Annotated in this window: 47 protein-coding genes and 1 tRNA gene (1 of these 48 cut by a window edge); 28 read left to right on the top strand and 20 right to left on the bottom strand. The window is 71.7% G+C overall.

The annotated features are described in order from the left end of the window. The coding region (locus ASL10_RS15640) for a CYTH domain-containing protein (protein WP_157485515.1) at positions 1-881 on the bottom strand (881 nt) is incomplete at its 3' end. A gap of 74 nt (positions 882-955) precedes the next feature. Between ASL10_RS15640 and ASL10_RS12000 the strand changes: the two genes are divergently transcribed. Continuing rightward, on the top strand, positions 956-2,311 hold the full coding sequence (locus ASL10_RS12000; RefSeq protein ID WP_056048194.1) for a hypothetical protein: 1,356 nt from the start codon (positions 956-958) through the stop codon (positions 2,309-2,311). A gap of 124 nt (positions 2,312-2,435) precedes the next feature. Here ASL10_RS12000 and ASL10_RS12005 read toward each other — a convergent pair whose 3' ends face one another. Beyond that, a complete protein-coding gene (locus tag ASL10_RS12005; protein ID WP_056048197.1) occupies positions 2,436-4,193 on the bottom strand; it encodes a pyruvate dehydrogenase in 1,758 nt (585 codons plus the stop codon). A gap of 83 nt (positions 4,194-4,276) precedes the next feature. Here ASL10_RS12005 and ASL10_RS12010 point away from each other — a divergent pair, with 83 nt between their 5' ends. Both ASL10_RS12010 and ASL10_RS12015 read left to right on the top strand, forming a co-directional pair. Then, positions 4,277-4,549 carry a mycoredoxin gene (locus tag ASL10_RS12010; protein ID WP_056048200.1) on the top strand — a complete coding sequence of 91 codons (273 nt, stop codon included), beginning with the start codon at positions 4,277-4,279 and terminating at the stop codon, positions 4,547-4,549. 7 nt (positions 4,550-4,556) lie between these two features. After that, on the top strand, positions 4,557-5,594 hold the full coding sequence (locus ASL10_RS12015) for an NAD-dependent epimerase/dehydratase family protein (RefSeq protein WP_235452802.1): 1,038 nt from the start codon (positions 4,557-4,559) through the stop codon (positions 5,592-5,594). A gap of 282 nt (positions 5,595-5,876) precedes the next feature. Here the strand turns inward: ASL10_RS12015 and ASL10_RS12020 are convergent, their stop codons facing one another. Then, entirely contained in the window at positions 5,877-6,272 is a 396-nt protein-coding gene (locus ASL10_RS12020) for a VOC family protein (protein ID WP_056048202.1), read from the bottom strand. A 154-nt stretch (positions 6,273-6,426) separates the two neighbouring features. Between ASL10_RS12020 and ASL10_RS16065 the strand changes: the two genes are divergently transcribed. Continuing rightward, positions 6,427-7,380 carry a hypothetical protein gene (locus tag ASL10_RS16065; RefSeq protein WP_056048205.1) on the top strand — a complete coding sequence of 318 codons (954 nt, stop codon included), beginning with the start codon at positions 6,427-6,429 and terminating at the stop codon, positions 7,378-7,380. Between the two features lie 152 nt (positions 7,381-7,532). On the opposite strand, the gene ASL10_RS12030 is transcribed toward ASL10_RS16065, so the two are convergent. The 3 genes from ASL10_RS12030 to ASL10_RS12040 form a co-directional block, all read right to left on the bottom strand. Further along, positions 7,533-9,665 carry a DEAD/DEAH box helicase gene (locus ASL10_RS12030; RefSeq protein WP_056048208.1) on the bottom strand — a complete coding sequence of 711 codons (2,133 nt, stop codon included), beginning with the start codon at positions 9,663-9,665 and terminating at the stop codon, positions 7,533-7,535. 380 nt (positions 9,666-10,045) lie between these two features. Then, positions 10,046-11,518, bottom strand: a complete 1,473-nt coding sequence (locus ASL10_RS12035) for an FAD-dependent oxidoreductase (protein WP_056048212.1) — start codon at positions 11,516-11,518, stop codon at positions 10,046-10,048. A gap of 109 nt (positions 11,519-11,627) precedes the next feature. Then, the gene (locus ASL10_RS12040) at positions 11,628-12,824 is read right to left on the bottom strand and encodes a phosphotransferase family protein (protein WP_056048215.1); all 1,197 of its coding nucleotides are present in this window, start codon (positions 12,822-12,824) and stop codon (positions 11,628-11,630) included. Positions 12,825-12,943: 119 nt separating this feature from the next. Between ASL10_RS12040 and ASL10_RS12045 the strand changes: the two genes are divergently transcribed. Both ASL10_RS12045 and ASL10_RS12050 read left to right on the top strand, forming a co-directional pair. Continuing rightward, positions 12,944-14,020: an aromatic acid exporter family protein gene (locus tag ASL10_RS12045; protein WP_056048217.1), complete on the top strand. Its 1,077-nt coding sequence runs from the start codon at positions 12,944-12,946 to the stop codon at positions 14,018-14,020. A gap of 9 nt (positions 14,021-14,029) precedes the next feature. Next, the gene (locus tag ASL10_RS12050; protein ID WP_082460541.1) at positions 14,030-14,986 is read left to right on the top strand and encodes an alpha/beta fold hydrolase; all 957 of its coding nucleotides are present in this window, start codon (positions 14,030-14,032) and stop codon (positions 14,984-14,986) included. Here ASL10_RS12050 and ASL10_RS12055 read toward each other — a convergent pair. Both ASL10_RS12055 and ASL10_RS12060 read right to left on the bottom strand, forming a co-directional pair. Continuing rightward, the gene (locus tag ASL10_RS12055; RefSeq protein ID WP_056048230.1) at positions 14,983-15,723 is read right to left on the bottom strand and encodes a triacylglycerol lipase; all 741 of its coding nucleotides are present in this window, start codon (positions 15,721-15,723) and stop codon (positions 14,983-14,985) included. The two genes, ASL10_RS12050 and ASL10_RS12055, sit on opposite strands and share 4 nt — an antisense overlap. Positions 15,724-15,742: 19 nt before the next feature. Next, positions 15,743-16,117 (bottom strand): hypothetical protein, encoded by a 375-nt coding sequence (locus tag ASL10_RS12060; RefSeq protein WP_056048233.1) that lies wholly within the window; start codon positions 16,115-16,117, stop codon positions 15,743-15,745. A gap of 329 nt (positions 16,118-16,446) precedes the next feature. On the opposite strand from ASL10_RS12060, the gene ASL10_RS12065 reads away from it, so the two are divergent. The 3 genes from ASL10_RS12065 (at position 16,447) to ASL10_RS15660 (ending at position 21,076) form a co-directional block, all read left to right on the top strand. Next, a complete protein-coding gene (locus tag ASL10_RS12065) occupies positions 16,447-16,986 on the top strand; it encodes a Dps family protein (RefSeq protein ID WP_082460542.1) in 540 nt (179 codons plus the stop codon). 85 nt (positions 16,987-17,071) lie between these two features. Next, the gene (locus ASL10_RS12070; protein WP_056048236.1) at positions 17,072-18,256 is read left to right on the top strand and encodes an NAD(P)/FAD-dependent oxidoreductase; all 1,185 of its coding nucleotides are present in this window, start codon (positions 17,072-17,074) and stop codon (positions 18,254-18,256) included. Between the two features lie 108 nt (positions 18,257-18,364). After that, positions 18,365-21,076 (top strand): SIR2 family protein, encoded by a 2,712-nt coding sequence (locus ASL10_RS15660; RefSeq protein WP_082460543.1) that lies wholly within the window; start codon positions 18,365-18,367, stop codon positions 21,074-21,076. A gap of 38 nt (positions 21,077-21,114) precedes the next feature. Here the strand turns inward: ASL10_RS15660 and ASL10_RS12075 are convergent, their stop codons facing one another. After that, positions 21,115-21,993 (bottom strand): SMP-30/gluconolactonase/LRE family protein, encoded by an 879-nt coding sequence (locus ASL10_RS12075; protein WP_082460544.1) that lies wholly within the window; start codon positions 21,991-21,993, stop codon positions 21,115-21,117. Positions 21,994-22,232: 239 nt separating this feature from the next. Here ASL10_RS12075 and ASL10_RS12080 point away from each other — a divergent pair, with 239 nt between their 5' ends. Genes ASL10_RS12080 through ASL10_RS12090 form a run of 3 tightly spaced genes read left to right on the top strand, consistent with a single transcriptional unit; the run spans position 22,233 to position 26,768 of the window. Beyond that, entirely contained in the window at positions 22,233-24,053 is a 1,821-nt protein-coding gene (locus ASL10_RS12080) for a glycoside hydrolase family 15 protein (RefSeq protein WP_056049082.1), read from the top strand. 20 nt (positions 24,054-24,073) lie between these two features. Beyond that, on the top strand, positions 24,074-26,449 hold the full coding sequence (locus tag ASL10_RS12085; protein WP_056049085.1) for a phosphoketolase: 2,376 nt from the start codon (positions 24,074-24,076) through the stop codon (positions 26,447-26,449). Positions 26,450-26,489: 40 nt separating this feature from the next. Next, positions 26,490-26,768, top strand: a complete 279-nt coding sequence (locus ASL10_RS12090; protein WP_056048240.1) for a Rho termination factor N-terminal domain-containing protein — start codon at positions 26,490-26,492, stop codon at positions 26,766-26,768. Positions 26,769-26,777: 9 nt separating this feature from the next. Here ASL10_RS12090 and ASL10_RS12095 read toward each other — a convergent pair whose 3' ends face one another. Further along, positions 26,778-27,767: a Ku protein gene (locus ASL10_RS12095; protein WP_056049088.1), complete on the bottom strand. Its 990-nt coding sequence runs from the start codon at positions 27,765-27,767 to the stop codon at positions 26,778-26,780. A 93-nt stretch (positions 27,768-27,860) separates the two neighbouring features. Here ASL10_RS12095 and ASL10_RS12100 point away from each other — a divergent pair, with 93 nt between their 5' ends. The 3 genes from ASL10_RS12100 to ASL10_RS12110 all read left to right on the top strand — a co-directional run bounded on the left by ASL10_RS12100 (position 27,861) and on the right by ASL10_RS12110 (position 32,949). After that, entirely contained in the window at positions 27,861-28,748 is an 888-nt protein-coding gene (locus tag ASL10_RS12100) for an SDR family oxidoreductase (RefSeq protein ID WP_056049091.1), read from the top strand. 85 nt (positions 28,749-28,833) lie between these two features. Then, a complete protein-coding gene (locus ASL10_RS12105) occupies positions 28,834-31,458 on the top strand; it encodes an ATP-dependent DNA ligase (protein ID WP_056048243.1) in 2,625 nt (874 codons plus the stop codon). Positions 31,459-31,515: 57 nt separating this feature from the next. Next, positions 31,516-32,949: an MFS transporter gene (locus ASL10_RS12110; protein ID WP_056048246.1), complete on the top strand. Its 1,434-nt coding sequence runs from the start codon at positions 31,516-31,518 to the stop codon at positions 32,947-32,949. Positions 32,950-33,000: 51 nt separating this feature from the next. On the opposite strand, the gene ASL10_RS12115 is transcribed toward ASL10_RS12110, so the two are convergent. Next, the gene (locus tag ASL10_RS12115; RefSeq protein WP_056048249.1) at positions 33,001-33,609 is read right to left on the bottom strand and encodes a MerR family transcriptional regulator; all 609 of its coding nucleotides are present in this window, start codon (positions 33,607-33,609) and stop codon (positions 33,001-33,003) included. A 73-nt stretch (positions 33,610-33,682) separates the two neighbouring features. Here ASL10_RS12115 and ASL10_RS12120 point away from each other — a divergent pair, with 73 nt between their 5' ends. The 3 genes from ASL10_RS12120 to ASL10_RS12130 all read left to right on the top strand — a co-directional run bounded on the left by ASL10_RS12120 (position 33,683) and on the right by ASL10_RS12130 (position 40,188). After that, on the top strand, positions 33,683-34,180 hold the full coding sequence (locus ASL10_RS12120; protein WP_056048252.1) for a DUF4188 domain-containing protein: 498 nt from the start codon (positions 33,683-33,685) through the stop codon (positions 34,178-34,180). A gap of 241 nt (positions 34,181-34,421) precedes the next feature. After that, a complete protein-coding gene (locus tag ASL10_RS12125) occupies positions 34,422-39,506 on the top strand; it encodes a glycoside hydrolase family 3 N-terminal domain-containing protein (RefSeq protein WP_056048255.1) in 5,085 nt (1,694 codons plus the stop codon). Positions 39,507-39,648: 142 nt separating this feature from the next. After that, positions 39,649-40,188, top strand: coding sequence for a GNAT family N-acetyltransferase (locus tag ASL10_RS12130; protein ID WP_056048258.1), 540 nt, complete (start codon positions 39,649-39,651; stop codon positions 40,186-40,188). An 83-nt stretch (positions 40,189-40,271) separates the two neighbouring features. Here ASL10_RS12130 and ASL10_RS12135 read toward each other — a convergent pair whose 3' ends face one another. The 3 genes from ASL10_RS12135 to ASL10_RS12145 form a co-directional block, all read right to left on the bottom strand. Continuing rightward, complete coding sequence (locus ASL10_RS12135; RefSeq protein ID WP_235452805.1) at positions 40,272-41,474, bottom strand: alcohol dehydrogenase catalytic domain-containing protein; 1,203 nt, start codon at positions 41,472-41,474, stop codon at positions 40,272-40,274. 211 nt (positions 41,475-41,685) lie between these two features. Further along, on the bottom strand, positions 41,686-42,279 hold the full coding sequence (locus ASL10_RS12140; protein WP_082452443.1) for a gluconokinase: 594 nt from the start codon (positions 42,277-42,279) through the stop codon (positions 41,686-41,688). After that, positions 42,279-43,670, bottom strand: a complete 1,392-nt coding sequence (locus tag ASL10_RS12145; protein WP_056048264.1) for a GntP family permease — start codon at positions 43,668-43,670, stop codon at positions 42,279-42,281. Before ASL10_RS12145 ends, ASL10_RS12140 begins: the two co-directional genes overlap by 1 nt. Positions 43,671-43,882: 212 nt before the next feature. On the opposite strand from ASL10_RS12145, the gene ASL10_RS12150 reads away from it, so the two are divergent. Both ASL10_RS12150 and ASL10_RS16385 read left to right on the top strand, forming a co-directional pair. Continuing rightward, positions 43,883-44,617 (top strand): FadR/GntR family transcriptional regulator, encoded by a 735-nt coding sequence (locus ASL10_RS12150; RefSeq protein ID WP_162234613.1) that lies wholly within the window; start codon positions 43,883-43,885, stop codon positions 44,615-44,617. 176 nt (positions 44,618-44,793) lie between these two features. Beyond that, on the top strand, positions 44,794-45,105 hold the full coding sequence (locus ASL10_RS16385) for a hypothetical protein (protein WP_056048270.1): 312 nt from the start codon (positions 44,794-44,796) through the stop codon (positions 45,103-45,105). 21 nt (positions 45,106-45,126) lie between these two features. Here ASL10_RS16385 and ASL10_RS16390 read toward each other — a convergent pair whose 3' ends face one another. The 3 genes from ASL10_RS16390 to ASL10_RS12170 all read right to left on the bottom strand — a co-directional run bounded on the left by ASL10_RS16390 (position 45,127) and on the right by ASL10_RS12170 (position 46,657). Next, positions 45,127-45,576, bottom strand: a complete 450-nt coding sequence (locus ASL10_RS16390) for a MarR family winged helix-turn-helix transcriptional regulator (RefSeq protein ID WP_056048272.1) — start codon at positions 45,574-45,576, stop codon at positions 45,127-45,129. After that, positions 45,573-45,812: a hypothetical protein gene (locus ASL10_RS12165; RefSeq protein ID WP_056048275.1), complete on the bottom strand. Its 240-nt coding sequence runs from the start codon at positions 45,810-45,812 to the stop codon at positions 45,573-45,575. Before ASL10_RS12165 ends, ASL10_RS16390 begins: the two co-directional genes overlap by 4 nt. Positions 45,813-45,940: 128 nt before the next feature. Continuing rightward, positions 45,941-46,657, bottom strand: coding sequence for a general stress protein (locus tag ASL10_RS12170; RefSeq protein ID WP_235452808.1), 717 nt, complete (start codon positions 46,655-46,657; stop codon positions 45,941-45,943). A 141-nt stretch (positions 46,658-46,798) separates the two neighbouring features. On the opposite strand from ASL10_RS12170, the gene ASL10_RS16245 reads away from it, so the two are divergent. Beyond that, entirely contained in the window at positions 46,799-47,536 is a 738-nt protein-coding gene (locus ASL10_RS16245) for an HAD family hydrolase (protein ID WP_056048278.1), read from the top strand. Positions 47,537-47,656: 120 nt separating this feature from the next. Here ASL10_RS16245 and ASL10_RS12180 read toward each other — a convergent pair whose 3' ends face one another. Continuing rightward, positions 47,657-49,057, bottom strand: a complete 1,401-nt coding sequence (locus tag ASL10_RS12180; protein ID WP_056048281.1) for an NtaA/DmoA family FMN-dependent monooxygenase — start codon at positions 49,055-49,057, stop codon at positions 47,657-47,659. 68 nt (positions 49,058-49,125) lie between these two features. Then, complete coding sequence (locus tag ASL10_RS12185) at positions 49,126-49,725, bottom strand: TetR/AcrR family transcriptional regulator (RefSeq protein WP_056048284.1); 600 nt, start codon at positions 49,723-49,725, stop codon at positions 49,126-49,128. A 119-nt stretch (positions 49,726-49,844) separates the two neighbouring features. Between ASL10_RS12185 and ASL10_RS12190 the strand changes: the two genes are divergently transcribed. Genes ASL10_RS12190 through ASL10_RS12220 form a run of 7 tightly spaced genes read left to right on the top strand, consistent with a single transcriptional unit; the run spans position 49,845 to position 57,127 of the window. After that, positions 49,845-50,975, top strand: a complete 1,131-nt coding sequence (locus ASL10_RS12190) for an ABC transporter substrate-binding protein (protein ID WP_056048287.1) — start codon at positions 49,845-49,847, stop codon at positions 50,973-50,975. Beyond that, the gene (locus ASL10_RS12195) at positions 50,972-51,835 is read left to right on the top strand and encodes an ABC transporter ATP-binding protein (RefSeq protein ID WP_082460547.1); all 864 of its coding nucleotides are present in this window, start codon (positions 50,972-50,974) and stop codon (positions 51,833-51,835) included. Before ASL10_RS12190 ends, ASL10_RS12195 begins: the two co-directional genes overlap by 4 nt. Continuing rightward, positions 51,828-52,742, top strand: coding sequence for an ABC transporter permease (locus ASL10_RS12200; RefSeq protein ID WP_056048290.1), 915 nt, complete (start codon positions 51,828-51,830; stop codon positions 52,740-52,742). Before ASL10_RS12195 ends, ASL10_RS12200 begins: the two co-directional genes overlap by 8 nt. Further along, positions 52,742-53,638 (top strand): ABC transporter permease, encoded by an 897-nt coding sequence (locus tag ASL10_RS12205; RefSeq protein WP_056048293.1) that lies wholly within the window; start codon positions 52,742-52,744, stop codon positions 53,636-53,638. Before ASL10_RS12200 ends, ASL10_RS12205 begins: the two co-directional genes overlap by 1 nt. Then, the gene (locus ASL10_RS12210) at positions 53,635-54,624 is read left to right on the top strand and encodes a nucleoside hydrolase (protein WP_159826898.1); all 990 of its coding nucleotides are present in this window, start codon (positions 53,635-53,637) and stop codon (positions 54,622-54,624) included. The genes ASL10_RS12205 and ASL10_RS12210 overlap by 4 nt, the downstream gene beginning before the upstream one ends. Continuing rightward, positions 54,621-55,670 carry an adenosine deaminase gene (add, locus tag ASL10_RS12215; protein WP_200922608.1) on the top strand — a complete coding sequence of 350 codons (1,050 nt, stop codon included), beginning with the start codon at positions 54,621-54,623 and terminating at the stop codon, positions 55,668-55,670. The genes ASL10_RS12210 and add overlap by 4 nt, the downstream gene beginning before the upstream one ends. Then, on the top strand, positions 55,667-57,127 hold the full coding sequence (locus ASL10_RS12220) for an 8-oxoguanine deaminase (protein ID WP_056049108.1): 1,461 nt from the start codon (positions 55,667-55,669) through the stop codon (positions 57,125-57,127). Before add ends, ASL10_RS12220 begins: the two co-directional genes overlap by 4 nt. Positions 57,128-57,359: 232 nt before the next feature. On the opposite strand, the gene ASL10_RS12225 is transcribed toward ASL10_RS12220, so the two are convergent. Continuing rightward, positions 57,360-57,373: transfer RNA gene (locus tag ASL10_RS12225), tRNA-Ala, on the bottom strand; it runs 62 nt beyond the window's last position.

Raw genomic sequence — 57,373 nt, forward strand, 5'->3', positions numbered from 1 at the left:
AGGGCGCGCAGTCGCCGGGTCGTCGTCCGCAGCCGATGGACCGCATCCGGGCGGCCGTCGCGCACGGCGGCGTCGACCGCGAGCAGCTCGTCACGGAGTCCCGACGCAGCGGACGCCACGAAAGCCGCGGCCGACTTCTTCTTCGGGGCCGGGGTGGCCGGGGCAGGCACGACCGTCGAGGCGGCCCCGCCGGTGCCGTCGCCCGACGCTGCCGGCACAGCGAATTCGGAGCCCAGCCCTCTGGCCAGCTTCGACTTCGACGACGAGAGCGACGCGCCGGCCGCCTCCAGCCGCTCCGCGACCGCGTCGAGCAGCCGCTCGCCCTCGTCCCCGTCGACGCCCGGCGCGAGCTCGACCTCCCATTCGCGCCAGGTGCGCAACACGCCGGTGTCGGGGTTCGACGCCCGCACGACGTCGTCGGCGAGTTCGGCCAGCTCGCGGTCCGAGCCGTCGAGCAGGCGGGTCACGGTGCGCGTCGTCTCGAGTCGGAGCACGGGGTGCACCGGCCGGCCCCGCAGCCGCGCCTCGACCAGCCGGCGCAGGGCGTCCGGCACGGGCTCGCCGGGGTCGCCGAGCGGCCAGTGGACCTCGCGGCGCCCGGTCGTGCCGGCCGACGGCGGCAGCTTGAGGTGCCATCCGGCGTCGCCACCGCCCTCGCGCCTCCTCAGGGTGGTCCGGGCCCCGAGCAGCGTGTGGTCGACGGTGTCCCAGTAGGTCGCGGCGAGCTCGACGGGGTCGTCGTGCCCCACGCCGTCGACGACGAGCGCCTCGGCGGCGCCGCCCCCCACCCCGACCAGGTCGGGCACCCCGGCGGTCTCGTGGACGTCGTACTTGCGTTCGATCTCGGTCTGTTCGGTGCGGCGCGGTGATGCGGTGCTCATGCCTCCGTTCTAGTCGGGAGGCCTGGTGGCCGGCCCTCCGGACCCCGCGGGGCGGCCCGGCGTAGGGTCGTCGCATGAGCGATGTGGCACCGATTCTTGCCGGATGGATGGCGCGTCAGCGCTGGTACGCGACCAAGGGACGAACGCCCGCCCTGCGGGTGATCGGATCGTTCGAGGCCGAGGTGGACGACGCCCTCACCATGACGCTGCTGATCATCGACGAGGCGGCGGACGTCCCCGTCCTCTACCAGGTGCCCCTCGTCAGCCGCGCGACCCCCCTGCCCGGCGGCGACGCGGCCTTCATCGGCTCGGCCGACGGACGCTACCTCTACGACGGTCCCCACGACCCGGCCTACGCCCGGGAGTTGCTGCGCACCATGTCCGCCGAGGCGCACGTGGTGGGTGCCGACGTCACGGTCGACGGCACGCGGATCGTCGACCCCGGGCAGGTGCGTCGCTCGCGCGTGCTCTCGGGCGAACAGTCGAACACCTCGATCGTCTACGACGTCGAGGGCGGCCCCGTCGACCAGGTCATCGCGAAGGTCTTCCGGGTGCTGCACCACGGCGACAACCCGGACGTCACCACCCAGGCCGCCCTGACCCGGGGCGGGTCGACGCACGTCCCCTCGTCGTTCGGCTCGTTGCGCGCGACCTGGCCCGACGTCGGGCGCGAGGGCGGGACGGCCACCGGCCACCTCGCCTTCTCGCAGGAGTTCCTCCCCGGCCTCGAGGACGCGTGGCGCGTGGCCCTGACGGCGGCGGCCGACGGTACCGACTTCACCGCCGATGCCCACGCGCTCGGCGTCGCCGTCGCCGAGGTGCACGCGACCCTCGCCGCCGACCTGGGCACGGTCCCCGCGGGCGACGACGAGATCGCCGGGGCCCTGACGAGCATGCGTCGACGCATCACGACCGCGTCGCGCGAGGTGCCGCAGATCGCCGAGCACGCCGCCGCGATCGGTGCCGTCTACGACGCGGCCGAGCACCTGCACTGGCCCGACCTGCAGCGCATCCACGGCGACCTCCACCTCGGTCAGGCCCTGCTCTCGCCCGAGCGCGGCTGGATGCTCATCGACTTCGAGGGCGAGCCCCTGCGGCCGATGCCCGAGCGCTCGCGCCCCGACCTGCCGATCCGCGACATCGCGGGCATGCTGCGGTCGTTCGACTACGTGGCCGGTTCGCTGGCGCAGGAGGCCGTCCCGGTGGACGCCGCGGCCTGGGCGCACGACGCCCGCCGCGCGTTCGTCGACGGGTACGTCGCCTCGTCCGGCGTCGACGTCCGGGCCGCCCGGGCCCTGCTCGACGCGTTCGAGATCGACAAGGCCGTGTACGAGGCGATCTACGAGAGCCGCAACCGGCCGGACTGGATCGACATCCCGCTCGCGGCCGTCGCCCGGCTCGCCGCACGCAGCGCCCCCGCCGCCGGCTGAGCCGGGCGGGCAGGGTCGCGAGGCGTCCTCCGCGTGACGGGCAGGGTCGCGAGGCGCCCTCCGCGTGACGGGCTGCGCCTCCTGACCCCTCGACGGTGAGGGGGCAGGAGGCGCGGCGCCGACCTCAGGGACGCGGCACGTTGCGCAGGTTCGACCGCGCCATGGCCACGGCCTCGCCTGCGCCGCCGTTCATGACGATCTTCGACATGGCGAGCGAGAAGCCCTTCACCTGGGCGCCCGTGATCGTCGGGGGCAGCGAGAGCGCCTTCGGGTCGGTCGCGATGTCGACGAGCGCCGGACCATCGTGTTCGAAGGCTGCCTCGTAGGCCGCCCGGAGGTCGCGGGGGTCGTCGACGTGGACGGCGTGGATGCCGATGGCGCGCGCCACCGCGGCGTAGTCCGTGTAGGGCACGTCGACGCCGAAGTCGGGGAACCCGTCGACGAGCATCTCGAGCTTGACGAGGCCGAGCGTCGAGTTGTTGAACACGACGATCTTCACCGGCAGCTGGTACATCTGCGCCGTGACGAGTTCGCCCATCAACATGGACAGCCCGCCGTCGCCCGAGATCGAGACGACCTGGCGATCGGGGTAGGCCATCTGCGCGCCGAGGGCGTGCGGCAGGGCGTTGGCCATCGAGCCGTGCAGGTACGAGCCGAAGATGCGCCGCCGCGGGGTCGGGGTGACGTAGCGAGCGGCCCAGACGTTTCCCATGCCCGTGTCGGCCGTGAAGATGGCGTTGTCGGCCGCGACCTCGTCGAGCAGCGAGGCCGCGTACTCGGGGTGGATCGGCCGCATCTTCTCGACGTTCTTCGTGTAGGCCCCGACCGCACCGGTCATCAGCTTCTCGTGCTTCTTGAGGGTCTTCTCGAGGAACCTGCGGTTCTTCTTGCGTGTCACGAGCGGCATGAGCGCCCGGAGGGTCGGGGCGATCGCCCCGTGGACGGGCACCTGCACGTCGGCGCGACGACCGATCACGGCGGCGTCGACGTCGACCTGGGCGATGGTGACCGTCGAGGCGTCCGGCAGGAACTGCGGGTACGGGAAGTCGGTGCCGAGCAGCACGAGCAGGTCGGCGTCGTGGATGCCGGCGTGGGCGGCACCGTAGCCGAGCAGGCCGGTCATGCCGACGTCGAACGGGTTGTCGTACTGGATGACGTCCTTGCCCCGCAGGCTGTGCCCGATCGGGGCACCGACGAGGTCGGCCAGGGCGATGATCTCGTCGTGCGACCCACGACCGCCCTCGCCGACGAAGAACGCGACGGTGTCGGCCTGGTTCACGGCATCGGCCAGGGCCTGCACGTCGTGCCGGTCGGGCACGAGCTCGGGCGGGCGGACGCTGATGTAGGCGGGCACCTTGCCGCCCGCGTCGAGTTCGGCGATGTCGCCCGGCAGCGTGATCACGCTGACGCCCTCGCCCGCCAGGGTGTGCCGGATCGCGCTGGCGACGACCATCGGCGACTGCTCGGCCGTCGAGATCATCTCGCTGTAGCCCGAGCACTCGACGAAGAGGCGGTCGGGGTGGGTCTCCTGGAAGTAGTCCGAGCCGATCATCGTGCTCGGGATGTGGCTGGCGATGGCCAGGACCTTGGCACGGCTGCGGTTGGCGTCGTAGAGCCCGTTGATGAGGTGCAGGTTGCCCGGGCCGCACGACCCGGCGCAGACGGCGAGCTCACCGCTCATCTGCGCGTCGCCCGAGGCCATGAACGCCGCGGCCTCCTCGTTGCGGACGTGGATCCAGTCGATCCCGCCCTTCGCCGAGCCGCCCGTGCGACGCACGGCGTCGACGATCGGGTTCAGGCTGTCGCCGACGATGCCGTAGATCCGGCGGACGCCGGCGGTGACGAGCTGGGCGATGATCTGGTCGGCGACCGTGTCTGCCATGGTGATCCCTTCGTGGTGCGTGCTGGTACGCCTCCCAGACAACTCCCCCGGCGCTCACCGCCGACCGGGCTTAACCTGGGGTCATGAGCGACATCGCGAGCACGTACGTCCCCGAGTCCGGCACCATCACCATGTTCAGCACCTCGTGGTGCGGCTACTGCGCCCGCCTCAAGCAGCAACTCGGCAAGCAGGGCATCGCCTTCACCGAGGTCAACATCGAAGAGGTCCCCGGCACGGCCGAGATCGTCGAGAAGGCCAACGGCGGCAACCAGACCGTGCCGACGATCGTCTACCCCGACGGCTCGACGGCCACGAACCCCTCGCTCGCCGACGTCCAGGCCAAGCTCGGCCTCTGACGCCGTCGTGGGCCCGACCGGCACGACCTCCTCGGCACGTCGCCCCCTGCGGCTGCTGATCCTCGGCGGCACCGCCTGGCTCGGTCGGACGATCGTCGAGGCCGCCCTCGCCGGCGGCCACGACGTCACGTGTCTCGCCCGCGGGTCGTCCGGCGACGTCCCCGAGGGCGCGGCGTTCGTCCGGGCCGACCGTCGCACGCCCGGGGCGTACGACGCCGTGCTCGGGGGCGGACGACGCTGGGACGCGATCGTCGACCTGAGCCGCGACGCGTCGCACGTGCGTGACGCCGTGTCGGTGCTCGAACCAGTCGGCGCCTCCTTCGTCTTCGTCTCGAGCGTCAGCGTCTACGCCGACACCGCCACCACCGGGGCGGACGAGACGGCGGCCCTCGTCGACGCCGACGAGTCGGACTACGGCGGGTCGAAGGTCGCGGGCGAGCGCGCCGTCGTCGAGGCGTTCGGCGCCGACCGGTCACTGCTCGTCCGGGCGGGCCTCATCGGCGGACCGGGCGACCACACGGGCCGCACGGGCTGGTGGCCGCTGCGCTTCGCCCTGGCCGCCGCGTCCACGGAGCCCGATCCCGTGCTCGTGCCCGACGTGCCCGGCCTCGACGTGCAGCCGGTCGACGTCCGGGACCTGGCGAGCTGGATCGTCGCGTCCGTCGAGCGAGGTCTCTCGGGAACGTTCGACGCGGTGGGTGATCGGCAGTCGCTGGCCGACCACCTCGCGGTGGCGCGCCGGGTCGCCGGCCACACGGGCGAGGTCGTACCGGTCGACGAGCCCTGGCTCGACGCACACGGGGTCGGGCCGTGGGCCGGGCCCCGGTCGATGCCCCTCTGGGTGCCCCTCGCCACGCACGCGGGCTTCGGCGCCCGGTCAGGAGGCGCGGGCCGGGCCGCCGGGCTCGTGCCGCGCCCCGTGGACGAGACGCTGCGCGACGTCCTCGCGTGGGAACTCTCGCGTCCCGGCCCGGCGGGCCCCCACGGCGCGGGGCTCGAGCCCGCCGACGAACGCGAGCTGCTCACCGCCGCCCGCGACCGCTGAGGCCGACCCGCGCTCTGCCGGTCTCTGCGAGCCGCGCCTCGCGCCTCGCCCGCCGCACGCCAGCCGCCGCCCGCCGCCATGCAGCGCACCGCGTTCCGTGCAGCACGCTCCCTCTAGTCGCGGTGCGGTGAACGAAACGCGGTGCGATGCCGGCAGGCGGCCCGGTCCGGCGCGTCCTGGGTAAAAGGCCCCCGCGCCTCCGCACCCCGTTTCGTGCGCCACACACCGTCTAGTCGCGGTGCAGTGCACGAAACGCGGTGCCGTCGCGGCAGGCGGCCCGTATCAGCTCTGTGCGGGCGGGGCGAAGAACTCGATCTGGTTGCCGTCGGGGTCCTTGATCATGAGGGCGTGGCCGAAGTCCGCGTCCTGCAGGTCGGACTCGATGCCGACCGACGTGGCGTGCTCCTGCCAGGCGACGACGCCGTCACGATCGGTCACGGCCAGGCCGATGTGGTCGAGCCCGGGGACGGTCGGGTCGAAGGCCGCGCTCGATCCCCCGGTGTAGGCCGTCACCCCGAGGATCTGCCCGTTGCCGACGGAGAAGATGCGGCGATCGAGGCCGTCGAGTTCGATGCGGCCGACGGGGCCGGCGCCGAGCAGCTTCTCGTAGAAGGCGAGGCTCGTGTCGAGGTCGGAGACGGTGATGGCGACGTGGGCGTAGCCGGAGAGTTCGGGCATGGGGTGCTCCTTCGGTGGTCGGGTGTTCTCCGACCCACCGAACTCGCCTCGACTGAGAACGGCCTCTCGTCCCGCGCTCCGCCGTCCCCCGCATCCCTCCACAGGATGGCGAGATCCGATCCCGGAGTCCGCTCGAGCCCGAGACGATCGACGCGTGACCACCCACGAACGAGACCTTCGTTCCCTCCTCATCCGCTCGCGGTTCGACGATCCGTCGGAACGCCGAGCCCACGCGCGTGGCGAACTCGTGCGCGTCGCGCCCGGACGCTACGTCGAGTCGGCGGCCTGGCGGGGCCTGCGCCGCGAGGAACGCCACGCCGTCCGAACGGCGGCCGCGGTCGGCCGGATGCGTGACGCGGTCGTCGTCTCCCACACCTCGGCGGCCGCGGTGTGGGGCATGCCTGTGCTCGGCCCGCCGCTCGCCCGCGTCTCGACGACCGACCCGGCGCGCGCCCGGACCCACACGGGTGCGCACGTGACCAGACATGCGGCACCGCTGCTCTCGGACGAGATCACCCCTCATCGGGGTCTCCTCGTGACCACGCCGGCCCGGACGGCCGTGGACGTCGCTCTGAGCGGGACACGCAGCCAGGCCGTGGCCGTCCTCGACCACTGCCTGCGACGTCGGTTGTGCACGCTGGCCGAGTACCAGGCGTGCCTGCTGGGACGAGACCGTGTCCGGGGCTCGACCCGCGCCTCCTGGGTCGCCGAGTTCGCCAGCCCCCTGGCCGGTTCCGCCGGTGAATCGGTCTACCGGGTTGCCCTGGACGGTCTCGGATTCCCCGCACCCCGTCTCCAGGAACGGCACGTCGACGACGAGGGGCTCATCGGGTTCACCGATTTCGGGTGGGAGGCCTACGGCGTGTACGACGAGTTCGACGGCTTCGTGAAGTACCTCGACCGCGAGATGCGGCACGGGCTGACGGCGGAGGAGATCGTGATCCTCGAGAAGGTCCGTGAAGACCGGCTGAGTGGGCTGCCCTACGTGAATCGGGTGACACGAACCATCTGGCGCGATCTCGCGCGTCCGCAGCGGATCGTCACACGGCTCGAGCGAGCCGGCCTCCCGCGCGTCCACACCGCGAATCGTGCACGGCACCGTGACTAGTCGGGGTGCCGTGCACGAAACGCGGTGCGTCGAGGTGCGGCGGTGTGTCGCGGTGCCGTGCACGAAACGCGGTGCGTCGAGGTGCGGCGCGGTGCGTCGAGGTGCGGCGCGGTGCGGCGCGGTGCGGCGCGGTGCGGCGGGGTGAGGGCGGGTCAGGCTTCGAGGGCCTCGGTGAGCAAGGCGACGAGGGCCGAGAGCTGCACGTCGACGGAGTCGACGACCTCGGAGTCGTCGCCGTCGAGTGCCCGGGCGGCGAGGCCGGCCTTGCTGTCGATCAGCTCGGCGATCTTCGTGTCGATCGTCTGCGCCGCGATGACGCGCCACGCCGTGACCGGCTCGGCCTGGCCGATGCGGTGCACGCGGTCGATGGCCTGCGTCTGCTCGGCGTCCGTCCACGACAACTCGGCCAGCACGACGTTCGAGGCGACCTGCAGGTTGAGCCCCACGCCGGCCGCGGTCAGCGAACAGACGACGACCTCGACCTCGGGGTCGTTCACGAAGGCGTCGATCTGGCGCTGACGGACGGCCGGGGTCTGGTCGCCGCGGATCGAGGAGTACTTGATGCCCCGCTTGGCGAAGGTGGCCTCGGCGACGTCCATGACGTCGATGTGCTTGGCGAAGAACACCACCTTGCCGACGTTGCGGGCGAGCTGGGCGGTGTAGTCGGCGGCCAGGCCGGCCTTGGCCTGACCGATGCGGCGCACCATGCTGAAGACGTTCTCACCCGTGCTCGACGCGCTGGCGTCCTCGAGCTCCCACTTGGCGACCTGGCGGACGAGGTCGTGATCGATGCCCTCGACGCGGACGCCGGACGTGCGGGTGGTGAGCGCGGTGCGGTACTTCTGCACCATGCGGCGGGCCAGCTCGCGTTCGGCGTCGCGGATGGACCGGCCCACCTCGTCGTCGAGCTCGACCGGAAGGTCGGCGATGCGGCGGGCGGGGATGTCGGAGGCGACGTCGACCTTCTTGCGACGGACGATGCCGAGGTCGATCACGATCTCGCGCGCCGACGAGAAGAACCCGGGGTCGGCGGGGGTCAGGCCGACCTCTTCGAGGCGCTCCATCAACTCGGCGGCGGGCTTCTTGTCGCCGATCCAGCCGAGGAACTCCCAGATGGCGCGGAAGTCCTCGATGTCGTTGATCAACGGGGTGCCGGTCAGCGCCATGAGCAGCGGGTGCGCGGTGCGCGACCGGATGCGCTGGGCGAGCTGCAGCACGTGCCGCGACCGCTGCGATTCTTTGTTCTTGATGAAGTGGGCCTCGTCGACGATCATGCCCTTGAAGCCGAGCTCGCCGAGCCAGCCGACGTGACGGTCGAGCACCTCGTAGTTGACGATGACCACGTCGGCGAAGGCGTCGAGCTTCTCGCCGTCGCCGTGGATGACGGTCGCCGTGCGCGTCGGCGTCCACAGCTGGACCTCGCGGGCCCAGTTCGTCTTGACGACGTTGGGCACGACCACGAGCAGCGGGTACGCCGCGGCCGCCTGGGCGGCGAGCAGTGCCTGGGCGGTCTTGCCGAGGCCGGGCTCGTCGGCGAGCAGGTAGGTGCGGTGGCCCTGGCGGGCGGACTCGACGAGCTGTGCCTGGTGGTGCATCAGGGTGGCGCCCGCGGGGGCGTCGACCGTGGTGGGCTCGGGCAGCGGCATGCAGGCCGAGCCTCCCCCGGCGCCGTACTCGAAGGACTTGAACAGGGGGCCGAAGAGCTCCCAGTTCGCGAGCCGGCGCGGGTGCGCCTCGCGGGCGACCTCGGCGAGCGCGAAGTCGGGCGGCAGGAACGGGTTCGCCAGCTGCCGCGAGATGACCGACTGCGGGACGACCTGTCGCTCGGAGGTCGGCGCGACCGGCGCGGCCTCGGTGACGATGATCTGCTGCTCGGGCTCGAGCTCGAGCCCGGCCGACATCTGCATGTCGCGCTTGAGCGTCTTGGCGGCCTCGCTGACCGTGGCCGCGTCGCCCAACAGGGTGATCAGCGACGTGTCGCGGGCGGCGGTCTTGGCCAGGATCTGGGCGACGCCGTCGAGGCGCTTCATCTGCTCGGCGCGCTCGGACTCGCTGATGGCCTTGTCGACCTTGACCCGGGCGCGTTCCTCGCGCATGAGCAGGGCGATGACCTGGAACTTGGTGCGGCTCGAGGGCTTCACCTGACCGCGTTGCGCGGCGGCCTCGACCTCGCGCACCGCACGGGCGAGGACGGGGATCAGCCCGTCGTTGTCGACCTCGCGGCGACGGTTCGGACGCTGGGCGGTGCGGGTACCACCCGATTGACGCTGGCCTGGTCGAGCCAAGGCTCCTCCTCGTGGTCGACGCGGGACGTCGACGGTGCTGTGCCGCCGTGTCGGCGGAGGGTGCTGCGCGGGACGCCGAGAGGCTCGGCGACCCGGACGGACGACGACCGAGAGGGTCGCGCCGGATGCGTGCGGGGCGGGGTGCCGCGCGATGGACAGCTGTACCGGCTTCGCGACGGGCGACCTTCGTGGCGGGCAGTCCGACGACGGCACGTGCCCCGAAGCCCCGTCACGCCGAGGTGTCGACTCGCACCGGAGGAGGCGCGGACCGGAGAACACCCGGGCGGTGAAGCTGGGGACAGTTTACGCGTACGACGCGCCGGTACGCCACCAGCGCCTCCTCGTGTCCCGGGCCCAGGTGGCAACGGGCCGGCGACGCATCAGCCGCGACGACGCAGGCCGCGGGTCGCCGGCCCCTCGAGCACGCTGCCGTCGGCGGCGAACCGCGACCCGTGCAGCGGGCAGTCCCACGACCGTTCGGAGTCGTTCCAGGTGACGATCCCGACGAGGTGCGGGCAGATCGCCGAGACGGTGCAGACCTCGCCGTCGACGGTCGAGCGCGCGACGGGGGCGAAGCCGCCCGACCGGCCCACCTCCCCCTGGCCCTCGGCGGGTGCGACGGCGACCAGACGGCGGGTCATCGCCCCGGCCCAGCCCTTGGCCGCCCACCACGCGTCGGCCGCGTTGATGCCGATCCCCGACGCGATGGCGATCGGCGTCGTGACCCGCCCGTGCAGCGTGGTCATCCAGGGCTGCGGGTCGCCGAGCACGTCCGACACGAGGGTCATCGCGGCCTGGACCGCGTTCGTCAGCCCCCAGTGCTCGTAGCCGGTCGCCAGGTAGATGCGGCCTCGACCCCGCGGCAGCCAGCCGACGAACGGCACGTGGTGCGGCGTGCCGTAGTCCTGACCGCTCCACGAGTGGGTCGGCCGCGCACCCGGCCAGTGGCGCGTCGTCCACTCGGCGAGGTCGTCGACCATCGCGATCGTCGAGGAGGCGCGACCCACCGGGTGCCGGTTGCCGCCGGTCACGAGGCGGTCGCCCACCGCGGAGAACGACCGGGTGGGACCGTCGACCGCCTGGTACATGCCGTCCGGCAGGTCGTCGACGCCCTCGAAGGCCAGGCCGTAGGAGCGCTCGCTGCGGAGCTTGGCGAAGTAGAGGCCGCGGTCGAGCACGGGGCTGCCCGTCGTGACGTGCACGCGGCGGCCGCGGACGTCGGGACCGTCGCTGTGGGTCACCGTCGGGTTCGTCGCGTCGACGCCGGTGACGCGCACCCCCTCGACGACGACGCCACCGAGCGCCCGGACGTCCGCCACGAGCGCGACGATCGCCTGCACGGGGTCGAACTGCGCCTGGTCGGGCAACCGGAGTCCGCCGGTCGTGCCGAACGGGAGGTCGAGGCCGAACTCCTTGACGACGGGGAGGCCGGCCTTCCTCGCGACGAGGTACTCGTCGTCGACCGTGGCGATCCCGGCCCGGGTCGTCGCGTAGCTGAAGGCGTCCCGGCGCTCGACCTCGACGCCGGCCTCGTCGAGGTAGTCGACCATCCAGTCGAAGCCCGCGCGGTTGGCCGCGACGTAGGCGTCGACGACGCTCTGGTAGGTGTTCGTGCGGATGCGCTGGAGCTGCCTGCCCTGCAGCAGCGACATCGACGCGGACCCGCTGCCGCTCGCGACGCTGCCGACCGTGCGCGCCTCCAGGACGGCGACCCGGTGACCGCGACGCGCGAACAGCAAGGCGGTGACGAGTCCGGTCAGGCCCCCGCCGACGATCACGTCGTCGTAGACGGTCTCGGGGTCGATCCTGTCGGTGGTGACGTCGGGAGCGGCGTCGAGCCAGGGTGACGGCATGGGGGCCTCCGGGTGCGCGGGTGGGTGCTGCGCGCCACGGTAGGCCCGTCCGCCCGTCCGTGGGTGCGCGGCGGACCCGTCCGTGGGTGGGCGGCGGAGGGACCGGCGGTCAGGCGGGGCGGGCGAGGGTGCCCGCGGCGGCACCGATCAGCTGGACGGCCTTGCGGCGGCCCGTGTCGGTGCCGAGCGTGGCCTGTCCGCCGGCGTGGGCGAGCAGCTGCGACGCGACGCCCGGCGCGAGCCGGTCGGCCAGGCCGGGCAGGCGTTCGACCCAGGCGCGCGTCACGTCGTCGGCGAGGCGTTCGCAGGCCCGGGCCTCGGCCTCGTCGCCGTTGCCCCGGTGCCACTGTCCCGTCACGACCAGATGGGCGACGAGGGCCGCCGCGTCGCGCGCCGGGTGCCCGAGCCCCGCGGTGTCGACGTCGAGCAGACCGGTGACCCGCCACGGCTCGGACGGGTGCACGAAGAGCTGCTCGAGGTGCAGGTCGCCGTGGATCACGGCGAGGGCGTCCGAGGCGGATGAGGCGCGGCGCCGGTCGATCTCGTCGTAGAGGCCGTCGATCTCGGTCGCCCGGTCGGGCAGCGCGGCGCGCAGCGTCGAGCGGTGCCAGGCTCCGTGGTCGAGGGCGTCGGACTGCGCCCGCGCCACCACGTCGACGCGGGCGATGCGCGTGCCGAGGTCGACCATCTGCTCGACGAACCGCGGGTCGTCGACGAGCTCGACGACGCGCTGCCCGGCCGGCACCCCCGGGACGCGTTCGAGGACGAGCAGGCCGTCCGCCCGCGAGGCGAGCACGGCGGGCACCGGCAGCCCCTGCGCCCGGAACGCCTCGTGCAGGGCGACGATCGGTGCCACCCGGTCGGGGCGGACCACCTTGAGGAAGACGGTGGTCTCGGCGGCGTCGAGTCGGATGACGGCGCGCTTGCCGGGTCGGTACGCCGCGACGCTCAGCCGCGGTTCGGTGACGACGACGCCGAGCGCCGCGAGCGCGTCGGCCACCCGGTCGGGATACGTGGCCCCGGCGAGCGCCGGCAGCATCGGGTCGGCCGGGTAGGCCCAGACGGCGAGCGGCTGACCGGTGTTCGGGTCGCGGGTGAGCACCGAGGACTCGTCGGCGGCCCGGGTGTCGGTGTCGATGAAGGTCAGCACGGTCGAGGTCGCGCCGACCGGGTCGACCGTGTCGACCTCGTAGCCGTAGAGGAACCCGGCGCCCGAGGGCTCGACCGAGTGGGGTCGGAAGGCGACGACGGTCAGCCCCGAGTTCGCGAACGCGGCGGGGAGCACCTCGGCGGAGTTGGGCCACACGAGGAGGCAGTCAACCAGCAGCCGGACCGATCGGTGGGGAGGCGCGGGCGGGGTGACCGTTTCGTGACCTGTCGCGACGTCGCGACGCGGGCGGCGCCTCCCCGTCTACCCTGGAGGGCGTGAAGGTCGTCTCGCGCATCCGGCAGACGAAGCGCACGCCCCTGCTCCAGGTGGTGAAGACGAGCGTCGCGGTGATGGCGGCCTGGTTCGCCTCGGTGGCCCTGTTGCAGCAGCCCCTGCCGATCTTCGCCGCGATCGCGGCCCTGCTCGTGGTGCTGCCGAGCGTCAACCAGTCGTTCGTGCGCGGCCTCGAGCGCAGCGTCGGCGTCATCGCCGGCGTGCTCATCGCCTTCGCGGCCGGCCAGCTGTTCGGCGACGCGACCTGGATCGTGCTGGCGATCGTCGTGGTGAGCCTGCTCGTGGCCTGGGCCTTCCGGCTCACGCCGAGCTCGGCGAACCAGGTGCCGATCTCGGCGATGCTCGTGTTGGCGATCGGCGCCCAGACCCCCGACTACGCGCTCGACCGGGTGCTCGAGACGATCATCGGTGCGGCCATCGCGCTCGCGATCAACGCGTTGATCGTGCCTCCCGTCGCCCTCGCCCCCGCGCACCTCGCCGTCGGACGGCTCGCGCGCGACATCGCGTCCGTGCTCGACGAGACCGCCGCCGTGCTCGACGAACCGGTCGACGGGTCGCGGCTCGCCACGGGCCTGACCAGGGCCCGCGAGCTCAGGGTGGCCCAGGCCCGGGCGGTCGACGCGGTCACCGCGGGCGAGGAGAGCCTCCAGCTCAACCCCCGTGCGAGCCGCAACCGCAGCGTCCTCGAGGCCGACGCGGCGCTGCTGCGGCGCCTCACCGTGCTCGTCAACCGGGTGGTCGGCATGGTGCGGTCGGTCCACGACAACTACGACCCCCGGCTGTCCGACGACCCCGTGGTGCAGAGCATCGCCGAAGACCTCCGACGAGCCGCCCACGACGTGCGCCTGCTGGCGCGGACCACCGAGGAGGCGCTGCCGGCCGGGCGCGCCTCCCGCCTCCCCGACGCCACCGGCGGTCCCGCGACGGGCACCGGGCACGACGACGGCCCGGCGCTCACGTCGCCGGTGAGCGTGCTGCGCCCCGACCCGGACAACTGGGTGCTGGTCGGGTCGCTGCTCGAGGACCTGCGCCGCGTGCGCGAGGAGATCATCGGGTAGCATCCGACGATGCGACGGGGCCGGGCGACAGGGGTGGCCGACCCGACCCTCGACCGCTACGCCCCGTTCGCGCTGGTGACCGAGCCCGGTGCCCTCGGGCTCACCCGCTCGATGATCGAGACGGCACACGGCCGGACGGTCGTGCACCACGCGACGGCGTCGGCCGACCGGTCCTCGCGCCGCCGGGCGACCGTCCTGCTGCACGGGGCGGCTGGTTCGTGGACGACGTGGACCCCCCTGCTGCAGGCCGCCCGCGAGGTGGACGCGGTCGTCTCCCGCCCGGTGCTGATCGACCTGCCGGGGTGGGGCGCCTCGCCCGAGCCGGACCCGGGCCTCGACGTCGAGTCGGCCGCCGCCGTGGTGGTCGAGGTCGCCGAGGCGCTGGGCGTCACCGAGTTCGACCTCGTCGGACACTCGATGGGCGCGTTCGTCGCCCTGCACCTGGCCGCCGTCCGACCCGACCTCGTGCTCAGCGTCTCGGTCGTGTCGGTCACGTCCTTCTCGGCGATCGACGCCGTGACGCACCCGGTGCGAGGCCTCGTGCGGTTGCCGGCCTTCACGCTGCTGCGGGCGGCGTTCGGGGTGCTGCCCCGCGCCTCCGCGTCCCTCTTGCGCGGCGCGGCCCGCATCGGACTGCTGCGAGCGCTGTCGTCGCCCGTGTTCCGCCACGTCGACCGCGTCCCGCGCTCGGTGCTCGAGGCGTTCGTGGCCGAGCTCAGGCCCCGGGGCTTCCTGGCGGCCTCGAGGTCGGGGCAGGGGTACGACGCGACCCGGTGGCGAGGCATCGAGTGCGACGTCGCCGCCGTCAGCGGAGCCGACGACGTCTTCGCCCGGTCGTCCGACCTCGACCGCCTGGCCGGCGTCGTGCGGCACGCCCGGACGACCCTCCTCGCCGACTGCGGGCACTTCGCCCACGTCGAACGGCCCCACGAGACCTTGCGGGCCCTCGGCTGGGTGGAGGGCTAGGACGCCTCGGCCGACGCCGCCGAGCCCGCCCCGGCCCCGACCTCGCGCACGATCATCGCGACGCACCGCGCGTGGCCCAGCGGCCGGAAGTGGCCGTCGACCGGGAACTCAAGGTTGACGGCCCCCGGCAGGACGCTGCCCTCGGTGACGTGGGCGTCGAACCGCGACGCCATCGACGTGATGGTCCCGTTCGCCTCACGCTGTCCGGCGAGCCGCAACAGGTCGGCGTCCCGGGGCGAGAAGGGCCTCAGCGCCCTGACCGGCAGCACCCTCGCCCAGCGCGACCCCGAGAAGGGACTGTTGACCGTCACCATGCGGGTGATGCGTCGCTCGGCGTCGGTCGAGACCATCATCGTCTTCCCGACGAGCCCGCCCTTGCTGTGGGCCAGCACGACGACGTCCCGCAGGTCGTGGGCGTCGAGGATGCGTTGGGCCACCTCGGCGGTGGCCGCGATCGGACGACGGTTGTGGCCCATGCCGGGCACCACGACGATCGGGTGACCCCGATCGTTCAGCCGGTCGGCCACGGGACGGAGGAAGCGCCAGGTCTCGTAGACGCCGGGCAGCAGCAGGACGGGCTCACGGCCGCCGTCCCGGTAGCGACGCGGCACCACCCGGCCCGACCGCGGGACGAGGTGCACCCACCAGACGTACCGGTAGTCGAGCACGACCGTGCGGACGAAGCGCCAGAGGCCGACCCGGCGACGTCCGTGGCCGCGCGACGGTGTGGAGCTCATGCCGCCACGCTAGGCGACGTCAGGCGGCGGTGCCCACCAGGGGCAGTTCGCCCCAGGGCTCGCCCTCCGGCCAGGCGATCGACTCGACCGCGGCCCGGGCCATCTCGAGCGTGACGTCCCAGCGGCCACAGATCGACGCCCACGGCGGCGGGAACTCCGACGCGTCGTCGAGCAGCGCCAGGGCGAGTCGCCCGAGCCCCGCGCGGGCGGCCGCGCTCGCCGCGTCCGGCAGGGAGTCGGTCAGCCCGTGGACGACCCTCACCCGGTGGGCGAAGTCCATCTGCTCGATGTCGTCGAACGCCCCCCAGGCGCTCTCGATCTCTCGTCGCAGCCTCGTGATCTCGACCGCGTCGAAACCGTGACGGTCGGCGCGTCCGGGTACCGCTCGTGCCATGTCAGCCCCCCTCAGAGCATGGCCACGGATCGGGTACCCACGGCCGGGCGTCGGCTTCGGTGCCGATGCAGGCGAACATACCATCCAGTACGGTCCGGGCTCCAGCACCCTCGATCACGAGTCGATCACGGCGGCGAGCGACCCCTTGGACCGGCTCGGGACGGCATGCGCCGGCGACCCCTCGGGCCGACGCGCCCCGGCGTCCCCACCCGTCGTCGGTCGAGCTGTCCCCCGAAGGCTGAGCCGTCGCCCGGGCCCACGGTCTACCGTCCACGTCGCACCCACCGGTGCGACGACTCCGCACGAACCCACGACGAACGGGAGACATCATGTTCCAGGGATCCGACCAACTCCGCGACAACATGCAGAAGGTCCTCGTCGACCTCATCGAGCTGCACGTCCAGGGCAAGCAGGCGCACTGGAACCTGCTCGGCTCGAACTTCCGCGACCTCCACCTGCAGCTCGACGAGATCGTCGACGCGGCCCGCGAGTTCAGCGACGAGGTGGCCGAGCGCATGCGCGCCGTCTACCTGATCCCCGACGGCCGCACCTCGACCGTCACCCGCGGCACGAGCCTGCCCGAGTTCCCCGCGGGCCCCGTCGAGACCACCGCGGTGGTCGACCTCATCGTCGACCGCATGTACGCCGTCACCGGCACGATGCGCACGGTCCACGACGACGTCGACGACGAGGACCCCACGACGGCCGACGTGCTGCACAGCATCCTCGAGCGCCTCGAGCAGCTCGCCTGGATGACCGGCGCCGAGAACCGCCACCCCGAGAAGGACGCCCGCCAGGACGACACGCGTCAGCGTGACGAGGACGCCGCGGCCGAGGGCCTCGACCGCGTCGGCGCCGTCGCCAACTGACCCGACCACCTCACGAGGGCACCGTCCGGGAGCGCGCCACCCGCGCCTCCCGGGCGGTGCCCTCTCTCGTCGAGAGGACGACCCCATGACCGAATCGTTCGACCACGTCATCGTGGGCGGCGGCATGACCGCCGACGCCGCCGCGAAGGCCATCCACGACACCACCCCGGACGCGTCGGTGCTGATCGTCAGCGCCGACGTCGACGCGCCGTACACGCGCCCGGCGCTGTCGAAGAAGCTCTGGACCGACCCCGACTACACCGAGGCCGACAACGCTCTCGGCACCGTCGCCGACTCGGGTGCCGAGATCCGGCTGCGCACGCTCGTCGAGTCGATCGACCGCGAGGCCCGCACCGTGACCACCGACCGCGGCGACGTGATCGGCTACGGGGCCCTGCTGCTCGCCACTGGAGGCAGCCCCGTCGCCCTCGACCTGCCGGACGACGACCGCGTCGTGTACTTCCGGACCGCCGAGGACTACCGCCGACTCCGCTCGCTCTCGGGCGGCGGCCGGCACGTCGTCGTCGTGGGCGGCAGCTACATCGGCACCGAGCTCGCCGCGGCCCTCGTGCAGAACGACACCCGCGTGACGCTGGTCTTCCCCGACGACGTGCTCGGCGGATCGGTGTTCCCCGCGTCCCTCGCCTCGTCGTTCGAGAAGAGATTCGAGGAGGCGCGGGTCGAGCTGGCGCGCGGACGTCGCGTCGAGAGCGGCACGGCCGACGACGCCGGCGTCCACCTCCGGCTCGACGACGGCTCGACCCTCGACGCCGACGCGGTCGTCGTGGGGCTCGGCATCTCGGTCGACGACCAGCTCGCGGCCGACGCGGGTCTGGCCGTGGACGACGGCATCGTGGTCGACGAGCACCTGCGGACGAGCGACCCGAACGTGTTCGCCGCCGGCGACGTGGCCTCGTACCCGGACGCGATCCTCGGGCGCCGCCGCGTCGAGCACGTCGACAACGCGAAGTCGCAGGGCCCCGTCGTCGGTCGCAACATGACCGGTGCCGACGAGGTCTACGACCACACGCCGTACTACTACTCGAAGGTCTTCGACCTCTCGTACGAGGCCGTCGGCACGCTCGACGCGTCGCTCGAGACGATCGTCGACGACAAGGGCGAGGGCGAGGCCGTGGCGTACTACCTGGGCGACGACGGCGCGGTCGAGGGCGTGCTGCTCTGGAACGTCGAGGAGGCGCGTGACGCGGCCCGGGCGGTCCTCGCGGCGGGTTCCGATCTTGGGCAGAAAAACCTAGTTGGACTCATCTAGGACAACCCCTAAAGGCCCGTATATGCGATAGGTTCCGAGTTGTTATCACTTCTCTTGGCGGACCGCATCCAAGCTTGCGCCGTGCAACTAAGAGTTCGGGAGTCTCGAATGGCCGGTCGCTTCATCGACTTACAAACGCGCCTTGAGGGCCTTCGAGAAGAGCCGCAGCGCAAGCTCAGCTTTTTCTTCGGGTCAGGGTTGAGCAATGCCACGCTGCCCTCAACCGCCCTTCTGGCCGACACGTTTCTCGCACTCTTAAAGCCAGCATTTCAGGAGGAAGTGCGCACCTCGGATAACGGGCGGAAGGGTGCGCCGGGCCTTTATCAAGAGGCTGCCAAACTTGTGGCGCTCCACAAGGGTGACTTGGTGATAGCTCGTGTCATTCGCGAAGCCGTCCTAAGCGCTTATAGAGGCGACACGTCACGCTTGGAAATTACCGGTCGTCCCGGCACGTATGACGAAGCGGCCCTCCATGACCTCACGATGTCCCCAGGACTCTGGAACATACCTTCGGGATACCGATCCTTCGCGAAATTTTTCAAGAGCATTCCTGCCGAATTCCGTGGACGGGTACTGACAACGAACTTTGATCCTTTTATAGAGATGGCTCTTGCTCAGGCGGGCTTAGAAGCCGAGCCCGAAACGCTGGACTTTGACAATCCACCCTCCGTCGAAGCAAGTCGCTTCAGTCGGACTGAAAAAGTCGTCCATCTCCACGGCTACTTCGCCTCGACATTCGGTGTGAATACAATTGGTCAGCTCGAGCGCGTGCGGCCCAACACGGAGAACTATCTGCAGCAGCTTCTACAGGGCCACTCTGTAGTAGTAGCAGGATACGGCGGGTGGAATGACGCCTTCACGAGAATGCTGTGGCGCGATTCCTCCTACAGGACACTTACCGACGCCGAGGTCCTGTGGAGCACTTTCGACGGAAACGCAAATAATGCACTGGACGTTCCGATCATTGCTGAACTCGATGGCCGGCCTGGATTCCATCTTTTCGTAGGTGTTGACGCGGGCGAACTCTTCGTGACGGCGGATACGACGGAGCCACTAACGGCAGAGGTCCTGCTTCCCAGGGGCTATACGAGCGTCGAAGGTGTCCCCCTCATTGCCAGCCTGCCTATATCCTTTGCCGAGGGGGCGCAGCCCACATGGACTGATGCCGCTAATGGAACGTGGCCCCTTTTGTCCCCTGGCAAACAGCTATACGACCTAGTGGCAGAAGGTAGTAAAAAGCTGGTCGCCGCGGTTGGACCCATAGCCGAGGGTAAGAGCACTGCCCTCAAACAGGTTGCCTGGCGTCTCGCGAACGAAACCGAATCCTGCAGGGTCATTTGGCGCGAGGCGGGCGCATCTCCAGCGGCAGACGAAGCCCTGGGAAATATGGATTTCAAGCCTAAGACTTTAATTGTCATCGACGACGTGGAGAGTGCAGTACCGCTGCTTCGAAGGCTCATCCGAGTGTTAGAAGAGACGGACATCGGGCTGCGCGTGATGGTGGCATGTCACGACCGCCACTGGGCTTCGGCCCTGCGTTTCGCACATGGTTTGGCGCATGTAGTCAAATTTGGTGACCTGGAAGAACAAGACGCCGACGCTATAACCCGGACGTGGGATCGCTACAACATTCTTCCCGAATCGTCCTCAAGCCAGGAGGTCTTGGCATCAGCTCTTCTTCAAGCAGCTCACGGCAACCCCCAGGTCGACGGAAGCTCTCTGTTTGGCGCAATTCTAGCCGTGAGGGAAGCGGCAACGCTTAATGAGCGTATTGGTGCCCTTATGCGGAGTCTTGACGCAGTAACTGTCTCTCGCGCAAACACCATAACCCTCACGGATGTCTTCGGATCTATCTGCGTTCAGCAACATTTTCTCGACGCGGCGAATACCAACGCAAAGGGGGCGACCCGCAAGTTCCTGTCGGAGCTCATCAAAGGCGACGAAGCAGTTCTCGACGAAACTGTTCTCTTTCGCTTGGGACGGGAGGCTGCGCTGACATTCTCCGGTGAACGCGTCTACGCGAGGCACCCCGCGATAGCAACAGCTGTGGTCGCGTGGCTCGAGGACAATCAAAGACTAGGTTCCGTCTGCGAAAAGACTGCATTTGCAGGCGCTACCCTCCGGCAAGCGGGCCTGGTTTCCACGGATGATTACGATGCATACATGCTGCCGGGGAGCATGCCCACTTACGGTCTAGCAGTTGCTGCAGGCAGGGGGGCGATGTTGGGAGCTCCCAAGCTGCTTGAGGCTCGAGTAAACTACATATCAACAATTCGCAGGCTAGAACAGTACGAGGATGCACTTCTTTTCGCGAGAGGCACAGCCAGCAATCTGGGGCGCTATCGGGATTGGCGCACAGCGACGAGGGGGTTGCTCACTGAGGCACATCTGCTCTTGGAAGCTGATTACGAGCCTGGACTCGGACTGGGTGCGGCTGCTTTATCGCTCCACGATCCCTTGCTTCCTTATCTAAAACCAATCCAGGCTCAACGCGGCCTTGTAGCAATCTGTCGTCTTGCAGACAAACTTGTCCTCCAAGGCGATAAGAACGCCGGTCCAGTACTCTTCTTCGCACACTCCCTACTTATCGACAGGTTCGGACCCACGACTCTTGCTCTAAGAACTAACCCAACAACACCGAAAAATATTAATGGAAGCCTCAGCGGTGCTGCCTTGTCGACAGCACTAGCTCAGGCTGCCAGTCCATACGCGCGAAAGCTCCTCAAGGATTGGGACCTACCTTTTGGGCCGACGGTACGCGGCGAATGGCAACTTCCATTCAACAACTACATCGAATACACAAAATTGGGGGCGATCTAAAGCGGCTAATTTTATATTGCTTAACGCCTTGATCACGTCTACTTGAAGCCGAAGAGGAACGGCGGGCGCGCGGCCCGGTCGAGCTCGAGCGCGAAGATGCCGCCGCTCAGCGGGAACTCCTCGAGCTGTTCGTCGCTCAGCCCCTCGCGGGCCGACAGCACGAACAGCGTGCGCAGGTCGTCCCCGCCGAAGCCGATGCCGGTCAGGTTCGGCACCGGGAAGGTGATCTCGTCCACGAGACCGCCGTCGGCGTCGAGGTGCACCACCTTGCCCTCGCCGTAGATGGCCCCCCAGAACTCGCCGCGCTCGTCGCGGGCCAGGCCGTCGTGGGCGCCCTGCGACGAGAACGGGACGAGCTCGCCCAGGGTGCCTTCGGCATCCCACGAGGCCCGGTAGATCGTGTCGTCACCGGTGTCGGTGAGGTAGATCTCGCTGCCGTCGTCGTTCCACTCGAAGCCGTTGGTCGTGGCGAAGTCGTCGCGCAGCTGGGTGAGGGTGCCGTCGGGGGCGACGCGGTAGAGACCGGCCACGGGGCTGCCCTCGGGGTCGGTGGCGCCGACGACGAAGGCGCCGAACGGGTCGCACTTGCCCTCGTTCAGCCGGAGGCGCTCGTCGGCGTGGTCGACCGTCGCGATCGTCCGCTGCTCGGTCCCGTCGTCGCGCATGACGATCACCGTGTCGTCGAGTGCGGCGATCAGGCCGCCGCCGCGCCGACGCTGGAAGCTCGGCAGGGGTGGGTCGACGACGACCGTCGTGTCGCGTGTGCCGTCCGCCGAGGTGCGGTGCAGGAGGCCGTTCGTGATGTCGGTCCAGACCAGCTCGTGGGCGTCCACGTCCCAGACGGGACTCTCGCCGAGGGTGGCCCTCGCGTCGAAGAACAAGCGGGGCTCGGACGTGGTTCCGGTCGGAAGAGGCATCCGACCGGTCTACCCGCCCGACATGTCCACCGGCTCCTTTTCTCGCCCCCAGGGGTACGGAGGCCGTTGTTGGCACACAGAACACTGCGAGGGACGGGCACGAGGAGGCGCGCTGGGCCACCGTAGGAGGCGTGACGGACACCCTCGAGACCACCGACGACATCCAGGCCGACCACTTCGGCGCGACGACGGCCGCCGCCGGCGAATGGCACCGCCCCGACCCCCGGGACGACGGCTACGTGCCGCTGCGCTCCTACGGGGCGATCGGCGACGGTCGGACCGTCGCCCTCATCGCCCGCGACGGCCAGATCGACTGGCTGCCGATGCCCGACATGGACAGCGACCCGGTGTTCTCCGGCATCGTCGACGCCGGCAAGGGCGGACGCATCGAGCTGCGTCCCGTCGACGACGACTTCGAGGTGCAGCGCGAGTACGTCGAGAACACGAACGTCCTCGTGACCCGCTTCCGCACCTCCACGGGCGTCGTCGAGATCACGGACGCGCTCGTCACGGGCATCGCCGGTCGGCTGCCGTGGGCGGAGCTCGCCCGCCGCATCGAGGGCGTGACGGGGTCGGTCGCCATGCGCTGGGCGGTGATCCCGGGCAACACGTTCGGCACGCACCCGATCCGCCGGGTCGACACGTTGCACGGGCCGGTCCTGCGCGCCGCCGACATCAACCTGGCGCTCGTCGGCTTCGAGCACGGCCGCCTCGACTCGGTCGAACCCGGCGACGGCGAGGCCCACGGCGGACCGCACCGGTTCTGGGGCGAGTTCACCACCCACGAGGGGTCGCGCTCGTTGATCTGTCTCTGCGGCGTCGAGGACGAACCCCTGCACCTGCCCGACCCGCACGTGGTCGACCAGGGCATCGACCGCACGGTCCGCAACTGGCAGACCTGGTCGGACGAGTTCAACTGGGACGGCCCGTGGTCCGACGCCGTGCAGCGCAGCGCCCTCGCGCTCAAGCTGCTGATCTTCAGCCCCACCGGCGCGATCGCGGCAGCCGCCACGGCGGCCCTGCCCGAGAACTTCACCGGGGACAAGAACTGGGACTACCGCTTCGCCTGGGTACGCGACCTGGCCTACACGGTGAACGCGCTCGTCCGCTTCGGCCTGCGAGAAGAGACCCAGGCAGCCGTCTCGTGGTTGCTCTCGGCGCTCAAGGCCAACGGCCGCACGATGCACATCTTCCTCAACCTCGACGGCTCGGTGCCGGACGGCACCCACGAGACGGGGTCCGAGGGCTGGCGCGGCATCGGCCCGGTCTACAAGGGCAATCCGGCGGGCGAGCAGCTGCAGCTCGGCACCTACGCCGACATCCTGGCGATCATGAGCCAGTACGCGGCCGACGGCAACATCCTCGACGAGTCCACCGGCGACCTGCTCGCCGGTTTCGCCGACGACGCCTGCCGCCGCTGGCAGGAGAAGGACTCGGGCATGTGGGAGCTGCCGGACGAGCAGCACTACGTGAGCAGCAAGATGGGTTGCTGGCAGGCCATCGACGCCGCCCTGCACCTCACCGAGGTCGGGCAGATGCACCCCGACCCCGAGGACGTCGTCTTCTGGAAGAAGAACCGCGACCTGATCAAGGAGTGGATCGCCGAGCACGGCTGGAACGAAGAGGTCGGCTCGTACGTCATGTACCCCGGCAGCGCGAGGCTCGACGCCTCGGTGCTGCTGCACGCCCCCAGCGGCTTCGACCGCGGCGAGCGCATGTCGCGGACGATCGACGCCATCCGGCGCGAGCTGGGTGCGGGCCCCCTGGTCTTCCGCTACAGCGACGTCGCCGAGGAGGAAGGCACGTTCGTGGCCTGCGCCTTCTGGCTCGCCAGCGCCCTGGCCTGCGTGGGCCGTCAGGACGAAGCGGTCGAGCTGATGGACCAGCTCGTGCAGCAGCCGAACGACGTGGGCCTGCTGACCGAGATGATCAGCGCCGACGACGGGCAGTTCCTCGGCAACGTGCCGCAGGGCCTCAGCCACCTCGCCCTCGTCAACGCGGCGATCACCATCGACGAGATGAGCCGTGAGGGCACCACCGACGACATGGAGGGCCAGTGACGAACGACCACTCGACGCCGATGCCACCGGCGACCCCCGACGACCTCGCTCTCGTCGACGCGTGGTGGCGGGCCGCCAACTACCTGACCGTCGGGCAGATCTACCTGATGGACAACGCGCTGCTCACGCGGCCGATCGCGCGCGACGACATCAAACCGCGCCTCCTCGGCCACTGGGGCACGTCGCCCGCGCTGAGCTTCGTCTACGCGCACCTCAACCGCGTGATCCGGCGCGACGACCGCGACCTCTTGTACGTCTGCGGCCCGGGGCACGGCGGGCCGGCCATGGTCGCCAACACGTACCTCGAGGGCACCTACAGCGAGCTGTTCCCCGAGGTGACGCAAGACGCGGCGGGACTGCAGAAGCTCTTCACGCAGTTCTCGTTCCCGGGCGGCATCCCGTCGCACGCGGCACCCGAGACCCCGGGGTCGATCAACGAGGGCGGTGAACTCGGGTACTCGTTGAGCCACGCCTACGGTGCGGTGCTCGACGACCCCGACCTGGTGGCCGTCTGCGTCATCGGCGACGGCGAGGCCGAGACCGGGCCATTGGCGACGAGCTGGCACGCGAACAAGCTGCTCGACGCCCGACACGACGGGGCCGTGCTGCCGATCCTCAACCTCAACGGCTACAAGATCGCCAACCCGACGGTGCTCTCGCGCATCCCCGAGGGCGAACTGCTCGAGCTGATGCGGGGCTACGGATACGAGCCGCTCGTCGTCGCGGGCGGTTTCGACGGCGAGGACCCGATGCGGGTGCACGAGCGCATGGCCGCCGCCCTCGACCACGCCTTCCTCCGCATCGACGAGCTGCAGCGGGAGGCCCGCGACGGCGACGGCACCGCACGCCCGCGGTGGCCCATGATCGTGTTGCGGACCCCCAAGGGGTGGACGGGCCCGAAGGTCGTCGACGGCGAGCGCGTCGAGGGCACCTGGCGTGCACACCAGGTGCCGCTCAGCGGGGTCCGCGAGGACGACGGTCACCGGGCGCAGCTCGACGACTGGATGCGGTCGTACGGCGCCGACGAGCTCTTCGACGAGACGGGTCGGCCGGTGGCCCGGCTCGACGGGCTCCGCCCCCGGGGCGCGAAGCGCATGAGCGCGATCCCGGCCTCCAACGGTGGTCTCGTGCGTCGTGACCTGCAACTCACCGACTACCGTGCGCACGCGGTCGAGACCTCCGACGATCGCCGCACCCAGGCCGAGGCCACGCGCGTCCTCGGCCGGTGGCTCGCCGAGATCGTGCGCGACAACCAGTCGACCTTCCGTCTCTTCGGGCCCGACGAGACGGTGTCCAACCGACTCGACCCGGTGTTCGACGTGACCGAGCGGGTGTGGGCGGCCGACATCTGGCCCGACGACGAGCACGTGGCCCGCAGCGGCCGCGTGATGGAGGTGCTGAGCGAGCACCTGTTGCAGGGACTCATGGAGGGCTACCTGCTGACCGGGCGCCACGGTCTGCTCAACACCTACGAGGCCTTCGTGCACATCGTGGACTCGATGTTCAACCAGCACGCGAAGTGGCTTGAGAGCGCCGACGAGATCGACTGGCGCGCGCCGATCTCGTCGTTCACCTACCTGTTGTCGTCGCACGTCTGGCGGCAGGACCACAACGGCTTCTCGCACCAGGACCCCGGGTTCCTCGACGTCGTCGTCAACAAGCAGGCGCACCTCGTGCGCATCTACCTGGCCCCCGACGCCAACACGCTGCTCGCCGTCGCCGACCACGCGTTCCGCACGACCGACACGGTCAACGTGATCGTCGCCGGCAAACAAGAATCCCCCGCCTGGCTGTCGCTGCCCGAGGCCGAGGAGCACGTCCGACGCGGCGTCGGCATCTGGGAGTGGGCGGGCACCGAGGGGACGCCCGTCGACGGGGTCGACCCCGACGTGGTGCTGGCCTGCGCGGGCGACGTGCCGACCCTCGAGACCGTGGCGGCCGCCGACCTGCTGCGTCAGGTGCTGCCGTCCCTGACCACGCGCGTCGTCAACGTGGTCGACCTGATGCGGCTGCAGGACGCGAGGGAGCACTCGCACGGCCTCACGGACGACGACTTCGACGCACTCTTCACGACCTCGAAGCCGATCGTCTTCGACTTCCACGGCTACCCGTCGCTCGTCCACCGGCTCACCTACCGCCGCACGAACCACGCGAACCTGCACGTGCACGGCTTCCAGGAGAAGGGCACCACCACGACGCCGTTCGACATGGCCATGCTCAACGACATCGACCGCTATCGGTTGGTGCTCGACGTGCTGCACCGCGTACCGGGCCTGGCCGACGAGCACCCCGAGCTGGTGGCGGACGTCGAGTCGCGGCGCGAGGCGGCCCGGGCGTACGCCTACGAGCACGGCGAGGACCACCCCGACGTCACCGGCTGGCAGTTCGGCGCCTAGGGGTGCGACAAGCCGCCGCGCCGGGCGTACGGTCGGGCGCATGACGCCGAAGGACGAGACTCCCCCGCAGCTGAAGAACCCCGACATGTACGAGGCACTCCGCGACGAGGGGGCGTCGAAGGAGAAGGCCGCGCGCATCTCGAACGCCGCCGCCCAGAAGGGCAACAGCGAGAAGAAGGTGGCCGCCAAAGGCGGGAAGTCCGGTTCGTACGACGACTGGACGGTGGAGGAACTCAAGGCACGCGCGAAGGAACTCGGCGTGACCGGCTACTCCGACCTGAAGAAGGCCGACCTGATCGAGGCGCTCCGCGAACACTGACCGTCGCGGTCAGCCGGCCTTCTTCTTCGGGGCCGCCTTCTTGTCGGAGGCGGACGAGGCGGGCTTCTTCCTCGCCGCAGAACCCGACCCTCCGGACGTCGACCGCGAGGACTCCTTCTTCGAGGGCTCCTTCTTCGCAGGCGACTTCTTCGCGGCGGGTTTCGTCGACGACGACGCCGCGGCCTTCTTGGTCGGCTTGGGATGTCCGCCCGACCGGTTCTTCTCGACCGACCGACGCAGCGCCTCCATCAGGTCGATGACCTCGCCGCCCTCGTCGTCGTCCTCGGGCTTCTCGCCGAAGGTGGCGTCCGTGTCGAGCGACTCGCCTTCCTCCAGCTTCGCGTCGATCAGCTGTCGCAACTGCTCCTGGTAGTCGTCGCTGAAGTCCGCGGGCTCGAAGTCGTCGCTCAACGAGTCGACGAGCGACGACGACATGTCGAGTTCCTTGTCGCTGACGCGCGTCTGCTTCTCGAGCGCCGGGAACCGTGCCTCGCGCACCTCGTCGTCCCAGAGCAGGGTCTGAAGCATCAGCACGTCGCCGCGGACGCGCAGGGCCGCGAGCCGGGTCTTCTGCCGCAGCGAGAAGTGGACGATGGCCGTGCGGTCGGTCTCCTCGAGGGTCCGGCGCAGCAGCACGTAGGCCTTGGGCGAGGTGCCGTCCGGCTCGAGGAAGTAACTGCGGTCGAGCATGATCGGGTCGACCTGGTCGCTCGGGACGAACTCGAGCACGTCGATCTCGCGCGAGCGCTCCTCGGGCAACGACTTCAGGTCGTCACCCGTGATCACCACGGTGCGGTCGCCGTCGTCGTAGGCCTTGTCGATGTGCTCGTAGTCGACGACCTTGCCGCAGATCTCGCACTTCCGCTGGTACCGGATGCGGCCACCGTCGGCGTCGTGCACCTGGTGCAGGGACACGTCGTGGTCCTCGGTGGCGCTGTACAACTTGACGGGGACGTTGACGAGCCCGAACGTGATCGCGCCCTTCCAGATCGATCGCATGACGCTCATCTTTCTCCGCGTGCGCTCCGAATGACCGCCGGTGGGGTACAGACCCCCGAGCGGCGGAGGCGCGGCGAGGGCACCGTGGGCGTCATGAGCCAATACGACAAGAAGAACCCGGTCGACCTCTACCCCGCGCCGCCGTTCCCGAAGCAGGAGCAGTCGCTGCCGGGCGAGGCCTGGAAGATGGACCCCAAGCCCGACCACGGCGAGACCAGCTACGTCGGCAAGGAGCGCCTCACCGGCTTCCGCGGCGTCGTCACCGGCGCGGACTCGGGCATCGGTCGCGCCGCCGCGATCGCGCTCAGCCGTGAGGGCGCCGACCTCGTGCTCAGCTACCTTCCCAGCGAGCAGAAGGACGCCGAGGAGGTGCGCGACCTGCTCGAGGGCGAGGGGCGCAAGGCCGTCCTCGTCCCCGGCGACATCTCGGACGAGCAGTACTGCAAGGACCTCGTGCAGAAGGCCGTCGACGAGTTCGGCGGGCTCGACACCCTCGTCATGGTGGCCGGTCGGATGAAGAGCAACGACGACATCCTCACGCTCACCACCGAGGACATCGACTCGACCATCAAGACCAACGTCTACTCGCTGTTCTGGCTGACCCAGGCCGCCATCCCGCACCTCGAGCCCGGTTCGTCGATCGTGACGACCGGCTCGGTGCAGGGCACGCAGCCGAGCCCGGACAAGATCGACTACGCGCTCACCAAGGGTGCGATCGGCGTCTTCACCTCGGGCCTCGCGCAGCAGCTCGCACCCAAGGGCATCCGCGTCAACCAGGTCTCCCCCGGCCCGGTCTGGACGCCCCTGCAGCCCGGCTCCGACGACGCCGAGACGGTGTCGGAGTTCGGCGGCCAGGCGCCGTTCGGTCGCCCCGGCCAGCCCGCCGAGCTCGCCGCCGCGTACGTGCACCTGGTGAGCCCGGAGTCGAGCTACACCTCGGGCGCGACCATCACGATCGCCGGAGCGATGCCCGCGGTCTGATCCGCGCCTCCTCGGCTCCGTCGTCCCGACGACACGGACCCACAGCCGGGTAGAACGAGGAACACACGAGACAGGGAGGCGCGCGATGGCGGGCAAGGGACGCGGCGAGACGGTCGAGGTCGGCGGGCACCGGTTGCAGTTGACGAACCTCGACAAGGTGCTCTACCCGGATGCCGGCACGACCAAGGCCGACGTCCTGGGCTACTACGCCGCCGTCGCGGAGTGGATGCTGCCGCACGTCGAGGGTCGGCCGGCCACCCGCAAGCGCTGGGTGAACGGCGTCGACGGCGAGGTGTTCTTCGAGAAGAACCTGCCCGACTCCGCGCCCGACTGGGTCGCCCGGCACACCCTCGAGCACAAGGACCACGCCAACGTCTACCCGATGGTGAACGACGTCGCGACGCTCACCTGGCTGACGCAGGTCGCCGCGCTCGAGGTGCACGTGCCGCAGTGGCGGTTCGGCCCGAAGGGGGCGCAGCGCAACCCCGACCGGCTGGTGCTCGACCTCGACCCGGGTGAAGGCGTCGGCCTCGCCGAGTGCGTCGCCGTGGCGCAGCTGCTCAAGCCGATCGTCGAGGGCATGGGCCTCGAGCTGATGCCCGTGACGAGCGGCAGCAAGGGCGTGCACCTGTACGCCCGGCTCGACGGGAGGCAGACCAGTGCCCAGGTCGGCGAGGTCGCCCACGAACTGGCCCGTGCGATGGAGGCCGACCACCCCGACCTCGTGCTCAGCACCATGGGCAAGGCCGACCGCCGGGGCAAGGTGCTGCTCGACTGGTCGCAGAACAACGGCAACAAGACGACGGTCGCCCCGTACTCGCTGCGGGGTCGGTCCCGGCCGACCGTGGCGATGCCTCGCACCTGGCGCGAACTCGCGTCGAAGACCCTGGCGCAGCTCGAGTACACCGACGTGCTCTCGCGCCTGAAGCGGCGCGGCGACCCCCTGGCCGACGTCTCGGCGCACGTGCCGGTGCCCTCGGGCGAGCTGGGCGAGGACTTCCGCAACACCGAGGCCCCCGACCACGACCCCTCCGAGAAGGTGCGCGACCGCCTCGAGGTCTACCGCTCGAAGCGCGACGCGTCGAAGACCGCCGAGCCCGTGCCCGACGAGGCCCCTGCCTCGACCGACGGCACGAGCTTCGTCATCCAGGAGCACCACGCCAGCTCGCTGCACTGGGACTTCCGCCTCGAGCACGACGGCGTGCTGGTCAGCTGGGCGTTGCCGAAGGGCGAGCCCGACGACCCGGGCACGAACCACCTGGCCGTCCAGACCGAGGACCACCCGCTCGAGTACGGCACCTTCGAGGGCACGATCGCCAAGGGCGAGTACGGCGCCGGCGAGGTGACCATCTGGGACTCCGGCGAGTACGAGCTCGAGAAGTGGCGGGAGGGCAAGGAGGTGATCGTCGTGCTGCACGGCGAGCAGCGCGGCACCCGACGCGTCGCGCTGATCCACACCGGCCACGGCGGTGGGCGGGCGGAATCGAACTGGCTCATCCACCGCATGAAGGACGACGCGGGCGACGTCGGCTCGCACGACGGCGCTTCCGTCGGCAATTCAGGAGGACGACCGCATCGAGCCCGGAAGACGACCGAAGACGCGCGATCCCCTGAGTTGCCGCCGTCCGCGCGGGCGAATCGGCGAGGCGACGCCGGCAAGTCCTCACGCGCGGCGCACGCGACCGGCGGCTCCCCCGGAGGGTCGGGCCGCGCCTCCTCGGCTCGCGACGGGAAGCAGGAGTTCCCGGCACCCGACCCGGTCGCGCCGATGCTGGCGACGACGGGCGACGCGCACGACGTGTCCGAGGGCGGGTGGGCGTTCGAGATGAAGTGGGACGGCATCCGCGCCGTGGCGGTCGTCCACGACGGCGCGGTCACGCTGACCAGCCGCAACGGCAACGACCTCACCCCGGCCTACCCCGAGCTGCAGGTGCTGGCGGAGCGGGTCGACAGCGAAGGAGGCGCGGTGCTCGACGGCGAGATCGTGGCCGTCGACGAGAAGGGTCGCCCCGACTTCGGCCTGCTCCAGACGCGCATGGGGTTGACGCGGTCGCGCGACGTGGCGCGAGCCGCCGCGGGCGCGCCGGTGAAGCTGCTGCTGTTCGACGTCATGCGGGCCGAAGGGCGCTCGCTCGTGAAGGACGAGTACGACGACCGGCGTGAGGTGCTCGAGCGGATCGTCGAGAGCGGCGGGGCCGTCGACGTGCCCCCGGCGTTCGACGGGGACCTGGAGGCGGCGGTCGCCACCTCGAAGCGCCTGCGCCTCGAGGGCGTGGTCGCCAAGCGGCGCGACGCGACGTACAGCGCCGGTCGACGGTCCCGCGCCTGGATCAAGATGAAGCACCACCAGACGCAGGAGGTCGTGATCGCGGGCTGGCGCGCCGGTGCCGGCCGGAGGGCCGACGGCGTCGGCTCGCTCCTGATGGGCGTGCCGGGCGAGGACGGGCTGCATTACGTCGGCCGGGTCGGCACGGGGTTCACCGACCGCGAGCTCGACGAGCTGTTGCCGGCGTTGCGCGCCGCCGAGCGGAAGACCAGCCCCTTGGTGGGCGTGCCCGCCGTGGACGCCCGCGGCGCCCACTGGGTCACCCCGTCGCGGGTGGGCGAGGTGTCGATCGCCGAGTGGACCTCGACCGGGCGGCTGCGGCAGCCGAGCTGGCGCGGGTGGCGGCCCGACAAGTCGCCGGACGACGTCGTCCGCGAGGGGTGAGGCCGGGCCGTCGGACGACGGGGCATCGATCGGCGCCCGGCGGGTGTTGAGTGCAGCATGAGCACACCTCCCCCCGCCCCGAGCGACGCCGCGACCCTGCGCGGCAGGCGGGTCGTCCTCGTGGTCGCCGTGCTGGCCTCGTTCGTGGCGTTCCTCGACGGCTCGATCGTCACCGTGGCGCTGCCCGCGATCGCCCGCGAACTCGGCACCGGCACGGGAGGCGGCGCGACGGCCGACGACGGCGCGGGCCTCGCCCTGCAGCAATGGGTCGTCGACGCCTACCTGCTGACGCTCGGATCGCTCATGCTCGTCGCCGGCTCGCTCAGCGACACGTTCGGCCGGGTGCGGGTGCTGCGCGCGGGCCTGATCGGCTTCGCCGTGACGAGCGTGCTCGCCGCCCTCGCCCCCGACCCGGGCCTGCTGATCGCCGCCCGGGCCCTGCAGGGCGTGACCGCGGCCCTCCTCGTGCCGAGCAGCCTCGCCCTCATCACCTCGACCTTCAGCGGCCCGGCACAGGGCAAGGCCATCGGCAGCTGGACGGCCTGGACCGGCGTCGCGTTCCTGATCGGTCCGCTGACCGGGGGCGCGCTCGTCGACACGCTCGGCTGGCGCTGGGTCTTCGCCGTCGTCGTCGTGCCCGTCGTCCTCACCCTCGTGCTGATGACCCGGTTGCCCGGCGACGCCCACCGGGGGCGCGACGGTGCTCCCCCGCGGGTCGACGTCGTGGGCGCCGTGCTGGCCGCGGTGGGCCTCGCCGGACCGGTCTTCGCGCTCATCGAGGGGCAGCGCGTCGGGTTCGGCACCTGGTTCGTCGTCACGCCGCTCGTGGTCGGCCTCGCCGCGCTCGCCGCCTTCGTCTGGTGGGAGCGCCGCTCACCCGCTCCGATGATGCCGCTGACGCTGTTCCGGACCCGTACCTTCACCGTCGGCAACCTGGCCACCGTCGGCATCTACGCGGCCCTCAGCCTCGGCACCCTGACCATCCCCCTGGTGGTGCAAGAACTGGCGGGTCTGACGGCGACCCTGGCCGGGCTCGTCACCCTGCCGACGACGATCGTGTCGCTGCTGTTCTCGACCCTGTTCGGCACGCTCGCCGCCACCCACGGCCCGCGCCCGTTCATGACGGCCGGGCCGCTGATCACGGCGAGCGGGTTCCTCTGGATGCTGATGGTCGCCGATCCGATCGACGTCTGGTGGCAGGTCGTGCCCGGCGTGGTCCTCTTCGGCTTCGGCCTGTCGGTGACCGTGGCTCCGCTCACCTCGACGGTGCTGTCGCAGATCCCGGCCGGCCAGTCGGGCATCGCCTCCGCCGTCAACAACGCCATCTCGCGCGTGGCCGGGCTCGTCGCGGTCGCGTTCCTCGGGGTCATCGCCGGAGGCGCGCTCACGGTGGGCGGGTTCCATCGCGTCGTGATCGTGGTCGCCGTGCTGCTCGGGGTGAGCGCGCTGGTGTCGTTCGTCGGTCTGCGCGACCGCACCCGCGCCTCCTGAGGGCGCCGGCGCGAGGCGACCAGCCGCACGCGACCAGCAGGAGGCGCGGCGTCAGGGCCCGAAGCGGCGCCAGGACGCGTCCTGCTGGGCCAGGCGGCGCAGGGCGAGCAGGAGCGGCTCGACCAACACGGTGCCGAGCACGACGTACTGCACCGCGGCGTCCACCGAATCGACCGGGATGCCCGCGATCTCGGCCTCGGCGACCTCGGCCATCGACCGCGCGTAGCCGTCGAGCGTCGCGTCGGGCAGCTCGAACCCTGCGGCCTCGAGTCCGTCGACCGCGACCTCGAGGGCGGCGAGCACGTCGGCCGACCCCGGATCGATCGTCCACCCCCACCCGGCCACGAGCGCTTCGGCCCGCGACAGGTCGACGCCCTCGGGGGCCGTCGTCGTGACGGCCGACTGGGCGACGCCGAGCACCTCGGCGACCGTCTCGTGCTCACCGTCGAGCTGCCCGAGGACGGCGCGCGCGCCGGCGACGCTGAGCCCGCCCGCGCCGAGCAACGCCCGGACGAGCCGCAGGCGGCGCACGTGGTCGTCCCCGTACCGGGCCTGGGTGGCGCTGGTGCGCTCGCCCTCGGGCAGCAGCCCCTCGCGCAGGTAGTACTTGATCGTGGCGACCGGCACCCCGGTCGTCTCGGCGAGCTGGGAGATGCGCACGGACTGCCCCTTGACATTGGATAGCGCGACTCTCCAATATTGGAGAGCGCCACTATCCATCTAAGGAGACATCATGTCGAGAGTCAACCCGGGCCGCACCACGCACGAGCACGACGGCGAACTCGTCGTCTTCCTGATCGGCATGACCGTCAACCGCTGGTGGCGGCCCGACCAGTGGGGGCCGGTGTTCGCGGCGATGGGACCGATGCTCACCGAGTTGTTCCGTGATCCCGAGAGCGGGCTCGCGGGCATGAGGCTGACGCTCGGACGTGGCGGGCCGGTGCTCGTGCAGTACTGGACCTCGCTCGAGAAGCTCTACGCCTATGCCAGCTCGCCGCAGCAGGCGCACCGGCCGGCCTGGATGGCGTTCAACCGTCGGGCACGCACGGCCCCGGGGGCCGTCGGCATCTGGCACGAGACCTTCGTGGTCGAGCGCGCCGAGAGCATGTACGTCGGCATGGCGCCGTCGGGGCTGGCCCGGGCGACCAGGTCGGTGCCGGTCGGTCCGCGCAGCGACACCGCGCGGGCCCGGGCCGCGAGCGGCCGGACCCCCGGCACCGCGTCGGCCTGACGCCGCGTGCCGCCCCGCCGCGCCGCGTCCGTCACCGCACCGCGTGTCGTGCACCGCACCCGGTCGAGACGAGGTGCCGTGCACGGGACGCGGTGCGCTGTCGGCCGGTCGCGTCAAGCCCCCACGGGCCCCATTGCCCTCGAGTCGCCTGTGACCCTACGATGAGCCAGACGTGAGCCGCCCTCGTTCGGGGGTGGCTCCAGCTCTGTCGTGAGACAGCCGTGATTACAAGGGAGTAATCGTGTCCGCTGCCCCTGCCCGCTCTTCCTCGACCCCTCGGTCGCGAGCCCCGCGCCGTCCGCGTCGCGGTCTCGCGCTCGCCGCCGGGACCGCCGCCGCGGCGCTGCTGCTCAGCGGCCTGCCCGCGATCGCCGCGCAGGCCGCACCGGTCGACCTCGCCCGCTTCGGCACGGTGACCGCCTCGGCGAGCCAGGCCGACGGCGACGGCACGTTCCCGGCCGAGGCCCTGATCGACGGCGATCCGGCGACCCGCTGGGCGAGCGGCAACGGGCCCGACGAGGACGTCGAGTTCACCGCGTCGGTGATCGTCGACCTCGGCGGCACCGCCCGCGTCGACGCGATCGGCCTCGACTGGGAGGCCTCGTACGCGACCGACTACACGGTCGACGTCACGTCGGGCGACCCGACCCTGCCGGCGAGCTGGACCACCGCGCAGACCGTCGCGAGCGACGGCGGCCGCGACGACGTGACCCTGTCGACGCCCACCGAGGCCCGGTACGTGCGCGTCAGCATGCTGCACCGGTCGGCTGCGACCTGGGACCCGGCGCGCCCCCACTTCTACGGCTACTCGGCCTTCGGCCTGCAGGTCTTCGGTGAGGCCGAGACGCGCTCGGTCACCTTCGACCGGTCGACCGCGACCGTCGCGGCCGGCCAGACCCTGACCGCGGGCCTCAGCTTGACCGGTCCGAGCGACGAGCCGGTCACCGTCCGGGTGCGCTCCACCGGCGGCACGGCGGTGGCGGGCACCGACTACACGGCGCTCGACGAGACCGTCACGTTCGCGCCCGGCGAGACCAGCGCCTCCGTGGACCTCGTCACGACCTCGACGGGCGCCCTCACGCCCCGCAGGTCGATCGAGCTGACCGCGTCCGAGCCGAGCGACCCGACGGTCGTCGGCACGCGGGCCACGCTCACCGTGGCGCTCACCCCGACGGGCACCCTGCCGAACGTCGGCGCGACCACGGTGCTCGACGACTTCGAGGGCGGCGTGCCGAGCGGCTACTTCGGCTGGGGCCAGAGCCCTGCCGTCACCCCGACCCTCGAGACCGGGGAGGCGCAGCGCGAGGGAGCGACCGGCGTCCAGGCCCTGCGCGTCACCGTCGTCGGCCCGACCACCGCCGAGAGCTGGTTCGGCTTCTCGCACGACGTCCCCGCCACGGACTGGAGCGACCACGACGGCTTCTCGTTCTGGTTCAAGGGCGCCGCCTCGGGCCTGCCCCTGCGCTACGAGCTGAAGAACGGCGACGGCGCCCTCTTCGAGCAGACCGTCGTCGACGACAGCGCGGACTGGAAGCAGGTCAGCGTGCTGTTCGCCGACCTCCGTCAGAAGGGCCAGCCGTCCAGCGACCTGCGCTTCGACCCGTCGGCGTCGACCGGCTTCGCCGTGACCCTGACCGGCCTCGGCGCGGGCACCTGGCAGGTCGACGACGTCGCCCTCTTCGAGCGCGCGACGATGATCGAGGACTTCGAAGGCGACGTCCCGCTCGGCACGACGGCCGACCCGCTCGGCTTCTTCACCTGGGGTTCACCCGCGCCGCTCGAGCCCACCATCAGCCGCGACGTCACCGTGCAGGAGCGCGACGGCCGCGCCGACAACCACGTGCTGAGCGGCACCTCGTCGATCCCGGCCGGCGGCTACGGCGGCCTCAGCCACAACCTCGCCGACAGCCAGGACTGGTCGAGCTACCAGGGCCTGCGCTTCTGGTGGTACGCCTCGCAGGCGAACAACCCGGCCTCCCCGACGGCGGGCGCCGACATCAAGGTCGAGCTCAAGGACGGCGACCCGGCCGGCGGCGACAGCGCCGAGACCAGCGAGCTGTGGGCGACGACCTTCAAGGACAACTGGGGCAGCAGCACCAACCGCTGGAAGCTCGTCGAGCTGCCCTTCTCGGCGTTCACGCCGTCCGGCTACCAGCCGGGTGACGCCGCGACGACGAACGGCACCCTCGACCTGACGAGCGCGTTCGGCTACTCGTTCACCTTCACCCCGGGCACGCCCGCCCCGGTCGGCTACGCCCTCGACGACACGCAGCTCTACGGCACCCCGGCGAGCGCCGCGTCCGTCACGGTCGACCCGTCGCAGGACGTCTACCTGGTGGACGCCGGCGGCTCGGTCGAGATCCCGCTGACCGTGACGACGGCGGGCGACGAGCCGTTGGCGTCGGACGTGTCGGTCGACTGGTCGACCGCCGACGGCACGGCCGTCGAGGGCACCGACTACGACGCGGCCTCGGGCACCGTGACCTTCGCGGCGGGGACCGCCTCGGGGACGGCGCAACCCGTGACCGTGTCGACCCGCGCCTCCTCGGGGGCCGCCGAGTCGAAGGAGTTCGCGGTCACGCTGGCCTCGACCACGGCGAAGGTCGGTGACGGTCCGCGCGTCGTGATCGGCGCGCACGACCTGCCGTACCTCGACCCGTCGCTGCCGACGGCCGACCGCGTCGCCGACCTGCTCGGCCGCATGACGCTCGACGAGAAGGTGGGCCAGATGGCGCAGGCCGAGCGGCTCGGCCTGTCGTCGCCGCAGGACGTCAGCGGACGCGCGCTCGGCTCGCTGCTGAGCGGTGGCGGCTCGGTGCCCGAGGGCAACACCGCGGTGGCCTGGGCCGACATGGTCGACGCGTACCAGCGCGAGGCGCTGTCGACTCGCCTGCAGATCCCGATGGTCTACGGCGTGGACGCCGTCCACGGCCACAGCAACGTGGTGGGCGCGACGATCTTCCCGCACAACACCGGCCTCGGCGCGACCCGCGACCCGGCCCTCGTCGAGCGGATCGCCGAGGTCACGGCGACCGAGGTGCGCGCGACGGGCGTGCCGTGGACCTTCGCCCCCTGCCTCTGCGTGTCCCGCGACGAGCGGTGGGGCCGCAGCTACGAGTCGTTCGGCGAGGACCCCGACCTGGTTCGCACCTTCGCCGCCCCGTCGGTGATCGGCCTGCAGGGTGAGGACCCGACCGACATCGGCGGCGCCGACGAGGTGCTGGCCACGGCCAAGCACTGGGCCGGAGACGGCGGCACGAGCTACGACGAATCCGTGGCCGGCACGGGTGCGTACCCGATCGACCAGGGCGTCACGCACGCCGACTCGCTCGAGGACTTCACCCGGCTGCACGTCGACCCGTACCTGCCGGCACTCGAGGCGGGCGTGGGCACGATCATGCCGTCGTACTCGGCGGTCGACCTGGGCGACGGGCCCGTGCGCATGCACGAGAACGCGGCACTGAACGACGATCTGTTGAAGGGCGACCTGGGGTTCCAGGGCTTCCTGATCAGCGACTGGGAGGGCATCGACAAGCTGCCCGGCGGCAGCTACGCCGACAAGGCCGTGCGCTCGGTGAACGCCGGGCTCGACATGGCGATGGCGCCGTACAACTACGGCGCGTTCATCGACGCGATCGTGGCGGCCGTCCGCTCCGGTGACGTGGCCGAGTCGCGGGTCGACGACGCCGTGCGTCGCATCCTCACGCAGAAGTTCGACCTCAACCTGTTCGAGCAGCCGTTCGCCGACCGCACCAACGTCGACGGCGTCGGCTCGGCCGAGAACCGCGCCGTCGCCCGTCAGGCCGCCGGCGAGTCGCAGGTGCTGCTGAAGAACGCCGGAGGCGCGCTGCCGTTGGCCGCGGACGCCGACCTGTACGTGGCCGGCTCCAGCGCGGACGACCTCGGCCGCCAGATGGGCGGCTGGACGATCAGCTGGCAGGGCGGATCGGGCGACACGACGACGGGCACGAGCATCGCCGAGGGCATCCGTGAGGTCGCTCCCGGCGCTTCGGTCACCCTCAGCCCCGACGCCTCGGCACCGATCGGCGCCGGTCAGACCGGTGTCGTCGTGGTCGGCGAGCGTCCGTACGCCGAGGGTCAGGGCGACGTGCCGAACAACGGCTCGAGCCTGTCGCTGACGGCCTCCGACCAGGCGATCGTCGACACGGTCTGCGCCGCTGCCGCATCGTGCGTGGTGCTCGTGGTCTCGGGCCGACCGCAACTGCTCGGCGACGTCGTGAGCGTCGCGGACGCGGTCGTCGCGTCGTCGCTGCCGGGCTCCGAGGGCGCCGGCGTCGCCGACGTGCTGTTCGGCGATCGACCGTTCACCGGGCGCCTGCCCGTGACCTGGGCGGCCCGTGCCGACCAGGTGCCGATCAACGTGGGCGACGCCGACTACGAGCCGCTCTACCCGTACGGCTGGGGCCTGCGCACCGACGGTGCCCGCGAGCGTCTGGAGGCGCTGGTCGCCTCCCTGCCCGAGGGCGCCTCCCGAGCGGCGGTGCAGGCCGTGCTCGACGCCGACGTGTGGGACGGCGACGGTGCCGTGACGGACGCCGCCGCCGCGCTGCGCCTCCTGCTCGCCGCCGTCGCCCCGGTCGGCGGGACCGACCTCGGTGCGATGTCCACGGCGGACGCCCTCGTGTCGGTCGCCCGCGACCTCGCCCAGCAGGCGATGGTGGACGGCACGGCGGTCGACGGGTCGGCGGCCCTGACGGCCGACGCCGAGAACGCGCTGCAGCGCGGTCTGCCGGACGTGGCGCTGGCCGGGTTCGCGACGGTGCTCGGTATCGACCTGGACGTCGTCGAGCCGACGAAGGTCGTCGTGCCCGGCACGCTCGACCCCGCGACCGCCCGCCCGGGCGACACGGTGTCGATCACGGCGACCGGGTTCGTCGCCGGGGAGGACCTCGCGGGCACCGTGTTCTCGGAGCCGCAGTCGATCGGTGCCACGACGGCCACGGCGGCCGGGGTCGGCGTGCTGCGGTTCGTCGTGCCGGCCGACCTCGAACCCGGGACGCACGTCGTCGAGCTCGAGGGGACGGGACAGATCGCCCGGGCCACCCTGACGGTGCTCGCCGCGGCGGTGCCGGGCGACCCGGGGACGCCGGGTGGCGGGACGCCGGGCACGGGCACGCCGGGCACGCCGGGTGGCGGCGGGTCGGGCACGGGCTCGGGCTCGGGCTCGGGCGGCACCGTCGTGGCGTCGCCGGTCGGGCTCGCCTGGACCGGCTCGGGCGAGTGGATCGGCATCGCCCTCGCGGCGTTCCTGATCGTGGCGCTCGGGGTCGCCCTGCGGCTGCGTCGGCCTCGCGACCGCGGCTGACGGGCCCCGCCGCACCGCGCCTCCCCCACGAACCCCGTGTCGAACGACGCACCCCGCTTCCTCCGGGTGCATCGTTCGGAACGGGGTTCGTCGTCGCATCGGCGCTGCGTCACCTGAGCGCAGCCGCTGCTAGCGTCACGGGGTGCTCACCACCGACCGCCTGCTGCTGCGCCGCTGGCACGAGTCCGACCGTGCGCCGTTCACGGCCCTCAACGCCGACCCCGAGGTGATGAGGTACTTCCCCTCGACCCGCACCCGTGCCGAGAGCGACGCCCTGGTCGACCGGCTCGACGCCGCGATCGAGGCGGACGGCTTCGGGCTGTGGGCCGTCGAGCGTCGCGACTCGGGTGCGTTCGTCGGCTTCGTCGGGCTGTCCCGTCCCTCGTTCGACCCCGCGCTCGTGGGGCAGGTCGAGATCGGGTGGCGACTCGCCCGCGAGGCCTGGGGTCAGGGCGTCGCCACCGAGGCCGCCCGGGAGGTCGTCCGGTTCGCGTTCGACCCGGCCGGCGCCGACCTGCCCGCCCTGGTCAGCTTCACGACGGCGACCAACGAACCGTCCCGCCGCGTGATGCGCCGCCTCGGCATGACGCACGACCCCGCCGACGACTTCGAGCACCCCGCCCTCCCGCCGGGCCACGCTCTCCGACCGCACGTGCTGTACCGCCTGAGCCGCGCCTCCTGACCCGCGCCACCGGCGACGCCGCTCCGGGCGACGGACCGCCGAGGCAGGGGGCACGCGAGACGCGACCGGCCCCACCCTGTGGCCTACCCGGGCTCGACCCCGACCAGGCGGTCGTCCACGTCCGCCGCGGCGAGCACCGTGCCCACCTCCGCCAGCGGGATCGTCCCGCCCACGAGCGACCCCAGCGGCCACCGCCGCCACGCCTCGGTCGCCCACGCCACGGACGAGTCGAGCCGCTCCGGCTCCGCGTCGCGCACGCCGCCGACCGTGACGAGCCCCTCGACCAGCCGGGCACCGCTCACGCCGACCTCCCCGCCGCGCGCTGCCGCCCCCGCCAGCACCACGACTCCCCCGACGGCCACCCGCTCGACCAGGGCCGACGCCGCCGCGACCCCGTCGAAGGCGAGCCCCACCGTGCGGTGACGCCCCGACCGGTCGACCGACGCGAGCACGCGAGACAGGGCGTGCGGCCCGGTCTCCGCCCCGGGGTCGGCCACGGCGACGGCGCCGAACGCGCGCGACCGCTCGCGCCGCACCTCCTCGGGGTCGACGACCACGACGCGCGCCCCGGCGTCCGTGGCCATCGCCGTCGCGACCAGTCCGACGGCACCCGCCCCCGACACGACGACGACCTGGCCCGCGAGTGACGGCACCCCCGAGAGTCCGAGCACCGAGGAGGCGCGGTGCAGCACCTCCGCGGCCGTCGCGGTCACGCCCGCCACCGGGGCGAGCACGGCCGCGGGCACGTCGTCGGCGACGACCACCATGGTGGTCCCCCGGCGCAGGTGCACGTGGCTCGCGACCGTGCCGGACAACTGCCAGCTGCGCCGCGTGCGCTCCTCGCCGTACCGCTCCCCCGACACGCAGGCCGAGGTCAGACCCCGATGACACGGGACGCACCGACCGCACGCCACGGTGCCGGACCAGACGACGCGCATGCCGGGCCGCAGCCGTCGGCCGTCGTGGGCGCGGGCGTGCTCGTCGGCCTCGACGACCTGCCCGACCGCCGAGCCGCCCGGCACCACGGGCAGGCACGCCGCCCCCCGATCGCCGAGGGAGCGCACCACGTCGAGGCGGACGGCCGTGAGCTCGACGGCGACCAGGGCGTCCCCGCGCGCGAGGCGCACCCCCGGCACGGCGATCTCGCTGAAGCCGTGTCCGCTTCCGACCCCGGTGCCGAGCCAGACCTGTGCCGACGCCGGCGGGTCGAGGCACACGTCGTGGCCATCGAGCACGGGACGCATCGGGTCGACCCGCGGCCGCCCCGCCTGCGTCGCCCTCGACATCGTCCCCCACCCCTCGCACCCGGCCTCCCGCGCACGCCACGACCCTAGGCAGGGCGGGTGGCGGTCCGGCGAACGGCGGGCGTCCACCCGGTGAACGCGCCGCACCGTCGAGTGGACGGAAGATGCCGTCGCCCACCCCGTGACCAGCATCTCCTGCCCACTCGGGCCCCGGTCACGAGCACCGGCAGGAGCGACGGAGGCGCGGCCCGGGTCAGGCGACCGGCGTCAGCCCCAGCGCCCGGATCACGTCGTCGGCCTCGTCCTCGGGCGACCGGCCGGCGTCGACCACGACGTGCCGCTCGTCGGCCTCGGGCGGTTCGAGCGTCGCGACCTGCGAGTCGAGCAGGGCGGTCGGCATGAAGTGGCCCTCGCGGGCGGCCATGCGGTCGCCGAGCAGGTCGCGGCTGCCGCGCAGGTAGACGAAGACGACGTTGTGCTCGCGCAGCACGTCGCGGTACTTCCGTTTCAGTGCCGAGCAGGTGATCACGCCGGGCACACCCGCCAGGGCGTGTTCGACGATCCAGGACGAGACCGTGTCGAGCCAGGGTGCCCGGTCGTCGTCGTCGAGCGGGGTGCCGGCCGCCATCTTCTCGACGTTCTCGTCGGGATGCAGGTCGTCGCCCTCGTACGAGTCCCAGCCGAGCCGCTCGGCGAGCAGGGCCGCGACGGTCGACTTGCCCGAACCCGACACGCCCATGACGACGAGCACGGGGTCGGCGGCGTACGGACCGCCCGCCGGCACCGCGCCTCCCGCATCCGGCGCGGCAGCCGAGGAGGCGCGGTCCGCGTTCTCGAGGACGGTCATCAGATGAACACGCTCGCGAGCATGACCCCGGCGAGGGCCGTGAGGCTGAGGACGCACTCCATCAGGCTCCAGGTCCTGAAGTTCTGGCCGACCGTGGTGCCGAGGTACTCCTTGATCAGCCAGAAGCCGGCGTCGTTCACGTGCGACAGGAAGACCGAGCCCGCACCGATGGCGAGCACCAGCAACGACGCCTCGGGGGTCGACATGTCGGCGGCGAGCGGGGCCATGATGCCGGCGGCCGTGACCGTGGCGACGGTGGCCGACCCGGTGGCGACGCGGACGAGCGCCGCGACCACCCAGGCGACGAGCAGGACGCTCACGCCCGACTCCGACACCGCGTCACCGATCACGGTCCCGATGCCCGTGTCGATCAGGACCTGCTTGAACCCGCCACCGGCGCCGACGATGAGCAGGATGCCGGCGACGTCGGGCAGCGACGAACCGAGCGTCTTCGACACGGCGGCCTTGTCCATGCCCCCGGCGCGGGCGTAGAAGACCATCGCGTAGAGCACGGCGACGGTCAACGCGACCATCGGCGTCCCGAGGAACTCGAGCAGGTCGACCCAGGAGCCGGTCGCCGTGGGCAGCGCCGCCTCGCGGATCGAGCGCGCGAGCATGAGCACGACGGGCAACAGGATGCCGATCAGGGCGTTGACGAAGCTCGGGCGCCTGCGGGCCGAGCCCTCGCCGCCGTCCTCTTCCTTCGAGACGAAGAGGTCGGGGACCGGCACGGGCGCCCACTTGGCGGCGAGCGTCGAGAACAGCGGGCCGGCGACGATCACCGTGGGGATCGCGACGAGCACGCCGAGGCCGAGCGTCAGGCCGAGGTCGGCGCCCACGGTCGAGACGGCGAGCAGCGGGCCGGGGTGCGGGGGCACGAGGGCGTGCATCGCCGAGAGGCCGGCGAGCGCCGGGATCGCGATGCGCATGAGCGGCAGGCCCGACCGGCGGGCGACGAGCACGATCACGGGGATCAGCAGCACGAGGCCGACCTCGAAGAACATCGGCAGGCCGATCAGCGCGCCGATCAGGGCCATCACCCAGGGCAGCGCCTTCTGCGACGAGCGCGAGATGAGGGTGTCGACGATGCGGTCCGCTCCGCCCGAGTCGCTGAGCAGCTTGCCGAACATCGCGCCGAGCCCGATCAGGATGCCGACGCTCGTCATGGTCGATCCGAAGCCCGTGCCGAAGCTCGTGACGGCGTCGCCCGGGGCGAGGCCGGCGCCGATGCCGACCCCGACGGCGCCGAGCAGCAGCGCCAGGAAGGGGTGGACCTTGAGCCAGGTGATGAGGCCGACGATCACGACGATGCCCACGAGGGCCGCGATGATCAACTGCGCGTCGGTGCCCGAGGGCGTGGGGGCGGCCGTGGCCGCTGCGAGGAGGTGCATTCCGTCGCGTCCTTCCGAGGACGCTTCACTGCGACCTCTTCGTCGTGGGCCGGAGCCCGGGGGGTTGTCGTCCGTCGGCGCCGGACGGATGTCTGGCAGTCTTGTCCCACGAACGAATCTGATTAGTGTGAATAATCAGACTTATGGAGTGTGCCACAGTCGGCACCACCCCGCCACCCGCCTGCCCACCCCCCTCGATCAAGGAGTCGTCGATGACCCCCGGCCTCGCAGCATCACGAGAACGCGGCCTGCACGCCCGGGTGGTCGACGTCCTCGGAAGCGAGATCGTCGACGGTCGACTGGCCGTGGGCTCCATCCTGAACCTCGACGACCTGGCCGTCCGCTTCACGGTGTCCCGGTCGGTGCTGCGCGAGGCCCTGCGCGTGCTGCAGTCGCTCGGCATGGTCGAGCCGCGTCAGCGCATCGGCACGCAGGTGCTCCCCCGCACCTCGTGGGATCTCATGAACCCGCAGATCATCCTCTGGCGCGGTCGCAGTCCCGAGTACTTCGTCCAGATGCGCGAACTGCTCGAGCTGCGGCTCGGGCTCGAGCCGGTCGCGGCCCGACTGAGCGCGCTCGCCTTCACCCCCGATCAGGCCTCCGCCGTCGAGGACGCCGCCCGCACCATGGTCGCCGCCGCCGCGTCCGGTGACGGCCGCGCCTACCTCGAGGCCGACGTCGCGTTCCACACCGCCGTGCTGCGGGGCTCGGGCAACGACGTCATCGGCCACTTCGCGTCCACCGTCGAGGCCCTGCTGCGCACCCGGACCGAAGAACGCCGCTTCACCATCACCGAGTACACGCCCGCGGCGGCCGGACTGCACCTCGACCTCGCCCTCGCGATCCGGGCCGGCGACGCCGACGAGGCCTTCTCCCGCTCGTGGCGGCTGATCGACACGACCGTCGACGAGTTCGTGGCCGAGTCGGGCGGCTCCCCCGCCGCCTGATCGGCCCCGACCGCCTGCCCGCCCGGCCGTGGCCGTTGCTCGGCCACAGCCTCCCGCCCGGTCCCGGCCGTGCGGTCGGCGCGTACGGCCGACCCACCGAGGAGGCGCGGTGGACGCACAGGCGCCCGTCACGTCCTGTTCACGCACCGGTCGCCCCCGGGGTGGAGCATCGACGCATGATCTCGCTCAGCGCCCTCGTCAAGCCGAAGGACGGAATCCACTCGGTCCGCCTGCTCGAGAAGAGCCTCCGCGACCACTACGAGAACGTCCCCGTCACGGACCACCAGTACCTCGTGCGCTTCGCCGACGGTCCCGCCCTGGTGACCGACGAGCTCGCGGGTCTGCGGGTCGACGTCGTGGTCTCGGACGAGCGGGCCGCGTCGCACTTCCGCGAGGCGTTGGCGGGCGAGATCGCGACCCGCGTCCTCGGGCGCACCGTCGACGTCGTGTGGTCGCGCTCGGCGAGCGTCCCCGCGCCGCTGCGCTGAGGCACGGCGGAGCCGAGGGGGTCAGTCGCCCTCGGCGTCGGCGGCCGCGATCAGCTTCGTCATCGTGCGGTGCAGCACGACGAGCTCGTCGGGCGTCACCCCGAGCCGCGCCATCATGCGGGCGGGGATGCTCTCGGCCTCACGCCTCGACGCGGCACCGGCCGGGGTCAGCTCGATCGACAGCGCGCGCTCATCGTCGGCCCGGCGCGCTCGGGTGAGCATGCCCTGGGCCTCGAGCCGCTTGAGCAGCGGACTGAGCGTGCCCGGGTCGAGCCGCAGCAGACGACTGAGCTCACGACCCGACAGCGGTGCGTGCTGCCAGAGGGCCAGCATGACGAGGTACTGCGGGTGCGTCAGCCCGAGCGGCTCGAGCACCGGACGGTAGGCCGCCACGACGCCCCGCGAGGCGACCGAGAGCGCGAAGCAGATCTGGCTCTCGAGTTCGAGCGGATCGGCGCCGGCGGCGCTCATGCCCGCGGCGCCGGGCAGTGCACCATGGTGCGGACGCCCGTGCGGTCGACGACGTGCTCGTCCATCGGGGCGCCGCAGAGCGGGCAGGTGCCACCGTGCTGGGGGGCCACCGCCGGCGCCTCGTTCTTCAATCCCAGCTGCGCGCCGCCGATGTAGGGACGCAGTCGGGCGTTCATGCGCTCGACCAGGTCGCCGAACCTGCTGCCGTGGTCGTGGTGCCGCTCGGGTCTCGTCATGATGGTTAGTCTACCAACGATTGGTGCCCCAACGACAGGGCCACGGCGGACGGAGACGCGACCGCGCCCGCCCCGACGAACGGGGCGGGCGCGGAACGGCGGAACCGAGGAGGCGCGGGTGGCGTCGCTCAGGCGACCTTGCGACCCTGCGCCAGCGTCTGGTGCGCCCGGGCGGCGAGTTCACCACGGACCAGCACCTCGTACCGGCCGGCCTCCATGGTGCGGACCGACGAGAAGTCGCGACGACCACGCAGCATCTTGTGGCCGACGAAGCCCCACAGCGCTCCCCACAGCGCACCGAGGCCGACGGCGACGAGCAGCACGCCGATCCAGGCACCCGACGGGGCGAAGATGCCGAAGAGCAAGCCGAGCAGCAGGCCGAACCACGCTCCGCCACCGGCACCGCGTCCCGCGGCCTTGCCCGAGGTCAACCGACCCGACACGTTCTCGACGGTCCGGATGTCATGCCCGACGATCGACACGCTCTCGACGGGGAAGCCCTCGTCCGACAAGAGGTCGACGGCCGACTGGGCGTCCTCGTACTTCGTGAACGACGCGAGCACCTGGGGGTAGCCCGCACCCGCGAAGGCGCCGATGCCGCCGGGGCCCGGGGTGCCCGTCGTCGGCGTGGCCTGCGGCCCGGTCTGGCCGTAGCCGGGCTGGCCGTACGGCGCGCCCGACTGGTCGCCCTGACCCGGCACCGTGCCCGACGGGCCCGGGGCCTGCCCGGCCTGCTGACCCTGGTCGCCTGCCGGCTGCTGTCCGGCGGACTGCGGTGCGTACTCGCCGTACGCGGGGCGGGGGCGGTCGTCGGGGGTGGGCGTGGTGTCCTGCTCGTTGCTCATGCTCCCGTTCTATCGCGCCCGCGTCGACGCGGAGGGAATGCACAGACGGCCCACAGCATTCCTTGGCGCGCTCCCAGTCCCACCGGCCGCGCCACGGCCCCTCCCACACTCCGATGTCGGCGGGTGGGGCAGGATCGACGGATGACCACCACCCACGTCCTCGTGCTCGACTTCGACGGGACCGTCTGCCTGGGCGACGGCGCCGTCCTGACCTACGCGCGCCTCCTGGACGAGGCCCTCGCGGCGACCGACGAGCGGCACCCACCCCGGCTGGTCGAAGCGGCGCTGGCCCGGTTCGTCGGCAGCCCGCTCGCCGACGAACCCGCCGGGGTGGAGGCCGCCCTGGCCGAGGCCGACGGATCGCCCGACGGGTACGTCGTCGCCGAGCGGGTCTCGCGCGCCCTCGGCGTCGCCGACGCGGCCCGCTCGGCCGCGTACGCCGGGGCCCGGGCGGCCCTCGCGGACGGCCGCCTCGAGATCGAGGCGCCGGACGGACTCGCCGAACTGCTCGACTCGCTGCCCGACGGCGTGCACGTCGTGCTCGTGACGAACTCCCCCGAGCACGGCGTCGTCCAGCCCCTCGAACGACTGGGCCTCGCCGACCGCGTCGACGAGATCGTCACCGACGCGCGCAAACCGTCCGGGCTGCCCGCCGTTCTCGACCGGCTCCGCGCCGACGCGGGTCTCGCCGGCCGCCCCGACCGTCTGCTCAGCGTGGGCGACATCTGGCCGAACGACCTCGAACCGGCCGCCGCCCAGGGTTCGCCGACCGCGTTGGTCGAGCGGTTCCCCTCCGCGGACGCCCGGCCGACGCATCGCGCGGGGACGCTGCCCGAGCTGTACCCGGCGATCCGCGCCTGGGCGGGACGCGCCTCCTGAGCGGAGCCGCGCCTCCCCCGACCAGCCGGGCGTCCTGAGCGCCCTGCGCCTCCGGGACACGACCCCCGAGGAGGCGCACCACCCGTCGCGAGATCGGCGTCGGCGGCGTCCGGGCCGGCGTCAGACCGTCGCCGGCACCACCGCGAAGCGGGCACCCGGGTGGTCGGCCGAGAGGTGTGCGCCGGGACGGCCGAGCATCTGCTCCCGCAGCGTGCCCGTGGCCGGCTCGGCCGGCATCCGGCCACGGCGACGCAGTTCGGGCACGACGAGGTCGGCGAAGTCGGCCAGGTCGGCCGTGCCGAAGATCGGCTCGATCAGGAAACCGTCGAGGTCGGTCTCGTCGACGAGCCGCTCGAGCTCGTCCGCGACCTCCACGGGGTCGCCGACCAGCTGGAGCCCCCGGGTGCCCTTGCCTCGCAGGTCGTCGAGGATCTCGCGCACGGTCGGGGCCGGCGAACCGTCCTTCGGCAGGAACCGGTCGATGTTGCTCTGACCCATCTGCCCGACGGGGCCTCCGTCGTCCTGCAGCTGCGTCAGGTCGCGGGACGGGTCGAGCGAGAGCAGGTCGATGCCCGTGTTGCCCGCGTAGAGGACGGCGACGACCTCGTCGGTCTGGAGGTCGTCGAACTCCTTCCGCAGCGCGACGGCCTCGTCGTGGGTCGGGGCCACCGTGACGGTCAGCCCGACCATGATCTTGACCGACTCGGGGTCGCGGCCGAGGGCGGCCGCCTTCGCGCGGATGTCGGCGACGTTCGCGGCCGTCTTCGGCACCGTCGTGCCCTGCACGAAGACGCACTCGGCGTTGCGCGCGGCGTAGGCGCGCCCCCGGTCGGACGTGCCGGCCTGGAACAGGACGGGGGTCCGCTGCGGCGACGGGGCGACCGTGAAGTAGCCGGACGACCGGAAGTGCTCGCCGGCGAACTCGACCCGGTGGATGCGGTCTCGGTCGGCGAGGACGCCCGCCTCGGCGTCACCGCGGAACGCGCCGTCCTCCCAGCAGCCCTCCCAGAGCGTCATCGCGAGGTCGACGTACTCGTCGGCCTGGTCGTAGCGGGCGTCGTGACCGCGCATCTGGTCGTGGCCGAACAGCTCGGCGACGGTGTTCTGCGAGGCGCCCGTGACGATGTTCCAGCCGATGCGGCCGCCCGTCAGGTGGTCGAGCGTGGCGAAGCGGCGGGCCGACTGCACGGGGTGGTCGAGGCCGGTCGACGAGGTGACGACGAAGCCGAGGCGTTCGGTCTCGCGGGCCAGGGTCGGGATCAGCAGGGCCGGGTCCATGCCGGGGAAGTTGATGCCGCCGCGCGCCGCGGTCTCGGGCAGGTCGCCGTCGACCGACGGGTAGCCGAACCCGTCGGCGAAGAACAGGAAGTCGAAGCCGGCCGCGTCGAGCAGCTTCGCCATGCCGATCCACAGGTCGAGCCCGTGGTAGCCGAGCGAGTCGCTGCGCGGGTGGGACCAGCTGAGGGTGCCGCCGACCTGGGGGCCGGCGACTTCGAACACACCGAGACGGATCTGCTTCATGCCGTCAGTGAACCGGATGGTTCACCCAGAGTCCAGCCCCGAAACAAGGTCTTAACACGGGGCTCCCCTCAGGCGGGGACGGCGGCGGCGCGGACGCGGGCGACGAGCGCCGCGGTCGCGTCGACGGCCGCGCGGTCGACGGCCGCGCTCGCCCCGGCGCTGAGCAGCGTCGCCTGGAGACCGCGCCAGAGCGCGACCGTCTCGTGCGCGAGCGACTCGGCCCGCGCCTCCTCGACGCCCTCGGCGCGGTACGCGGCCGCCACCTGACCCACCCACTCGGAGCCGATGTCGCCGAGCAGCGAGGCGTAGCGCTCGCGATCGAAGCTCGCGAGGCCGAACACCTCGAAGAACAGGCGGTTGAAGGGCTGGTTGACGGGATCGGACACCGTCCGCCAGACGGCGAGGAGGCGCTGGTCGAGCGGCAGGTCCGGCCCGGCCAGGTGGTCCACGACCCCGACGATGCCCGGGAACCGCCGTTCGGCCCCGTGCAGCGCCGTGACGACCAGTTCTTCGCGGCTGCCGAAGTAGTACAGCAGCATGCGGTTGTTCGAGCCGACCGCCGTCGCGAGGGCGCGCAGGGTGAGCTGGCCGACGCCGTTCTCGAGCACGTGGTCGACGACGCGCTCGAGCAGTTCGGCCCTCTTGTCGGACGACTCACGCGTGGCCATGACCCCGAAACTAACGTCTCGCGAGGTCGGCGACGACGGCAACACGACCGAAACGACGATGAAACAGTCCGGGTCTAGCTTTTCGACACCTCACCCGAACGAACCTCAGGAGTTCCCCCATGAGCCCTCTCTCCGTTCCTCCCGCGTTCCGCTCCACCTCCCTCGACCGCCGCGGGTTCCTGCGCCTGGGCGGGTCGGCCGCCCTCGTCGTCGGCACGACCGCCCTGCTCGCCGCCTGCACCGACTCGTCGGCCGGGACGGGCGCGGCGACCGGCGGGGCCGCGTCCGGCGGGTCGTTCGGCACCATCGCCGTCCAGCTCTCGTGGATCAAGAACATCGAGTTCGCGGGCGAGTACTTCGCCACGGAGAAGGGCTACTACACCGACGCCGGCTTCAGCGAGGTCACGCTGCTCGCGGGCGGCGGGCAGACCGGAGCCGAGGAGGCGCTGCTCGCCGGGCAGGCCAAGGTCGGGTTGTCGTCGGCCTCGCTCACCGGCCCCTCGGTCGCTCAGGGCGCCGCCCTCAAGATCATCGGCACGACGTTCCAGAAGAACCCGTTCTGCCTGCTCTCGCTCGAGGAGGGAGAGCCGATCCGCACCCTGGCCGACCTCAAGGGCAAGAAGATCGGCGTGCAGTCCGGCGGCAACCAGACGATCTTCGAGGGCTTCCTCAAGGCCAACGACATGACGCTGGACGACGTCGAGCTCGTCGCCACGCAGTACGACATCGCCCCGCTCGAGACGAACGCCTACGACGCGCACATGTCGTACATCACGAACGAGCCGATCCTCGCCGAGATGGACGGCTTCACCCCGGTCGTGCTCGGCTTCGCCGACAACGGACTTCCCTTCGTCGCCGAGACCTTCACCGTCACGCAGGACACCATCGACAACGAGCGCGACATGCTCAAGGCCTTCCTGGTCGCCGAGATCAAGGGCTGGACCGACGCGGTGAAGGACCCGGAGCAGAGCGCGAAGTACGCCGCCGAGAAGTACGGCAAGGACCAGGACCTCGACGTCGAGGAGCAGACGGCCGAGGCCGAGGCGCAGAACACGCTGATCCTCACCGAGGACGTCAACGCCAACGGCCTGTTCACGATGACCGACGAGCTGGTCGCCGAGAACATCGCCTCGCTCAAGGCCATGGGCACCGACGTGTCGGCCGACGACCTCTTCGACCTCAGCATCATCAAGGAGGTCTACGAGGAGAACCCCGACCTCGTCACGACCTTCGAGATCCCCACGGCATGACCATGACGGACGGCACCACGACCGCGCGCACCACGCTGCCGCTCACGACGGCCACGGGCGACCCCGCCGGCCGACCCGAACTCGCCACGGGCATCAACATCCAGGGGCTGACCAAGTCGTTCCAGCTCGGCCGGAAGAGCGTGCAGGCCCTGACGCAGATCGACCTGGGCACGAAGAAGGACTCGTTCCTCAGCCTGCTCGGCCCCTCGGGCTGCGGCAAGTCGACCATCCTGCGCATCCTGGCCGGGCTCGAGACGCCCACCTCGGGCAGCGTCGTGATCAACGGCAAGACCGCGGCCGAGGTGCAGCGCGGGCACGAGACGGGCATCGCGTTCCAGGACTCGGCCCTGCTGCCCTGGCGCAGCGTGGAGAACAACATCCGGTTGCCGCTCGAAGTCGCCGGGCTGACTCCCCCGGCCGGCCTGATCGACGACCTGATCGACCTCGTCGGCCTGAAGGGCTTCGAGAAGGCCAAGCCGGCGCAGCTGTCGGGCGGCATGCGCCAGCGCGTCTCGATCGCCCGCTGCCTCGCCGTGCAGCCGACCATCATGCTGCTCGACGAGCCCTTCGGCGCGCTCGACGACATGACGCGGCAGCGCATGAACGTGGAGCTGCTGCGCATCTGGGGCGAGAAGCCCGCCACGACGCTCATGGTGACGCACGGCATCGCCGAGGCCGTGTTCCTGTCCGACGTCGTCGCCGTGATGAGCGCCCGGCCCGGCCGCATCGCCGAGGTGGTCGAGATCGACCTGCCCCGACCGCGCCTGCCCGAGCTGACCCGCACGCCGGAGTTCCACGCGTACGTCGACCGCATCTCCGAGATCCTGTTCGGCTCGCACGGGGCGGCCGCCGATGACTGATCTGCACACCTCGCCCCGCGAGACGGCCGAGCGCGAGGTCGAGGCGGAGCTGGGCCAGAGCGTGGCGCTCCAGGCCGAGACCGTCCGGGGTCGCGAGCGACGGTCGGTGCTCGGCTCGATGGCCGCTGCCCCGCCGTGGGTCGGCGCCCTCGTCGGCATCGTGCTCATCGTCGCGATCTGGCAGGTCGTGGCCGTCACGCTCTTCTCGGTGACGGGCTCGGTGCCCCCACCCGGCCAGGTGCTCGTCCAGCTCGTCACCGACCTCAGCGACCTCGTCTACTGGCGTGCCATCGGCGCGACCGCCGGCAGCGCGGCGTGGGGCTTCCTCTGGGGCAACCTCATCGCGTTCGCGCTGGCCTTCGCCGTGCTGCTCGTGCCGTGGTTCGAGGGCCTCTCGACCCAGCTCGCGGTGGTCTGCTCGTGCATCCCGCTGACGGCGATCGCGCCGATCGTCACGCTCATGTCGCCCGCCGGCGGCCGGACGACGTCGATCTTCCTGGCCGCGCTCAGCGTGATCTTCACCACCGTCATCGGCACCCTGCTCGGCCTGCGGGCCGCGAGCGAGACCCAGCTCGACGTGATCACGGCCTACGGCGGCTCGCGCTGGACGCAGCTGGTCAAGGTCCGTCTGATCGCCGCCCTCCCCAGCATCCTCGCGGCGCTGAAGCTGGCGGCCCCCGCGGCGTTCCTCGGGGCGGTGCTCGGCGAGTACTTCCTCATCGGCGTCGACCAGGGCCTCGGCATCCTGCTGCTCGCAGCGCAGGCCACGGCGGCGTCGGTCAAGCTCTGGGCGCTGGCCCTGATCTCGGGCGGCATCGCCGGGATCGCCTACTTCGTCATCGGGCGGATCAGCCGACTGGTCACGCCCTGGTCGGCGGGCGACAGCCGCGCCGGAGAGGGGTTCTGATGGCCACGACCCTGCCCACTGGCACCGGCACCCGCGTCACCGCCCCCGCGGTCTCGACCAGCGCCTCCTCGACCGCCCGGTTCGTCCTGCGGCGCATCGGCCGCACCGTGCTGACGATCGCGATCTCGGCGATCATCCTCGGCATCCTGTGGAACCTCGCCATCGTCGTGCTGCAGGCCAACGCGTTCATCGCGAAGACCCCGGCCGACGTGTTCCGCTGGTTCTTCGTCGACTCCGAACTCAGTCGGACCACGGCCGCCGAGAACCGCGTGCACATCGCCGGCCTGCTCGGCGTGACCCTGTGGCACGCCGCGATCGGCTTCGTCTTCGGCGTCGGCGGGTCCCTCGTCGTGGCGATCGTGTTCACCCTGATCCGCCCGGTCGAGTTCATGTTCATGCCGATCGCCATGCTGCTGCGCACCGTCCCGCTGCTCGCGATGGCGCCCGTGATCTACCTCGTGCTGGGCAACGGCATCGTCACCGCCGGCTTCATCGGCGGGGTGGTCGTGTTCTTCCCGCTGCTGGTGAACCTGACCCTCGGCTTCCGCTCGGTCAGCGCCCAGTCGGTCGACCTCATCCGGGTCTACGGCGGGAGCCGGTGGACGATCATGCGCAAGGTCGCGTTCCCCACCGCCCTGCCGTACTTCTTCGCCTCGATGCGCATCGCCGTGCCGGGAGGCATCACCGGCGCGATGCTCTACGAGTGGCTGTTCACCTACGAGGGCCTCGGCGCCGCCATCACGGCCGCCAAGTCGCAGTCGCAGTACGGCGAGATCTGGGCGATCGTCGTGCTGATCACCCTCGTCTCGATCGTGCTCTACACGGTCACGACGTTCGTCGAGACGGCGGTGCTCGCGAAGTGGGGCCCCAACGCCGGCAAGGCGACCGCCTCGTGACGCGCCGCGTGCTGGTCGACACCGACACCGGCATCGACGACGCCCTCGCGCTGCTCTGGCTCGCCGCACAACCCGACGTCGAGATCGTCGGCATCACCGCCGTCTACGGCAACTGCGCCGTCGACGACGCCCTGCGGAACGTCGGACACGTGCTGCGGCTCGTCGGGCTCGAGGACGTCCCGGTCGCCCGGGGCGCGGAGGGCCCCCTCGAGGCGGAGGCGCACATCGCGCACTACGTCCACGGTCACGACGGTCTCGGTGACGTCGTCGCCGACCGGCCGCTCCCGCGCGTGCTGCTCGACACCCCGGCGGCCGGACGCCTCGTCGAGGTCGCCCGGGAGTCCCCGGGCGAGATCGACCTGCTCACCCTCGGGCCGCTGACCAACGTGGCCCTGGCGCTGAGGGCCGAGCCGCGCCTCCTGACCCTCTTCCGGTCGGTGACGATCATGGGCGGCAGCGGGCCGTTCCCTCCCCTCGGCCGCACGGACATGGTCGACGCGAACGTGCAGAACGACGGCGTGGCCGCGCGGGAGGTCTTCGCCGCCCCGGCGACCTCGCGCCTCATGGTCGGCGTGAACGCGACGTCGCAGGTGATCACCGACGAGTCGCACGTCGCGGCGCTCCGGGACTCGGGCACGCCGACCGGCACGTTCGCCGCCGACGTCCTGGCGACCTACCTGGACTTCTACCGGAACGCCTGGGGCCGCCGCGTCAGCCCCGTGCACGACGGACTCGCCGCCGCGCTGATGGTCCACCCCGAGTGGATCGCCGACAGCGTCACCGGCCCCGTCGGCATCACGAACGACGGCTTCGCGACCCGCGGCCGGGTGCTGCGCACGGCCGACGGCGCCGAGGTCGACTGGCACCCGGACGGCCCCGTGCCGACCGGTGACCCGTCGACCCCCACGACGGCGGTCACCGCCGTCCACACCGACCTCTTCCTCCCGTCGTTCGTCGACGCCCTGATCCACGGAGCCCGCTCGTGACCACCACCTCCCCCGCCGACGCGACCCGCGCCTCCTCGGCTGCCACCCCCTCACCCGCCGGCGCCGTCGTGCGCGACCTGCGCGCCCTGCCCAAGGGCCACCTTCACCTGCACATGGAGGCGGCGATCCGCTCCAACTCGCTGGCCGACATGGCGGCGGCGTCGGGCGTCGTCGTGCCGATGCCGACCAGCTTCGGCGACTTCAGCGAGTTCAGTGCGACGTACCAGGGCATGCTCGTGGTCCTGGCCGAGAGCGAGAATCTCTTCCGCCTGATCGACGAGGCGGTCGAGGACTGCGCCGTCGAGGGCGTCGCCTACGTCGAGTTCGGGGCGAGCCCGCAGTTCTACGTCGCCACCTTCGGGTCCCTCGACGCCTCGCTGCGGGCGATGCTCGCGGCATGCGCCGAGAGCGGCGAGCGGTGGGGCGTCGAGGTCGGCCTGATGATCACGGTCGACCGCACCGAGAGCGTCGAGGCCGCGAACGAGCTGGCCCACCTGGCCGCCGCCTACGCCGACCGCGGCGTCGTCTCGCTCGGCCTCGCCAACGACGAGCGCGGCAACCCGGCGGCGCGCTACGAGGAGGCGTTCCGCATCGCCAAGCACGCGGGCCTGCTCTCGACGCCGCACGCCGGCGAGCTCGCCGGCCCGGACCAGATCGAGGAGGCGCTGGACGTCCTCGGTGCCGACCGCGTGCTGCACGGCGTGACGGCCGTACAGAGCGAACCGCTGATGGCCCGACTGGCCGCCGAGGGCGTCTGCCTCGACGTGTGCCTCACCTCGAACGTGTTGCTCTCGGTGATCCCCACCATCGAGGACCACCCGCTGAAGCGCCTCGTCGAGGCCGGCGTGCGGTGCTCGATCAACGCCGACGACCCCATCCTGTTCGGGCCGGGCGTGTTGGCCGAGTACGAGCTGGCCCGGACCACCCTCGGTCTGTCCGACGAGCAGCTCGCCGCATGCGCCCTGAGCTCGATCGAGTGCTCGGGGGCGAGCGACGGACTCAAGGAGCAGGCGGCCGGCGAGATCGCGGCGTGGCTGGCGGCGTGACCCCGCCCATCCGCCGTTTGGTCGTCGAGGGCGCCCACGTCGCGACGGTCGACGCCCACGACACCGAGCACGCCGGCGGGCACGTCGTCGTCGACGGATCGCGCATCGTCGCCGTCGGGCCGGGACCCGCCCCCGCGTGGTGCACCGCCGGGCTGACCCCGCCCGGCCCGGCGGCCGGGTCGGCTCCCGGGCCGGGCGGGCCTGCTTCTGAGCCAGCCGGGCCGAATGCCGCACCGATCGCGGTCGAGCGCGTCGACGGCCGGGGCCACCTGCTGACCCCCGGCCTGGTCAACACGCACCACCACCTCTACCAGTGGCTGACCCGCGGCATCGCGCAGGACTCGATCCTGTTCGACTGGCTCGTCGCGCTCTACCCGACCTGGGCGCGCATCGACGAGCCGCTCGTCGAGGCCGGGGCCGCCGCCGCGATCGCCGTGCTCGCCCGGTCGGGGTGCACGACCGTCGGCGACCACCACTACGTCTTCCCGGCCGGTGCCGGCGACCTGGTGGGCGGCATCGTCCGGGCCGCCGCGACCGTCGGCGTCCGTCTGCACGCCACGCGCGGCTCGATGGACCTCGGTCGGTCGCGGGGCGGCCTGCCCCCGGACTTCGCCGTCGAGACCACGGACGCCGCGCTGCGCGCCAGCCAGGAGGCGGTGGCGCGGTTCCACGACCCGTCCGGCGACGCGCGGGTCCAGATCGCGATCGCGCCCTGCTCGCCGTTCTCGGTGACGCCCGACCTGCTGCGCGAGGCCGCCGTCCTCGGGCGGCAGCTCGGAGTCCGGCTGCACACCCACGGCTCCGAGACCGTCGAGGAGGACGCGTTCTGCCTCGAGCGGTTCGGCCGCACGCCGACCCAGTACCTGGAGGACCTCGGCTGGCTCGGCGACGACGTCTGGATGGCCCACTGCGTCCACCTCGACGACCACGCGATCGGACGGTTCGCCGCGACGGGGACCGGTGTGGCGCACTGCCCGTCGTCGAACGGTCGTCTCGCCGCGGGCATCGCCCCGATCGCGTCGTTGCTGCGCGCGGGGGCGCCCGTCGGGCTCGGGGTCGACGGTGCCGCGTCGAACGAGTCCGGCCAGCTCGGCACCGAGATCCGGCAGGCGGTGCTCTTCGGGCGCCTGCGCTCCGGGGCGGACGCGTTCTCGGTCCGGCAGGGCCTGCGCCTGGCGACGATCGGCGGTGCCCGCGTGCTCGGACGCGACGCGGACCTCGGCTCGATCGAGGTCGGGAAGCTCGCCGACCTCGCCCTCTGGCGCGTCGACGGGGTCGAGTTCGCGGGCATCGCCGACCCGGTGGCCGCCCTGGGGCTCGCCTCGATACCGCCGCTGGCCCGGCTCTGGGTCGGCGGCGACGCGGTCGTGGCGGACGGCGAGCTCGTCCACGCGGACCAGGGTCTGCTCGCCGAGGGCGCGGCCCGGGCGTCGGCGGAGCTGCGCGCCCGAGTCTGACGCGACCCGCGCCTCCTGCGCCTCCTGCGCCTTCTGCGCCTCATGCGCCTCTTGCGCCCGTCGGCGTGAGGGCACGACCCGCGCGACCCGCGCGACCCGCCACGAAGTAAACACTCCGCCACGACATCTCGTGGCGGAGTGTTTATTTCGTGGCGGCGTAGCGGCCGGCCCCTTCGAACAGACGGCCCGACAACGACGAAAGCCCCTCACGAGGAGGGGCTTTCGGTGGTTCTGGTGGATCTGAGG

This window comes from Frigoribacterium sp. Leaf8, from assembly GCF_001421165.1.
Lineage (GTDB): Bacteria > Actinomycetota > Actinomycetes > Actinomycetales > Microbacteriaceae > Frigoribacterium.

Bases quoted from the DNA above. Each gene is read 5' to 3' on its own strand.
- ASL10_RS12050 (WP_082460541.1), top strand. From the start codon at position 14,030: ATGCGACGGGGCCGGGCGACAGGGGTGGCCGACCCGACCCTCGACCGC.
- ASL10_RS12090 (WP_056048240.1), top strand. From the start codon at position 26,490: ATGACGCCGAAGGACGAGACTCCCCCGCAGCTGAAGAACCCCGACATG.
- ASL10_RS15660 (WP_082460543.1), top strand. From the start codon at position 18,365: ATGGCCGGTCGCTTCATCGACTTACAAACGCGCCTTGAGGGCCTTCGA.
- ASL10_RS12135 (WP_235452805.1), bottom strand. From the start codon at position 41,474: ATGTCGAGGGCGACGCAGGCGGGGCGGCCGCGGGTCGACCCGATGCGT.
- ASL10_RS12095 (WP_056049088.1), bottom strand. From the start codon at position 27,767: ATGCGATCGATCTGGAAGGGCGCGATCACGTTCGGGCTCGTCAACGTC.
- ASL10_RS12170 (WP_235452808.1), bottom strand. From the start codon at position 46,657: ATGAGCAACGAGCAGGACACCACGCCCACCCCCGACGACCGCCCCCGC.
- ASL10_RS12110 (WP_056048246.1), top strand. From the start codon at position 31,516: ATGAGCACACCTCCCCCCGCCCCGAGCGACGCCGCGACCCTGCGCGGC.
- ASL10_RS12105 (WP_056048243.1), top strand. From the start codon at position 28,834: ATGGCGGGCAAGGGACGCGGCGAGACGGTCGAGGTCGGCGGGCACCGG.
- ASL10_RS16390 (WP_056048272.1), bottom strand. From the start codon at position 45,576: ATGAGCGCCGCCGGCGCCGATCCGCTCGAACTCGAGAGCCAGATCTGC.
- ASL10_RS12085 (WP_056049085.1), top strand. From the start codon at position 24,074: ATGCCACCGGCGACCCCCGACGACCTCGCTCTCGTCGACGCGTGGTGG.
- ASL10_RS12075 (WP_082460544.1), bottom strand. From the start codon at position 21,993: ATGCCTCTTCCGACCGGAACCACGTCCGAGCCCCGCTTGTTCTTCGAC.
- ASL10_RS16385 (WP_056048270.1), top strand. From the start codon at position 44,794: ATGATCTCGCTCAGCGCCCTCGTCAAGCCGAAGGACGGAATCCACTCG.
- ASL10_RS12205 (WP_056048293.1), top strand. From the start codon at position 52,742: ATGGCCACGACCCTGCCCACTGGCACCGGCACCCGCGTCACCGCCCCC.
- ASL10_RS16245 (WP_056048278.1), top strand. From the start codon at position 46,799: ATGACCACCACCCACGTCCTCGTGCTCGACTTCGACGGGACCGTCTGC.
- ASL10_RS12165 (WP_056048275.1), bottom strand. From the start codon at position 45,812: ATGACGAGACCCGAGCGGCACCACGACCACGGCAGCAGGTTCGGCGAC.
- ASL10_RS12120 (WP_056048252.1), top strand. From the start codon at position 33,683: ATGTCGAGAGTCAACCCGGGCCGCACCACGCACGAGCACGACGGCGAA.
- ASL10_RS12010 (WP_056048200.1), top strand. From the start codon at position 4,277: ATGAGCGACATCGCGAGCACGTACGTCCCCGAGTCCGGCACCATCACC.
- ASL10_RS12005 (WP_056048197.1), bottom strand. From the start codon at position 4,193: ATGGCAGACACGGTCGCCGACCAGATCATCGCCCAGCTCGTCACCGCC.
- ASL10_RS12190 (WP_056048287.1), top strand. From the start codon at position 49,845: ATGAGCCCTCTCTCCGTTCCTCCCGCGTTCCGCTCCACCTCCCTCGAC.
- ASL10_RS12000 (WP_056048194.1), top strand. From the start codon at position 956: ATGAGCGATGTGGCACCGATTCTTGCCGGATGGATGGCGCGTCAGCGC.
- ASL10_RS12140 (WP_082452443.1), bottom strand. From the start codon at position 42,279: ATGACCGTCCTCGAGAACGCGGACCGCGCCTCCTCGGCTGCCGCGCCG.
- ASL10_RS12200 (WP_056048290.1), top strand. From the start codon at position 51,828: ATGACTGATCTGCACACCTCGCCCCGCGAGACGGCCGAGCGCGAGGTC.
- ASL10_RS12145 (WP_056048264.1), bottom strand. From the start codon at position 43,670: ATGCACCTCCTCGCAGCGGCCACGGCCGCCCCCACGCCCTCGGGCACC.
- ASL10_RS12060 (WP_056048233.1), bottom strand. From the start codon at position 16,117: ATGGCACGAGCGGTACCCGGACGCGCCGACCGTCACGGTTTCGACGCG.
- ASL10_RS12035 (WP_056048212.1), bottom strand. From the start codon at position 11,518: ATGCCGTCACCCTGGCTCGACGCCGCTCCCGACGTCACCACCGACAGG.
- ASL10_RS12180 (WP_056048281.1), bottom strand. From the start codon at position 49,057: ATGAAGCAGATCCGTCTCGGTGTGTTCGAAGTCGCCGGCCCCCAGGTC.
- ASL10_RS12185 (WP_056048284.1), bottom strand. From the start codon at position 49,725: ATGGCCACGCGTGAGTCGTCCGACAAGAGGGCCGAACTGCTCGAGCGC.
- ASL10_RS12070 (WP_056048236.1), top strand. From the start codon at position 17,072: ATGACCGAATCGTTCGACCACGTCATCGTGGGCGGCGGCATGACCGCC.
- ASL10_RS12100 (WP_056049091.1), top strand. From the start codon at position 27,861: ATGAGCCAATACGACAAGAAGAACCCGGTCGACCTCTACCCCGCGCCG.
- ASL10_RS12020 (WP_056048202.1), bottom strand. From the start codon at position 6,272: ATGCCCGAACTCTCCGGCTACGCCCACGTCGCCATCACCGTCTCCGAC.
- ASL10_RS12195 (WP_082460547.1), top strand. From the start codon at position 50,972: ATGACCATGACGGACGGCACCACGACCGCGCGCACCACGCTGCCGCTC.
- ASL10_RS12150 (WP_162234613.1), top strand. From the start codon at position 43,883: ATGACCCCCGGCCTCGCAGCATCACGAGAACGCGGCCTGCACGCCCGG.
- ASL10_RS12065 (WP_082460542.1), top strand. From the start codon at position 16,447: ATGTTCCAGGGATCCGACCAACTCCGCGACAACATGCAGAAGGTCCTC.
- ASL10_RS12055 (WP_056048230.1), bottom strand. From the start codon at position 15,723: ATGAGCTCCACACCGTCGCGCGGCCACGGACGTCGCCGGGTCGGCCTC.